Raw genomic sequence first — 54,411 nt, 5'->3', positions numbered from 1 at the left:
TACGGACTTTGACATCGTCGTCGGACATGCTCTCACTCCCTTACGCGGATGCCTTTGAACGAGGGGTGCCGGAGCGTCCCTTCCTCAGTGATCTCGGTAAAGGCAACGTCCGCGATCAACCGCGGTTCAATCCAACGACCAAGCTTTCGCTCTTCTCGCGGCACCGTCAGGACGGGCTCATCGATCTCGATTAGCTCGACGGCGCCCAAGAACCCCGGCCGCTCCCTATCGGTTATGCCGGAGCCGACCCGGCCGCGATAGACGAGCTCGCCGTCGACCTCCTCGGCCAAGTGGAACGCGCGAAGATCCTCGCCTTGCTCGTTGGTTCTCCAGCCAATGACGATGAACTCCCGCCGCTTGGTGCATTTGACCTTCAGCCAGGTGGGCGAGCGGTCACCGCTCTGATACCTCGCGTTCAAGCGCTTAGCGATCACCCCCTCATGGCCGCCGGCGCACATTCTATCGAAGACCTGCTGCCCGTGGCCGACGATGTGGGTGGAGTACTGGATGGGATCGGATGGCGCTCTCTCGCCGAGCAATGCCTCGAGGCGCGTCTTCCGCTCGATCAGGGGCAGGCTGCGCAAATCCTCGCCATTTTCCTCGAGGAGATCGAAGGCGTAGAAGACGATCGGCTCGCGCAGTTTCAGCGAGCGCTGCAGGAGGTTGAAGTTCGCGCGGCCCTCCGTGTCGATCGCGACCACTTCGCCGTCGATTGAGGCCGTGCCCTTCGTCAGCTTCTCGAAGGCCGGCACCAGGTACTGAAAGGTGCGCGTCCAGTCCAGGCCGCTGCGGGAGAAGAGCGTCACCCGGTCGCCGGACAGCACCGCCTGGCACCGGTAGCCGTCGAATTTCATTTCAAACAGCCAGTCGTCTCCGTCCGGGATGCGATCGACGAGCTTGGCGAGCTGGAAGGGACGGAAGGCTGGGAGCGTGGGCTTCGGCATTCACATTCAATCGCCCGGTTGAAGCTGCACCAGGGAATAGAATTCGGTCCGCTCGTAGAACTTAAATCGCCAGAGCGATGCTTCCGGAATCGTCACCACTCCATATTCCAGCACCTCGGGGACCGAGCCGTAGAATGTCATGTTCTGTAAAAGGGTTTCCGAAAGAGGTTTTCGCACCACGTCAGAGACCACTTGATCGTCGCGGATCACAGTTCCATGGATCGCGTGGTGGTGGCAGAGACCCCGCGTGATTTTCCGTATCGAACGCAGGATGCGCTCGTCGTTTGCCGGATAGATCATGTAGCGATCACCCGGCAAATCCGGCACCGATTTCATGAGCTTGAAGACGTCGATAGCTCGGCGTCGACCATCTGGTTGGTCAAAACTGCGCCGCACCGGTCCATCCCACACCTCCCGAACCGCATCGCTCGTTTCGCCCGCCATCAGAAGTACGTATCGGAGGTGCGTATCATCGTCGGCGCTTCCGTTGTTGCACTCCTTGCAGGCCGAAATGATGATCGGCTTCCAGGCTCCACGTTTCGAGACCGGATAGAGGCTTTTCGGGATGACATGCTCTTTAGTCAGTGGTCGCGTTGCCCCGCACAGGGCGCACGGTCCGACCTTCAGTCGTTTACCCATACCCGCTCGCCCGAGATCATAGAGATCGGTCCCCATCCCACCGCTCGAACGGGTCAATCCCGCGCTCTTTCCAGTGATCGGTGGTGATCTTCAGCAGATCGTATGGTCCGTCCACGCGGTGCTCGAATGGCGGGACATACTCGTCACCCGCTCGCATGACCTCCCACAGATAGCCGGTGAGAGCGGCGGCGGCGCTGGACTTGGCACGGGCTCTAGCCAAATCGTTGTCATCGAAAACTCCAACCAGGAGTTCGACCGTCGACACCATCGAGAGCACGTCGTCGTAGGGCACGAAGCGCAAGTTGTCGAGTTCCAGGATTACGTAGGCGGAACGGTGTTCCCGGTGCCACTCGATGTCCTTGCCGAGACCATCCGCGGTGACTCCTTCCGTGACCTGGAGACGCCCCATCCTCACACCGTTGTAATAGACCCGATAAGTCCGCCCGAGCTCAGGGCTGTCGCTCCGGATGTCCTTCACCAGAGTGTCGGAGGTTTCCTCAATGGTCCAGGGGTCGGAAACCTGGCGGTTCATGAGCGTGCCAAAATACTCGAATGCCTCGAACACGGCCTGGACGCCGGACGTAGCAAAGGACGCAAACCCTTTGTCAGTCACCGACCGCGGCCGCTCGTGCTGCGGTGGACGGCGCTCTCCCTCCTCCAGCTGCCGGGCAAGTCCGGCGTACTCCTTCAGAATGCTAGGCTTGCCGAACAACATAACCCCCCCGATATTGGCCTCGGTTTCGTTTTATTGCACATAAGAACCCGATCCTTTCGTTAAAGTACACATAAGCGAGCTCAAGGTGCAGGAATACCCGCTGCCAGACGACATGCATGTCCGCGAGGACTACCGCGTTTTCCCGCTGAATCTCGAGGATGACCCACTTGTCGTCTTCCATGGCACCGCGATGTCGAATTTCGACGCGATCTCGGCAGAAGGGTTAAAACGCGGGAGCAGTGTCGGCGCCGAGCTGAAAAGCATATCGTATGCGAAAAGAAGTTCGACCGCGCTGGACCACTGGGTTAGGCGCCGCACGGAAGGGCAAAACGGTGTAATTCTCGCGCTGCGGTTCGAGAGCTTTGAGGGTCTCTACGAGGAGGGGCAGTTTGTCTACGACTACAAGGAAGTGCCCACGCAGCCTAAGCTAATCGGGTATGTGCCGGTGCCGGGGACGTACATTCACCGGTAAACGTCGATGTCAAAAATAAGTGACATCACCCGCGATTTGTCATCGGTTTCTTACACCGCCTGCCCAGTGAGCTCGTCGAAGACCTTGTCAAACGCGGCCTTCGCGCGGATATCCCGCATCCCGAGTTGCTTCTCGTACTTTCGCAGAATCTGACGAGCCGCGTCGATGCCGATATCACGATCGGCACCGCCGCGCCTGATCATTCCGCGGCACCAGTGTCCTCGCGAACTGTCGGCCTTCGACCAGCCCACACCATTTTCAGAGCTCGCGCGATCCATGTCGTCGTCGGTGAGAAATTCGACAGCGAGCACAATCTGGTCGTCGTGCCAGTCCACCGCGTTCCCTTTCGCCACGATATTTTCGCGCGCGGCGGCGACCTTGTCTCGCGTGCGATCGACGAGCTCCGTCAGCCACACCGCCTGGAGCAGCGAAAGCGGCGCGTCGATCGTCGTGAACGACCACATCCGCTTCGAGTTGACACAGAACGCACCCCATTCGCGGAGCAGATTGCGCCCCTCACGCTTAGCCTCCGCGATCAGTTCGCCGTCGGTCATCTCACCATAGCGAGCGGTCAGTTTCACCCGGGCGATGTTCCGGCGACGGTCGCGCATTTCCCTGCGCTCCAGATCCTCGTCGTTGATCGCCTGCTGCTGCTCACGGGCACGGTCGGATGTGCGCAAGCCGGCAGCGAAAACGTCAAGCTCGATCTGTGTGATCGTATCCGTGACGACGACAGGGTCGACCTTCCCGGGCGAGAAGAAAACGAACCACTGGCGCCTGTCGTCCTTGCGAGCATAGATCCCGACGCTCGCGAGCGCACGCTGCCCGGCCCGATCACCATGATTATATAAGGCCCAGAAACGATCGGTCGCGGGAGCGCGGAACTCGTCCCAGATGAGGTCAGCAAAGGAGGGCGGGGCAACGAAATCAGTCATGGATGTCACTCCAATGGTGTTGTCCGTCATGTTGGCGGACACCTTGGCAAGCCACAAATGGTCTCAGGCGACGGGCGAGTAGATTTCCTTGATCGACTTCTGCAGGCCGAGACGATGCAGGACCGCGGGCGTGACGGGGCGCTCGCCGGCGTGCATGTCGAAAAGAAAGCTCTTGCTGATCCCGAGGACCTCTGCGGCCTTTCGGTAGCCACCCCTCTCGCTGATGAAAACGGTCAGCCGCCGGTGCACTTCCATCGCATTGAAGGCTGGTCGGTTTGTGCCGTGGGCCTTGCGATCCAGGTCGAGGATCGCAGCTTCGATCTGCGAGATCGTGTCCGGATGCATGTCTCCGGACCATGATATCTGGTCGAGGATCTCATGACCGCGCATCGAAGCAATCTTCCAGCGGGAATGCCATCGTCCGTGCACGATCCACGGCCGCCATCCGTGCCTCAGTGTCGTTCTTGACATCCAGTTCAAGGATCATTTTCGCCGTGTGCTCGGCCTGGGACAGCTCGAATATCCAGCCGTAGGCGGTAGGCTTCACTTGCAGGTGGAACTCGCGCCTCCCGAGGTCATCGGTGACGCGAGCGAAGTACCCGTCACCGGTCTCAAACCACTCGACCCCGCGGAGCTTGGAAACCGGGGTGGCGTTGATGATTTCGGAAGTGATCCGCATCATGCGGCCTCCCTCTCGCCATCGGCCCCCTCGGCCGGCACTTCGATCTCGTCGATCTCGAGCTGCGGCAGCCCCAGCATCTTGCGGTGCACCGACCTCAAACGCCTCACATCGTCGTCGCAATAGCTGACGACCTCATTGATGCGGCCGGCGCGGACCAAGTCCCAGACCTGGGAGCCATCCACGCCCTGCTTGCCCGGGAGGCCCAAGGCTTTGCACAAGCGATCGAGGCCGATGCGGTTACCGTGGCCGGCCCACATAGTCATCGTATCGGCAACCCGATCGGTGTCCCAAGGGCGGGCATCCACCGGCCACCAGCTGGGTGGTGTGACACCGAGCACGATCGCGCGCTGCCAGATGTAGCGGATGTCGAAGCCGGCGTGGTGAGCGACGACGACGGGGACGACGCGGTGGCGCTGGATCTCGAGTTTCAGCGATTCCGTGTTGTCGCGGCCCTGGGCATCCAGGGATTTGAGAGCGGCATTGCGGGCGTGATCTTGCAGAAGCTGTTCCAGTCCGCCGAAGAGCTCGTTGAGCATGTCGCGCTCGGCATCTTCAATGAACTGGGCGGCGCATGAAATCGTGGCATCGTAGATATCTCCGGTACCGACGGCAACGCACGCACAGGCGATATGTCCGGTGGAGGCGTCTAGGGCCGTGCGGCGGTATTCCTCTTCGATCGCGGCCTCGGCCTTTTCGATGGCGGTGGAATTATCCGCGACCGCTTTCTCGCGCTTGCGCGCCAAATCGTCGGCGATCTTCTCGGGGTCTTTTAGCCGCCTGTCGGGCTCGATCGCGTCCAGCTGAGGTTCGGCGACGTTGTGTTTGGCGCGGATGGCATCGATCAGGGTCGCGTCCTGCGAGGGGATGGTCTCGATATCCACATAGAGATAGAGCGCCGTGGCCGCCTGGCGGGCGAGGGCGTCGTAATGAGAGAACGAGTGCATCATGCGGCCTCGCGAATGGGGGTTGCGGTCATGCCGGTGACTTCTTCGAGCGTCTGCCCGGACATCGACAGCGTGTGTCCGATGCGCTTTTCGAGATCGACGTACCGGGCATAGAGCTCAGGGTTGAGCTGGGCGGCGGTGCGCAGGTCGCTCCTGCTCGCCATGATGCAGAAGACGCAGGAGAGGCGAGACATGCCCGCTCGGTAGGCCCAATGCGGCTCCTGATGCGCCGCGGCGATGGTCCCGAAGACCTCTTCCGTCGACATCTCGAAAATCGGCAGCCACTCGTACCACGAGCGGCCATTTTTCGAGTTGCGCTCGCTGTAGCGGAACGGACGCTGCTTGCTCCGAGCCGGGCTCTCCGCGGCTCGGATACCCAAGCAGCTGACGACCAGACCATTGAACTCGGGGTGCGCGGCCAGGTGCCGGCGGATCGCGGTCTCGATAGGACCGCGCTTGAGGTCCGACGTGCACTGACGCTGACCGGCAGAGGGCCACATGCCGCGCTGCTCGACCATCGACAGGAGGGTCTTGTTCGGGTTGCGGCAGACGACGAGCTCCAGGCTGCCGATCGTGTCTAGGATATGGGTGCGGTTACCCGACCATTCGACTTCGCCCAGGTCCGCGTGGATGACGAGAAGCTGCTCCGCGGGGATGACCGAACGCAGGCGGATCGTCATCGCCTGGCTGTCTTTGCCCGCGCTATGGTTGATGACGAAAAGGGCGCCGCGATTGACGAGCAGCGGGACCTCGGGAGGGATTGTAATCGGGGCCATGGTCATCACCGGATGTTCGAGACTGGGCGGTCCCGCATCAAAAAGGCGGGCACACGATCGATAAACTCGTTGCCCTTGGCGTCACGGAAGAAGCCCAGCGGCATGTCGTCATCATCGTCGACCGGGTTCTCGGGCTCGGTGGCCTGGACGGCGGTCTCGATGCCCGTAAACTCGGCATCGGCCTCTTCGAGCGGCTCAATGAACTCCGACGTGGACGGCTCCTGTTCATCCGTCGTCGCGGACACCGGGGGCGGGAAATTGAGGTATCTTTCGGGGCCGCCGAAGCGGCGGAGGCCGAGGGACTTCGTGGGCACGGCAAGAATCCTTTCTGGTTGCACAAAAAGGCTCGCTTGGATTTTCGCAAGACGCAAACAAAAATAGCCCGTCAGGCCGAAGATTGTAGTGTTTCGAGGTTTGAAAGGTTGCATTGACAATTGTCTGTCGTGGGACGAATTGTCAATTCTAGGAAACGCGGAGGTTTAGTGGCGCGACCGGAATTGTGATACATGATGTATCACAAACGCACGCGCTTCTTTCTTGCGTCGTCCAACCGTAGCATTCTCCAGGGCCATCCAGGCCTGGAGGTACAGTTATGAGAACAATCCTTGCCGCGATCGGTGCGGCTCTGCGTGCGGTAGCCGCGTTCACCTGGGTTGTGTGCAAGCGCACCGGCCGGCTCGTGCTGCAGCTCGTTCCCGATTTCGGTGCCTCGGCTCCAGCACCCACTCCGGTTTCCTCGCCCTCGCGCTACGCACCACCCGCCGGCGAAACCGGTGGCCTGATCGAGAGGATCAAGGCGATGGCGACCGCGATGGCGATGGGAGAGGATATTCCGGCAGAGGCGTTCCAGGCGGTACCGGAGCAAACGGCGGCATGGCTGATGGCGATGGATCGGACGATGCTGTGCCGAGTGATCTCCGCCCGGGATGCCGATCTCAAGGACCACTTGCGGGGGAACGGCAGCATCCGCGGCGTAATCGCTTGCGACCCACGCTCGATCGCAGACTATGTCGAGGCAATGGAACGCGATGCCCGACCGCCGGAACCGGAACGTCCGGCACCGAGACGGACACTCGCATATGCATAAAAGAAAGGCCCGAGGTGATCTCGGGCCCTTCTTCATTTCAGGAGGTAGCCGACCGTCAGTTCCGGCGGAGCTTGTATTCCGCGGCTTGGCGACGGCCACGCTCGGTATCGAGATCGGCACGGGCTTGGGCCAGTTCGGCACGCAGTCTGCGAATCTCTGCGTTGGCGAGATTAATCTGCTGGGTGGCATAGGCCATATTGCGGTTGTTGGCCATCATCAGGCCGGCCTCGAGGTCGGAAACATGGAACATTGCTGCCCTCTCAAAACTCAATTTCGCGGTTTCTGAACCCTATACCCGAAGGATCCAATTTTCCGTCTGGGGGATCGATCGCATTTGAAGTTTTACGCGTGAAGTCCTGTGTATCCGGCCTCTTGACGCTCAACGGTACCGCCGCATCCAGCGCCGATTTAGAAACCGCAACAGGCTCCGCCGGCGCTCTCCGCGACGGCCTGTCCTTCGGGCGCCACCGCTTCTTCGGCCGTCCTGGCCCCATTGCTTCAGCCTCGGCAACGAGCGCGTCGACGTCCGGAACGATGACGTCGATCTCGATGTCACGGATCCGTCCCGTGTGGGCCTTTCGAGGCACCGCGGTCACGGAGTAGTCGGTCAACTCGGTAATCTCCCGACACACAGTCTCGAGTACCTCCGCGAACGCCACGGGCTTCATCGCCGCCGGGGTCGACAGCGCATCACGCAGATCGGCCATAGGTACCCTCAGTTTGAGCTTGCCGGCATCATCACGAACGACCCACCGCCGGTTCACTTCCCCCGCCGACCACGCCAGGACGCGCATCATCATCGTCAGCGTGTATCGGCACTCTGCGCGCTGCAGGATGCGGAGCGGCAGGTAAACGAGGTCGCCATGGCGACCCGGATCGAACGCCCGCGCCAGGTCCTCGTCGATCGTGACGGCGAGCATGTCGTCCAGGTTGTGACGAACTGGGTATTCGGATCCGTCGCCTGAGGTCGCGAAGGTCACTGTAGGAGGTTTGCGACGGCACATGATCCCAGCTCGCAGCCGGCGCCACCGCGCCTCCTCGGTCACGATCTTGTCGCGCCTGACCAACCCCAGGGCTTCACGAGTGCGATTGTCGGGAAGCAACACCGTACCGGTTTCCCCACGCTCAACGGCCTGCACGAGTAGGGCGACCGCCCAGCTCTGGTCACGAGCGGTCAGGTCGCCGCTGACGTAGTAGCGAGCTGCCGTGTCGGTTGGGATCGGGATCAGGTCAGGCAGCATCAGGGTCTCACAGGGGCAGAATGGCGATCACGTGGTAAGCACCTACGAAAACGTCAAGAGCTACCACGTTCGATTTCTAACCGACTGATTTGCAACGCACAATACCACAACGCGTCACCAATTCCGCCCGCCTATAGTATAATAGATATATAGGGGGCAAATTCGGGGTCTGCGGATCCAGGGATCCAAAGGGGGCTTTGCCCCGCTTAGATTCCTAAGTGCGCTTCGCGCATCTTGAGGTCTCACGGGCCAGAGGCCAAGGAGTCGACGGGGTTGCCCGTAGGGCTCTGGGAGGGCGACAGGGATCACGATGTGCGAGATAGGCCCACGATGCGCCTCCGGCCGCAGGTGGGCTCGAGGACGCCCCATCGGACCAGTCGTGTCGATAGACACTAATCCGAGGAGTCGAAGGGAGATGGTCTGTCGGACCATTTCTCGAGTGGATCATCGAGGTGGGGTGTCGACCCAGGTCTGCCGATAGGCCTGAGATCTATCTGGAGCCATACTCCACGCCCGAAACGAGACTTTCGGCACGATCCCCCATCTTGATCTCATTTCGAGGCTGTACGGGGCAATATCCGGCTCGACCTTCTCCTAATCGGTCCGATGGTAGGCCTTCGAGATCGCCAGGGCGGTCCTGCGGACCGAAACGGAGGGCCTGGCGGCCCGTTGATTGGTGGTCTCTCCGCTTCGCTACGAGACCGTAGGACCGGCTGTCGCCGGTCTAGCCCAGTTCGGTCCTATGGGTACTGATCTTATTTTGCTCCCGGTTCCGAGGACCTCTTCTCCCGATATCTCGAGCAGCGCGACTGCGCCCGGCCTGCACGGACAGCGCGGACCGCATCACGGCGTGATGGATCACAGCGTGAGGCTTGTGCCATGCGAAATTTCGAATGACGCTCCCCTTCATGACCGAGAGCACGGACAGCGTCGACCTGCCGATCGCGCCCGCCAAACAGCGAGCGGCGCGCCGTCGTGCTGCTGCAGACGCAACGGCGAAATGGCGTGGCATTCGGCGGGCTGTGGGCATGCCGGAGGCCGCGCATGTCGATCGCGCCATCACAGAGGCCATGAGCTTTTGCCTCCAGCCGGTCTACGCTCAACACGACGGGACCGGTGTCTTCGTGTCGCTTGAGCGCACATTCCGGACTGCAGTGTTAATCCTCATGCGCAACGGTGCGGATCGAGAGCTTGCGCAACAAGCGGTTCGGAATCGTCTCGCGCCCAGGCCACACCACAGCGAGCTTCACCACGTCCCGAGCCTTGTCATGCATGTCGACGGCTTTGAGCCGCTTGCCCGTCGTGGCGACATCCCCTGGTCAGAGGTAGACAAGCGGGCGATGGCAGCAGCGTCACGCCCCCGAAATCACGGAGTATGATGAAGTAACGTGGGTGTCGCGGGAGTAGGGTATTCACGACGTGGGCGCTTATACGTCCGCCTTTTTGACGAACATTCGGCACAACCACTTGTGTCATGCGAGCGATAGGCCCATATTCGGCGGGCTTAAATTACTACGTCGACTTCGAGACCGCCTTCCGGGGCGGTCTTTTTTTTGGTCCCAAGGGTTTCTTACCTTGACGCAAGGAATCCCGGTGCGGACGCTTCGGGCATGGCCGACATCCGTATCCGCATCAATCGCAAAGCGCTCCGACAGGCCGAGCAGGCACTGGAAGCGGTGCCGGGCGTCGTCGCGCGCGCGGCCCAGTCCGCCTACAACGGCATAGCCCTGCAGGCTCGTGATGAGGTCCGGACGGCGGCGGATCGTCACTTCGACAATCCCGAGCCCCAGACGCTCGACGCATTCTACGCCCGGCAGCGTCGCCACGCTTCCGTCCATGACGTGGACGATGTCACCGCTGCCGTCGGTATCCGCGAGCCTGCTGCCAGATGGCTCGGCTATCACCTTGGTCGTCATGATCAGGAGCGCCTGCCAGGCGAGATTGGGCCCGCCAACGCCGCAATCATGATCCCCAGGCCCGAGAACCTAGATCTGCCCGAGGTCCGTGAGCTCGGCGTGGACGTCACGCTGACTAAGGGCGGCAACATGCCGATGGGGATGCTGCGCAAGCTATTCTCGATGACGGGACCGGGCGGAGCCTTGTTTTGGGGCCAATTGCGCCCCGGAGGGCAGAGGGGCATCTGGGCGCGTCCGCTGCGGAAGAAGGGCGTGAAAGGCCAAAGCGCGCCCAAGCTCATCGTCGCGGCGGTGGACAGGGCGAACTACCAGCCGAGCTTCGAGCGCCCCATGCGGGCAGCGATCAGGCGGGCAACGAAGACGCTGCCGAGCAGGCTGACGCGGGCGATGCGGCGCACGGGGAGCGGGCGATGAGGGACGTCCTGGAGGACGTAAACGAAGCTAACACCCCCTTAGCTTCGGATAGCTCATATCACGCTGAAAGCCCCGGAAATCCTGGGTTCAAGTATTCGCTACAGGGTCGAACAGACCCCAAAATTTCAAGCCCTCTCAGTGAAATATCGTTCTCAAACTATACTTACGAATGCTTATACACCCCAAACGAATACATAAGTAGTACTGCTAGCTGGAATAATATTGCTTGCATTGTACTTAGCAAGCGCTGCACGAATACTTGCCATCTAGTCAAGCGAAATCGGACGCCTCATCCAAGAAATCGTCATCACGAACTTGTGATCTCGCTGCCCGATCCTCGTCAACCGAAATCCGGTTCACTCGTTGCCGAGCTTTCGCCCAGGACGCCCGAGATGCCACTACGTGATAAGCGATGGTTATCACGTAGTGCCCTGATGTCGTTGAACAATCCAGATTTCACGAGATCACTCCGGTCGCATAAGTCAAGCGATTTCGTCTCCCAGGTCAAGAGCGATCGGTCGCCCTGGAAGACCTTCGCCGACGATGTCCTCGCTGTCGATCGCCAGGTCGTAGCCGCGCTCTCCAAGTCTACCTGTCTCGGTGTCGAAGACACCCCCGGCCAAGATGTCGCTCGGCCTGAAAGCACCCGCGAACCCGGCCGTATGAGCTATCAGAAGTTAAGCCGCGTTAGCTTCGGAAATGGATCGCGCGATCTGGTGAGTAAAACCGGTCGGCGAATACTTGCGGGCAGGTCGGGAGCGGGGGCAGGGGGTCGGGAGCGCCGGGAAATGCTGAGGTTTCGAGGGGCAGGCATGGGTGCCAAGGGCTGTCACAGGGTGTCGGGGGCCCCTGAGGGAGCGGGGGTGCGGGGTCGATTTGCCCTCGTACAGCCTCCCATTTTTACAAAATTTTCCGATGGAGCCTGCGGACATGCCGCGTAATCCCAAGAACGAGAAGGCGGAAGCCGTTCGCTTCGTCTCTTCCGCCACCCTGGCCACCATGATGGGGACCACCCGCGGCACCGTGCAATCGTGGATCGAGAGCGGATGCCCGGTCGTATCCCGGCCGTCGGGCCCAGGCCAGTCGTTCACTCTCGACTTAGCCGAGGTCGTCCGGTGGCGCCTGGAGAGGGCGACCGCAGAAGCCGAGGCTCGCGCGATCGAGGCGGTGAAAAGGGAAATCGAGGGCGGCCAGTGGGCTGATGACGGCGGCGAAACCGAGGAGCAGGCGAAGACCCGCCGGGCCCGGGCGGACGCCAACATCGCCGAGATGAAGGAAGCCGAGTTCGCCGGATCGGTCATTCCGATCGCGGTGGCCGAAACCATGATCTCGAAGGAATACGCCACCATGCGGCAGAAGCTCGAGAACCTGGGCAACACGCTTGCCGCACGGACAGCTCAGATCACGGATCCGGCTAAGGTGAAGGCCACCGCCGACAAGCTTGTGCGCGAAGCCCTGTCCGCCCTTGTGGGGAAACTGCCCGATGCGTGAGGCCATCCGCCGCCGGTTCGATCTCGGCATCGCCAACTTCGGGGAGCGTCTCGCCGCGCTCCGTCTCCACCTGCCAATCGCCGAGGAGGTCGACGTCGTTTTTTGGATGGAGGAGGACGACAGGATCATCCTTCCTAAGGAATCCTCTGCCGAGGGCGGCACCTCGTTCAAGCTCTTCGGCTTCCAGAAGAGCGCGGCACGCAAGGCGGTGCACCATTCGACCAAGCAGCTGATCGCGATGAAGGGCACTCGTACCGGTTTCACGGTGCTCTTCGCCGGCATCGCCGCCTACCATGTTGCGCACGAAGGTCACCCGGTAGGCTGGTGGCAGCCCGATCTCGAGCGCGCACAGAAGTTCGCCAACGCGATCTGGACCCCATTCTTCCGGGACAGCGAGAAGCTGTCTCCCCTGGTCCGCAAGCCCATCAAGGGCGATACTCTCGATAAGTGGAACGACCGCACATACACCAACGGCGGTCGCATCGTGCTGTCCGGCGCAGCGACGGACAAGGCGTTCTCCCAAGAGACCTTCCGCGTCACGGTCGGCGACGAAATCGACCGATGGCAGCTGACCTCTGGCGGTTCCGACGGTAACCGCATCAAGCTGATGTGGGAGCGATCCAAGTCCTTCTGGAACCGCAAGCTCTACGCCTTCTCGTCTCCGCGTACGATCGGCAACTCGATCACCCACAAGCAGTGGCTGGACAGCGACCAGTGCAGGTTCTTCGTCGCGTGCCCGTGCTGCGGTGGCCGCCAGTACTTGGAGTGGGGCGGGCCCGTAACCGACGAGGAGGACGACGGCCACGGCATCCGCTTCCGGGTCGGCGACGACGGCATCGTCGAGGAGGTCTGGTACGTCTGCAAAGTCAACGGGTGCATCCTCGAGGAATCCGCCAAGTTCGATATGGACGAGGTCGCCGGCGATACCGTCTACGCCGATGATGATCCGACACCGATCGACGAGCGTCTGGGGTGGCAACCCACCGCGATCCCTAAGCGTCCCGGCCTCACCGCGCTTCATGTGCCCGGCTACATCTCGCTGCTGCCCGGCGCCAACTGGACCGACCTGGCGCAGGAATGGGTCGACGCGCAGGGCAAGCCCGAGGACTTGCAGACGTTCTGGAACAACGTGCTCGCTCTCCCTTGGGAAGGCGTCGACGCCGGCAAGCCGATCGAGGTCGGGTCGTTCGAAGCCACCAGGCCGGAGCCGTATCCGGCCGAGATCCCGCAGCAGACGATTCACATGACGGCCTACTACGACACCCAGGCCGGTTGGAAGGACGCGAGCCTCAACCGAAAGGCCCGCCATGAGCTCACCGTGTGCGCCTTCGGCCCGCAGGAGGAGGTATGGGTCGTCGGCCACTTCATTCTCGACGACTATGCGCCATGGTCTCAGGAAGCCAATCGGCAGCTCGATGACATCGTGTTCCGTGACTGGCGGAAGCCCGACGGCTCGACCATGCGAATCCTGATGTGCGGCTATGACGCCAGCTACTCGCAGACCCAGGCGCTGGAATTTCGCAGGGCCAAACATCGGTGGGACATCTACCGGCCGATGAAGGGCGAAAACGAAGAGAAGCATGCCGCCAAGGCACCGCTCATCGCCCGGGCCAAGACCGACAATGCACGTGCCAATGACCTGATGAGGGTCGGCACCCGCGAGGGCAAGGAGAAGGCTGATCGTATGCTCAAGACCGAGCGCGTCGGCCCAGGCTATGTGCACTTCCCGAAGTCGCTTCGCGATGCAGTGCCCGCATATTTCAAGGGTCTCTTCGCCGAGCGGCACGTCAAGGACAAGGACGGCGGGGACTATTGGGTGAAGTCCAAGTGGCACGCGAACGAGCCCTGGGACACCTTTGTAGGGTGCCTCGCCACGCTCGAGCTGTGCAGGTTGACATGGCCCAACCAGGTCGGCCGCGAGATCGACGAGGCTCCGGTGGACGTGACCAGGGACCGCTTCGAGGGACGTGATCGGTCCGTCATGGCCGCCATCCACGAGGATCTAACCCTTCGCCAGGTCATGAAGGACCCGCGCACCTCGGTGATGCCACCGCCCAGGGGAATGACCTACGGCAACGCCGCGAACTCCAATGCTGCGCCGGCCCGTCGCCGCGGCGGCGTCATCGGTGGGGCAAGGTTCGCGACCCGGGGGCGTGGGTAGGATTCTTCTGGAAATTGCAGCCGGATCAACCGATAAGCGAAAGAAAACTCTGGGGGCTTTCCGGATGCCGTTGGTCGCGGGCGTAATCCTATTCCTGATTCTGATCTGGACACCTCAGTGGGTCTGGTGGACTGCCGGTGGTTTGATCGTCACGGCGATTGCTGCCTGGTTATTCCTGAAGTGGGCGGAATCCGCCGATGCCGAAAAGCGCAAGAGGGCAGCGGAAGCTCTGGCCGACGAGGAGCGAAATCGTCCTCTGGAGTTGGGAGAAACCCGCGCCGACCGCATGTCGGCGGTGTACGCCCGTGAATGCGGCGGAGACATCCCGAAACTCGCACAGGATTACCTCCGGTGGTTCTCGTCAGTGTCGCCGATGACCCCCAGGCCTCAAGCTCTTGAACTCGTACGAACGAGCATGGATCCAGGTCTGGTTCGCCTCGTCCGCGAGAAGGTGGTCCCCAAGCTGCCGGACATCCTGCAGCCTGGTGCACTCGACGTGATCGATACCGCCAACGCCGAGTTCCGCGCCGTCTTCGAGGCACCCATCCTGCATCATGTCGAGCGCCTACGCATCGCGTATCGGGACCCGGCGATGACGCCAATCCAATTTGAGCGGTGGTGCGAGAACGCATTGCGCTGGTCGGGATGGTCGGCAAACGGAACAAAGGCCTCTGGCGACCAGGGCGCCGACGTAGTGGCGACCAAGGACGGCGTCAAGGTCGTGCTTCAGTGCAAGCTTTTCAGCCGTCCGGTCGGTAATGCGGCGGTGCAGGAGATCTTCGCGGCAAAGGCCCACTACAGTGCATCCGGCGCAGCCGTGGTCAGCAATCAAGTCTATACGCCGGCGGCACAGCAGCTGGCGCGGTCATGCGGTGTGAAACTGCTCCATGCAGACGACCTGCTGAATTTCAACAACCTGGTCTGGTCGCAGACATGAGCGAATGGTTGCCCGTCCTGGTCCTGCCAAACCTCTACTTGGGGGAGGCAATCGGGGATGGAGATATTGCAGTCACTCGAACCGACGACGGACGGGTGCAGGAGGCGACTGCCGAGCAGCCAAGGCTCGGCGACTTCCTCAGTAGGTTTACGGACGCATTCGGTGAGCCCGTAGATCCCTCGGTGTTGATCGTGCGGCAGGACTCTTCGGAATCATACAGAGATACGTCCGCCATCGCCGGATTCCGTGACCTCCTGGCCGTAGCAACGCTTCCCACCGCCCGCGCCCTTCAGATCACGGATGGTGGCGGCCTAGGCAATCCGGTGTGGGCGGAGACGTTTTCGTTTTATCCCTGGATGGTCGACAGGGAAGGTGAGCAACTGATCGGTCAGACGCCCGCGATGCTTGGCTCGCACCTAGTGGATGATTTTCGTGGCCAAACAGATGCCGGGTTACCTCAGTTCGCTATTGCGACTTACGTCGTTGATCGCCCCATATTCGACGAAGTTCTGAGGCGATGGCACCGGCGCTTCGGGGACGGTGAAGCGTCATGGGAGGACCGCGCTCTCTTTCGCTCACTCAACATGGCCCACCATGCCATGATGATGCCTGGTGGGCTCGAGTATGGCTTTTACGACGTGGGGCGGCTGCTGACTTTGTGGGTCAGCGCGTTCGAAATCCTACTCCATCCAGGGCCTGGCGGAATTGTCGGTGAGGCTCAAGTCGTGGATGTCCTTGATCGCGCCAGGTGGGTCGACAACGCCTGCGCTACCCTTTGTCACCAGGTGACCATCGGCAGGCGGAGTGCAGCGCGGACCCTCGCTTCATCTCTATATGACCGCATTTACCGGCTGCGGAATGACTTCTTGCACGGGAACGAGGTGACAGCCGAGCAACTCGCGACGAACGAGGTACCGCTGCTCCTGCTCGCCAGCTCCCTCTACAGGATCGCTTTGGTGACTTTCCTCGAGCTCGAGATCCCGCCCATCGCCGAGAATGCGGACCAAGCCGCAATGGTCGCTTACATCGGGACCCTGACGCATTGGCGGGACCCACAACGTCGGCACGAGCGCGCAATTCTGAAGGCCATGGCGCTGCCCGAGACCGACGACTAGCCCGTTGTCCGTAGCGCTACCAACATGACCACGCCGAGGCTTCCGGAAACTCGGAGGCCGCCAGCTCGTGGCACGATACAGATTCCAGTCGCGCGAGTGGCTCGTCGAGCGCATCAAAAGGCTTGAGGACCAGCTTGCCTCCGGCTTGAAATCCATCTCGACCGGCGACGGCTCGACATCATTCGTTGGCCGCGATGAGGCCGAGCGCATCCTCGATGAGCTCTACGCGGCAGTTGCCGACAAGGACGGTTCCGACAATCCGGACCGGGCTGTGTTCCGCGCGTATCGCCTTATGCAGAGGCATCAGTGATGGAGCGACGCGAGCCGACCCTTACGATCGAGTCCACAGCGCGTGACGTTACACCCCGCGGGCCGATCCGTCGTGCGATGCACGGCATGTCGACGGCCGTCACACAAGTCTTCCACGCGCTTCGGACGTCATCTCCATATGCCGCTACCGGCACGAATTCCGAGGTGCCGAAGGGATCGGCGACAACGCCTGCTCAGTTGGCTTCCCATGCTAAGAAGCTCCTGCGCATAGCCCGGTACGCGTACGACAACGACGGCATCCTTCGTCACGCCTACCATTTCCTCGGACAGTCCGTAGCGGGCTCTGCCGGCCCGGTTCCACGGTTTAAGCACCGTGAGCTTAAGGGCTTGTTTGACATCTGGGCCAAGAAAGCGGACCCGGCGGGAGATCTGCCCTTCGGTCAGCTGATCTATCAAGCCTACCTCGACAGCGAGATCGCCGGCGACTCCTTCATCCGTATCGTTGAGACAGACTTCGACGGACGCACGGTCCCGATCCAATTGCAGCTCCTGCCGGCCGAGATGGTGCCGCACGATTTCAACCAGGACAACGCCGACGGCACCAAGACCATTGCCGGAATCGTGTTCCGGGGCGACGTGAAGATCGGCTACCGGGTCTACACCCGCCATCCGGACGCCGCTGGTGTCGGCCCTCTCACGACCGAGTTCGTCAGCGTCGACGACATGTTCCACATCTACCGCCCCGTTCCGGGCAAGCGGTCGGTCCGCGGCGTCACCCGCGCGGTCGCGGCATTCGCAATGTCGTACCGCCTCGGCGGCTACCTCGATAACGAGATCAAGCGCAAGCAACTCACCACGCTTTTCGCGGGCTTCATCAAGGATCTGCAGGGATCCGGTCGTGAAGTGTCGCTACCCAATGTCGTAGAAACCCAGGACGGTGGTCTCGGCCTCGAGTGGGACGGCGGCTTGCTTCTGGAGATACCGGCCGGGAAGGACATTGTCTTCCCGAATATAACCGACACAAGCGCCGGCGCGCAGCCGTTCATCAAGTTCCTGTCGCTCGTGATCTCAGCGAGCCTGGACCTGCCGTACGCGCAGGTCTTCGGCGATTGGTCAGAAGGTGATCGCACAGGTCAGTTGGCATCGACCTTTTTCGATCTCTTCGCTCGCCAGGATCGGGATCGTCTCGAGCACCAGGTCATCGATCGCGTCATTGATCGCTTCGTCACCACGGCCGTAGCCTACGGCCTATGGCAACCACCGGAACTCGTTCCGGAGGAGGCTTGGGCGGACCACACGACGTCCTGGCCGTCCCGCACCTATAAACATCCCGTGCAAGACATCGACGCCAAGCGAAAGGCGATCGACGCCGGCACAGTCGCCAGGGATACGGTAATCGAAGAGACTGGCGAAGACCCCCGTGAGCTGGATCTCACCCAAGCCCGCGGCCTGGCGCGTGCAATGCTGCTCGGGATCACCCACGACAGCAAGGTCACCTTCGTCGAGACCGATCTCAGCCGCCGCATCGTCGAGCTTGAGCGCATCGAACTGGACGCTCTGATCACCGCGATGGAACGGTCGGACCAAGACGGATCCGTGCTCGACCCGAGATGATGTTTTTGTCCGTAGCGCTACCAACGCGCAGCCCCCGACGCTTCCGACAATGATGGAGTACCGCATGAATCCGGCCGAGAGCCGCATCACCGAGTCCGCCGCTTGTGGCCGCCAGGTCCCGAGCATGGCGGATGTCGTCATGAAAGCCCCCGTCCAGCCGAAGATGTATACGCCGACCTTCCGCATGGCCGGTGAGACCGAGGCCGTGATTGAGATCGACGGTTACATCGGTGGCGGGTTCGACTTCTGGACTTGGGAAGAGGACGGCAAGTCCGCCCGGACCTTCGGCAAAGAGGTCAAGCAGGCCGGCACCGTCAAGACGATCCGGCTTCCCCTCAACTCGCCCGGCGGGGTAGTGACCGAGGCCACGCAGATCTACAACATCCTGCAGGGTGCCAAATCCCGCGGCATCGAGGTCATCATCGAAGTCGGCGCCACCTGCATGTCCGCAGCGACCCTCATCGCCTGTGCGGGATCCAAGGTCATCACGGCCGCCAATTCGATCTGGATGTTCCATAATCCTAGCACCAGGGCCGAAGGCGAGGCCAAGGACATGCGCGCCGCTGCCGACGCGCTAGATACTCACAAGTCCGCCGGCATCACCATCTACCGCGCTCGTCAGTCGAAGTTGTCCGACAAAGACATCTCCGCGCTGCTCGACGCCACCACCTGGTACACGGGCGAAGAGGCTCGTGATGCCGGCTGGGCGGACGAGGTCCTGGGCGAACCACTACCGGATGTCACCATGGCACTCGACCTCACCAATCTTCCGCTCGACACTGCGTCCGACGCGGTCAAGCAGCGCCTCTCGATCCTGATGACCGCGGCTCCGGAAGTCGAAGAACCCGGCAACGATATCGAGCCGGAGCAAACCGCGGCGCCGACGATCGAGAGCCTGTCCGAGCAGCTCTCGGCGATGACCGAGACCGTCAACGCCCTGGCTGCTCTCGTTGAGACCCTCGTCCCGGACGCTCCGGAAGAGCCCGAGCAGGTGAAAGCGCCTGAAGAGCCCATCGTTCAGGTCGACCGCAACTCTCCGGTCGTCAAGGCCATCGCAAAGCGCGCTAAAGCCGCCGGCCGGGACGCCGAGTTCGAGGACGAGGTCGCCGCCGGCGCCACGATCACGCAGCTGCAGCAGTCCTTCCTTGGTCAGCCCAGAAAACCGGCGCCGACGATCTCGACCGTGTCGACGACGCACACGCCTAAGCCTGAGGGCGGCTCCGAACCCCGGCAGCTGAAGCCCACCGACTATTACGCGGCCCGTCGGGCCAAACTCGAAGGAAAGTAACAATGGGTCGCCAGTTCGAAGCCCTCATCTCTGAAGCTTCCGGCTTTCTGAGCCGCCGCAACGCCATCGCGCTGATAGCGATGGCCGCCGGTTCCGTCGTCACACTGCAAGCCGCAAAGGCCCAACAGCTTGCGGAAATCGTTGGCGAGCAGTTCAACACCGCCGGGACCGCGGGATATCTCAACATCCACGTCGATGCCGATACGTTTGCCGTCGAAATCTTGGCCGCGGACACGCCCGAGGCGATCGCGATCAAGATTGATAATGCGGCCACCGGCGTCGGACTCAATATCTCCGCCGGAGTCAATCCAGCAGGCGGGATCACGATCTTCGCTGATGGACCCGATGTTCGCGCTATCACCTTGAGCCCAAACGGCGTGACACTCGCTGCCCTCGGTCTAGACGGCGAAATCCAATTCGCGCACGACGCGACACCGGAGGGATTTCGCCCTTTTTCCGTTGGCGATGGCGCTGATCCGGATCTCAAGGTCGCCGTGCTGATGGCCGACGCGGCCGCGCTCGAAGAAGCGGTCTTCGTGGACAAGTTGGCTGAAGTTAAGTCCGCCAAGATCGTCGTTCCCCAGGCCGCTCGTGCCGAGGCAATTGCCGCGCTCGTAAAGCAGGAAATCGAGGTCCGCTAAGGCGGACCCAGTCACCAAACATCGATCCGAGGATCCGAAATGAACCAGTTCTGCGCGAGCGCACCTCATATCTCCGAAGTGGTCATGATGGCCGCGCCGGGCGTCATCTTGAATCCCTGGGCCGACGACGCCTTTAGCCAAGCGACCCTGACAGATGACGTCAATCGCAACCCGGTCGCTCCCCGCCAGGTCTCTAGCCTCGGCTGGAACGAAAAGGGTGTGACCGGCAAGACCATCGCTATCGACCTGAAGGACGGTGGTCTCGATATCGTCGACAGCGCGCCTTACAACGGCGTACCCACCGAGCTCACCGTCGATGACGGCGACAGCATTCCGCTGAACATTCCGAGCCACCCGGCTCGCAGCGTGCTCTATGCCGCTGAGGTCGCCAGCCGCCGTGGTCATGGCACCGTAGAACCCGAAACCGTGGAGGCTCGCCTGGCCGAGCACTACGAGAAGCACAATGCGGCCCATGCCCTGACGCATGAAGTCGATCGCATAGGCGCCCTCCAGGGTCTGGTGCCGAAGCGTGCCAACGGTGTGAAGTACGATCTGGGTGCATCTTTCGGCCGCTCGCCGCTGCAGAAGACCGCTGACTTCGCCAACGTCAACTTCGACCCCATCGACTTCTTCCGCTCGCTCGTTGATGAGCAGGGTGAGAAGTCCGACGGTGCGATGATCGAGGGCTGGAATGTCCTCGTCGACAGCGTCCGTATGCGCCAGTTGAGCACCAACAAATTTGTCAGGGACATCTGGAAGGCGTGGCAGTCGACGCTGATCACCGCCGACATGCGCACCCGCGGCTGGGAAATCACAGAAGGTGTGTTCGTGAAGCAGTACATGAACAACGCCAACGTCCCCGGCTCCGACCCGGTCCGCAAGATCTTCGCGCCGCAGATGCTGGTGGTGCCGCAGATCCAGGGCAACTTGCAGACCCGTTTCGCTCCGCGCCAGGACTTCGACTACCTCGGCACCGAAGGTGTTCCGGTCTACATGCTCGGTACACCCACGCCGCGCAACGAGGCTCTCGAGCTCTACTCGGAAAGCAATCACATTCACTATGTGAAGCGCCTCGAGCTCAACACTGTCGTCACCCAGACGGTCTGATCCGGACTGATAGTCGTCGACTTGGGCGGTCCTTGTGGCCGCCCTTTTTCTTGGAGACCACCATGCATTCCCCTGCTTTCGATCTCCTCGCAGGCATCCTCGCCAGGTCCGAAGCCGTCGGCGCCGAGCCCTGCGTCCTGATGCTTGACGATGACGAGGTGGATGTCTGGGCGCGCTTCCCGGAGCGCGAGTACGAGCACGTCAATGGGGTGCGCATGATCGTGTCGCAGCCCCATGTCTTCTTCGAGCGGGCCTCACTCCCGCGGCCGATCGAGAACGGCGACCGCGTCCGGCGTGCGGACGGACGGACCTGGCGGCTCTCGGATCCTCAGGATCTCGGGACGGGCACGGTCCGCTGCACGACCCAACTCGCCGGATGAGATGTCCGTAGCGCTACCAACGCGATCCTGCCGAGGCTTCGGGAAATCGGAGCTCCTGCGTGCACGCCTTCGTCTCGATCATGGCCGCGATCCAGGACCGCCTCGTTGCCGCTGGCACGAGCGTGGGTGAGGGCGTCTACCTCGATCGCATCGACGCTCTGCAGACCAAGGATGCGCCCGCGTTCGTGATCGAGCCCGTCGACGTGAAGATCGTCCAGGTCCTCGGCGAAACCGATGCGGACCGGCGCGAGACCTACGCCTTCACCCTCGCCGTGACCCCCGTCGTTGTCAGCCAGGCCGGCTCGATGATCCCGCTGTGGGGGCTCGTTGCCGAGGCGAAAGCGGCGCTCAACGGCGTCGGCGCTGATCTTCATGTCGACGACTTCGAGCCAGCCGGCTTCGGGCCACTCGACCGGCAGATCAAGTGCCGCGACGGCCATCTCGATTTCGTTCCCATCCTTTTCCGCGCCCAAGTCTCGCTTGCCGAGGGCGACCACACTCAGACTCTGTGAGGACCCGACATGCTGCCCGCTCCGCTCTCTGCCAAGCTCTACAAGCTGGCCAAGTGCCATCCGTACCTGAAGCTCAACGGCAACGGTCGCTTCAGCAAAGCCTTCGTGCGCACAGGTGACTACAGCAACATCACGCTGCAGAACGAGTTCGAAACTGAGGATGTTTTCGGCAATGACGGCCCGACCCGCACCCTCCGTGCAAAGTGGTTGGTGCAGAAGTCCGGCGTTCTCAACCAGGGCTGGCGCCAGATCAGCGATCTTGGTCACGCCATCATTTTCGGCGGCTCTCCCGACAGCTTCTATACCCAGGCCGCGCAGGCTGCCGGCGGATCTTTCCTGACGGACGAGATCGGCCAGGATGAGGCCGCGGTTCTGCCGTTCCTCGACGGCGAAGTCACCGCCGTCATGTCTCTGGACGCAGTGCCGATCGCGTATGTCGAGAACCAGCACTACACCTTCGATCCTGCCTCCGGAATCTTCGATATCAGGAAGCATCCTGATGGGGTTGTGGTCGATGCCGATGGCCGCGCAGCTGTCGAGATCACGTATGGCGCCCCTGCAATCACCGCCGCGGACAAGGTGCTCCACGCCGGCATCATGCAGCTCGATGACGGCCTGGTCGGCGCCGCCATGTTCAACCAGGTGGGCAAGGGGGAAAACCTCCGCATCACCTGCCACCAGGTCACCTTCCTCAACACCGAAGAAGTGCCCATCGGCAGCGACGAGAACTCGCCCGTCGCCATCAGCGTGAACGGCACGTTGTCGGAAGATCCGAGCAAGGCGGAGGGCTTCCGTTGGGGTGAAATCCTCAAGCTGAAGCGGGCCTAAGGGCCGCCTCGATCCCCTCTCACCCGGAGTAACAGATGAGCCTGGACGCTGAACTCGAGAGCCTGCTGGCTTCCGCCGAAGACACCCACAGGATCGATCGCATCGGTATCCGTCTCTATAACCGGGAGACCGGCGCGGCGCAGACCAAGAACATCGCCGTGCGCGGCGCGACCTTCCAGGAGCTCGCGCTGTTCTTCAAGCGGTTCCCCGAAGCCTTCAGCCTCGTCGACGGCGTCTTCGGCGGTGACGACGACAAGGAGCCTGATCTGTCGGTCGGCGCTATCGTCGCGCTGGTCCTGCAGATCCCGACGGCGATGTCGACACTGAACTCGTGCTTCCTCGGTCGACCCTTCGACGAGGGGACGATGGCATCCCTCGACAAGATGGCGCCGGAGGCCAACCTCGAGATCCTCGAGACCGGCATCTTCAAGAGCTTCGACGGAGACATCCCCGGTTTTTTCGGCAAGAAGCTCAAGAGCCTGGCGAAGGCGGCGGGTCTCAATCGGACTTCCGCGACGACCTCAGAAAGCTCTTCGAAGACGAGGGAAACGGCCGCGTCCTGACGCACGAGCACTGGTTCGTGCGGCTCTGGCGCCTTGCCATAGAGCTGCGCGGACCTTCAGGACCGGCGACGCTGACGATGCCTCAGTTGCTCATGTTGAGGGCCGTCGAGCGGGAGAAGGAAAAGGCGCTGTCGGTGCGCCTGTTCGAGGCATTCGCCGCCGCCCAGGCCGACAAGGACGGCATGGATAAGTTTCTGGACGCCAAGCGGTCATGCTGAACAAGCTCGGTCAATTCATCGCAGAGTTTCGGGCCACCGGGTTGAAAGAAATCCGGTCGCAGGTCCGTGAATTCGTGCGGGATGCGACCGACAGCGTGCGCCAGTTCGACATCGCCGGATCCGTCGGCGACGGTATCGACACCGTGGTCACCAAGACTCGGGCGGCCGGGTCGGCCATCCGCAAGACCTTCAAGGATCTCGGCGGCTGGAAGGCACTCGGAAACGATGTCCGGTGGGCCGCTGCAAGGATTCGGGACGTCGGAAAAGGTGTGGTCACGTTCTTCCGGAGCGCTAACGGCGCCGTCACTCGATTCCGCGGCCACATTGTCACCAGCGTCCGCGCCATCAACGCCGCCCTTCGTTCCGTCGGGACTCGTGCGCTCACAGGCCTGATTAGCGGTTTCCGCGCTGCTCGCACCGCTGCCACTGGCCTGGTCGGCGCCGTGCGCCGCGTTGTCGGCGTCCTGAGCCTCATCACCGGGATCGGTGGGATCACAAGCCTTATCGCATCTTTCGGGGCGCTGACCCGTGCCGTGAATAGGTCTCACGATGCGATCCAGGACCTGCAGACGATGTCCAATACCCTCGACATGCCCGTCGATGAATTGAGTGGCTTTGCCGGGTTCGCGGCCCAGTTCGGCGTCAACATGGACGACATCCGCCAAGCGTTCACCCAGTTCTACGGCGTGGCCGGCCAAGCGAAGAGCGGCACGGGCGCGGCTTATCAGATCTTCAAGAGCATCGGGCTCGACATGACTGATGCCGCCAACCGCGGCAAGCCAATGATCGCTCTGCTCAAGGATTTCTCCGACCGCGTGGCGCGGCTCCGCGGGTCCGATCGCACGGCCGTCTTGTCACAGATCTTCGGGGACGACGACGCTACGAAGGTTGCAACTCTACTCGACGCGCTCTCCAAAACAGATGCTGCCGGATACGCGAAATCCGTCGAAGCGATGAAGCGCTCGGGCTCACTGGTCACAGCCGAGGATGTGCGCGCGTCCAATAGATACAGAGCCGCGATCGAGACGCTGAAAGATGCCCTCGAGGGTCTGCGGCTGACGATCTTTCGTGCCTTTGGCAGGCCATTCACCTTCCTCATTCTCAAGGCCGCCGCGGCCATCACACGGTACCGCCACCAAATCGTCGATGGGCTCGGGCGGGCGTGGAACACGGCGATCTATTTCATCTCCGATTTCATGAGGATCGTGCTCAGGCTCGACACCCTGCTCGGCATGAAGATCGGCTACTTGCCGGAGCGGTTCAGCTGGCTGCATAGCCTGCGTGATGCGCTCGGCGTGATCGAGGAGACAGTTCGCGCCACCGCCACCTTCATTGGCAAGTACGCTCCGGTCGTCCAGAAAGCCCTTGCCCGTACCTTCACTCCCGCCAACATCAGGCGAGCGATCGATGCTGTGAGAGCGCATGTCTTGGATTTTGTTGCCGTCGTCCAAATGCGCGATCACGACCTCACCACCGATGCCGGCAAGCGACTGGCGGAATGGCGCGATGTAGTCATTGATGGCGTCACCGGCGCGATCGATCTGGTGCGCGGCACCGTCGCCAACATCGCGAGTGCCGTGGGCGCGGTGATCGACTACCTAACCTGGTCGTGGGCGCAGCTCCTGGCGGGTTTCGAAGCCGGCGATCTGACGCACGCCACCGGCACGTGGTACTCGCTCGGCTTCGCGATCCAGCATGTGTCGGAATGGATCTCTGAGTTCATCGAGCAGCTCTACAACGTCTTCGCGCTCGGGCAGCAGGCAACCGGCAGCTTCGCGTGGATTAACGACGTCGTGAGCGCGGTGCAGGCTGTAATCACGCATTTCCAGGTTGCTATCGGTTGGTTCCGCGGGGCGTACGATCTGATCAACTCGTTTTTCCAACTCTTCGGCCAGGATCTCGGTAGCGCGCTGGCGTTCGTCGCTCTCCTCAAGCTCTCCGGTATCTTCGGTGGTCTCGGCCTGGTTCTCGGTGGTTTCCGTAAGCTGTGGGGGTTCTTCTTCGGCAAGGAAGCACCGGCCCTTGTCAAGAAGCTGACGGGGTTCATGGGCACGTCGTTCAAGGGGCTCTTCACCGGTCTCCTCGGCGTCGTGTCCAATTTCGTCGCCGGTTTCGGACAGGGCTTGGTCGGTGGCCTCCTAACGCATTTTGGGACGATCGGCGCGGCCGTCACCGGTCTCGGCACACTTCTGATGCGTGTCTTTGGGCCTCTCGGTCTTCTCGCGGGCGTGGCCACGCTCACGTATCAACTGCTCGACAGCCAGCAAGCCTGGCTAGACCCTCTGATCGAGAAAATCACGGGTGTCGAAGCCGGCATTCAGCGCGCCGTCGAATCCGCCAATGCCAGCCTCGATCGCTACGGACGCAAGCCCGGTCTGCCCGCCAGCTCGACCGCGCAGGCGATCCAGCAGGCCGCGGCGCCGGCATACACCTCGAGCGGGCTGAACTACATCACCGCGGGCTCCGGCATGCGGACGCGCGACGTCGTCGACGTGAACCTCAACATCCCGGGTAGTAAGCAGCCGGTGCGCCTCTTCGGTGAGCGCTCGGAAATCGATCAGCTCAAGCGCAATTCTAGTCTGTCGCTGGCGGGGGCATGATGGACACTACTCTCTACCTCGGCCCCGACGTCGTTGTCACCCTGCGCTCCGCTCTCGGCTTTGCCGAGGAGTGGGAGCCCATGGCACCGGTGCAGGTAAGAAACACCTGGAACGGGCGAGCCAAGGTCATCAAGCCGACCTTCCGGCGGAAATCGACCATCCGCCTGTCCGGCGCCGGCAATGGCGTCTGGAGGGTTCCGAATTTTCAGATGCTCGAACCCGGGCACATCGTCACGCTGCACTCGTGCATCTGGCAGCACGACCTGCTGCCTGCCGGCACGCTGTCGAAGACCCTTCGCTGGACCCCGGTGCCTGGATCCACGCGGATCCGCGACCCGGAGACCGACCAGATCTTCGAGCACACCGTCGTAGACAAGACCGTGTCGGTGGCGGTCGCATTCGATCGGCCGATGGCGATCGCCTTCTACGCCGCGGTCGAGTGCCTCCTCGGTGACGTCTCGATGTCGGGTGACAGCAAGACCGGGCTAGCGACGTGGAGCGCCGATCTTCACATGAGGGACGCGTAATGAAAGCGTTCCTGGCATACGTCGAGAGCGACGCGGTCCTGTTCGACTGGCAGCTCCACACGGACATCGACAACGATGGCTTCGGATGGAGCCTCTCGCACGAAGAAGGCGAAGTCGCCACGCTTGCGATCGAACGTGAGCAGAGCGGATGGGCGATCATGTCGCCGGGACACCCGCGCCACGGCATTCTGTCCGTCTCGGAAACCGGTGAGCCCCAGGATGCTGTGGTGATCTTCCGCGGGCGAATGGTCGGCGTACCATCAGATTTCTTCGGGCTCACTCAGCGCATCGAGTTCGAGGGAGCACCGGCAAATCTGCGTGAGATCGGTGGCGTCGAGGCCGGAACAGTTGACGGCGCCCTGATTACTTATTGCCGCCAGCACCTGGCAAGCGCCCCGGAGACATGTCACCTCCTCGAGGACACGGACCCTAACGACCCGACTTCATACCTGCTCGCCAGGTCGGCAGTATTTCACGTTGATCCGGTCACGCACGAGGTCAGCATCAGTGACCTCATCCACGGCGATCGCGTGGTCGGCCTGGCGGACCACCATTTTCACGATCTCGAAGAGCAGCCGTCCGCCATGCTGCTCGAGGGCGAGACGCCGGTCTCTGCCGCCCGCTGCACATTCAAGGTGGATTGGACACAAGAGGCCAAAGGTATCTGCGACATCGCCTCGTATTTCCAGGACTTCGCGAGCATGACGCCGGACCTGCTCGAGAACGCCGGCGGCGAGTTCCCTGCGGGCCTGATCGGTGATGCGCCGGGGTGGACGCTGGGCAAAAGCTTGGTCACCACGACCGACGTGCACTGGATGTACGGGCCTTTCCTGAGCGGCCGGATTTTCGAAGTGACCTACGCCGGCAACGACCCGGAGACCGGGTATTTCGAAACGATCGACAACCATAGGGAAATGGTCCAGCTCGGGTGCTGGGGCTATCGATTCGAAACGGTCCAGCTCGAATACTCATACTCCCAGGCCAGGGTCGAAGAGGTCCACGTCGTCGTAGGCATGGACATTCAGGACGTGCCCGCCACGACCCGCGAGCTCGACCTGGGCGAGATCGGCGTCGGAGACATCTTCAGCGATCCCGGGTCCGTCCCGTACGCGCCCGGTCCATACTCGGCTGGCGATCGGGTCCGACTGGGTGGCGTCGTCTACGAGTGCACTGAAGATCACGTCAGCACGTCTTTCGACCAGAAGCCCGAGGGTTTCCAGCAGGTCTTCCTGGGCCCGACGCCGCCTGGCTACAGCTGGCACCCGTACTGGAATTGGGTGCCGTCCAGGGCTCCAATGCGGGTGTCGCAATCGAGCTTCGCCGACACCGACGCCGGCCGCCAGGTCATCGCTCACCTCGTCGGCCGGTGCCGCAAGCAACTCCTCCTGCGCTCACGCTCGCTCGTGATTTCGGCTCGATACCTGTGGGCAGACGCGAAAGAGGTGACACTGCGCGACAGCGTGCGGATGTCCGTGCCGTGGCATGACGGCACCTCACGCGAGATCGTAGGCAAAGTGGTCGCCCTCGAGAAAAGCTGGGATGGCGAGATTGGCGCTGTGATCACAGTGACTATCGCCGTCGCTATGGGTACCGACGCCGACGGATCTACGAACGCTGACGCGCTCGGCGGCTACGCTGTCGATGACTATTTCGGTGGCGACTACACCGTTCAGGCGGGCGCGGTGAGCGGGATCGCCGGCGACACGGAGTACCTCATCGAGAGCGATGCGGTGCCGCGGCCGATCGTTGTCGAGCAGCTCCAGTATGCGAGTTACGCCGTCGAGAGCCTGCAGATCAAGAACCCGGCGGGCGTCCAGCGTGGTGAAGCGACGTACGCCGCAATGCTCGGTCGGGACCCACGACTGGCGGTGCAGAGGGTCCCAACGAAGATAGACCTGAAATTGCGCGACCTGACGGCCGAGGAACTCCTCTCTCGGCACGTATACGTCGCTGGTCAGGTCCTCAAATCGCCCAAGGGCATTGACCTCGGGGGTTCCGAGTGAGCGCCAACCTTCGCTTCTTTCAGTCGATGATACGTGCCGAGCGCGCCCGGGTGAAACGCCGCCCCGGGCGCGCCGCTGCGACACCGAAACCGGGCGCCGGTCAGCAGGTACAGGACCCGGAAATCGGACTCGGGTCGGTGCCTGAGATCGTCAAAACCACCGGTTTCCCTGCGATCCACAAAGCGATCGGCGGCATCGACGTCACCGTCGTCAGCTCTCGGATCGTCGTGGACTGGCCCGACCCGGACGTCGAGCAAGCAGAGGTAACCTCCGTTGGCCGCCGCCGTCCGATTGGACCTGGCGCCCTCGCCAATACTGTTGATTTCTGGTCAGAATTTTAGGAGCCCGTCATGGCTGTAGATATCGTCACCCGCGCCGAGAATGGTGCTCGCCTCAGCATTGAGCGGCTGGACCTCAATTTCTCGAATACGAGGACAGCCCTCGACGACCTGTATCTGAAATTCGGTGCCGGTATCAGGATAGTCAGCCTGACGGCGACTGGGGACGGCGCCGGGCTCGTCATGGATATGAGCGACGGTAGCACGCTGGGGCCGATCCCGTTCCCGATGACGACCAGCAGGCTGCGTGGCAACTGGCTCGGCGGCGGCACCGCGTATCAGCTGCGCGATCAAGTCTATGTTGATGGAGTCGGCTCGGTTGTAGCCACGATCGCGCACGAGTCGGGGGCGGATTTCGCCACCGACTTCGACGCCGGGCGTTGGCAGATGCTCTCGGCTGACGGCAGTGACGGCGAGGACGCCGGCGCTGGCCCGGTCACTGCCACGTTCCAACAGCTCGGTCCCGTGACGGTCGGAGTCGTCGGGTATTTTACAATCCCAATGGCGTGCGCGGCGGCACCTCAGCTCCCGATGCACGTCCGGATGCTGTCGCCTTCGACAGATGCGGTGAGCGTGATCATCAGCAAGATCGACGCGGCGGGCAATCTGATCTACCTGACCCACGGCTACGTCGAAATCGGTGAGACCGCGGCGTCGATTGCAATCGACGCCGCTTTCGTTATCGGCGACGTCATAAAGGTCGAGATCGGGGCCACGCCCGGTTCTGGCCAGGCAGACCTGATGGCGACTTTACTGCTCGAGCCGGCGGTAGCTTAAGCGACAACAACCAGCCTGCGGATTTTGCATAAGATCACTATGCAAAATCCGCAGGCTCATCGCACCCGGCCCCGGAACGGGCGGATCCAACACTATCGGGACGCTTTTGCTCGAGCCGGCGGTCGCTTAGCCAGTCTGGCGGTAGCCCTCGTCGATCGCGCCCGACTCAGCGCGTGCCAGGTTGGCGTCGATGCCGGTCTCCTCCGGTAGTTCGCGCATCCCGGCGAGAATGCGCATCAGGTGTAACTCGCCGATTTCAGCTGTCTGGTCGGTGTCGGGATGGATGCGATAGCGAGCACGCTGCTTCCCAATCGGCGTCGCGGTTGCGGGCTTGTACTCGCCGGTCGCCATCGCATGCTCTATTACGCGGCGTATGAAGCTTTCCTCTTGCTCCCGGCGCTCCTCGATCGTGCCAAGCGCAGCTTCTACTTTGTCGTCAGGGCGCGGTGCGCTGGGAGCAACGGCGGCGACGTACTCGCTGCCTTTCGTGACGCGGCCACGGAGACTGAGAGCCTTAGCCCAGCGCACAAAGGTGCGTTCATCGGACATATCGTCGTGATGCATCGGGACGTATGCATCGTGCTCTATGCCTCGCTCGTCCGCCCAACGGATCCATCGGTAGTTTCGAAGCATACGGTCGCCGAGCTTGCCGATTTCCTTGGATGCCGCTTCGCACGTCCACTGATCTGGTGCGATTTTCGGGATCATCTCGGGCGACAGGATGCCATCGATCCTGCGGGCGGTGTCGAAGATATCGAAGCCTGTTTCGAGGTCAGAATACGACCGGATGTCGTCAAGCACCACGTCATCGGGGATGGCTTCGCCGACAAGATACACAGCGGCCGGCGCCGCGCGATAGACGCCCCGGACGCGCCCGATGCGCTGCCGAATGGCCTCCTCGCGAGCCTGTTTCTGTACGGCACGCGCGAACTCACCGCGGTGGGCTTGGTGTTGTGTAATCGCGTATCGGCCATCTCGCATCCGGATTTTGCGGCCGACACGATGCGGCAAAATCGGTTTGCTTTGGGAATCCTTGCCGGTGCCAAAACGGTCAATCGGAAGCTCCGGCGCGTCCATGTCGTATGTTAGCGCTGCGACAAGACCGTCGACGGTTGTGATCGGGAGCTCGGTGCGGCCGAGGCTTATGAGAGCGACGTGGTCCTTCGCGAAATCGAGGCCTGCCGTCGCCCCATCGTGCAGAAAATCGGCGTTCATCGGCGGCACCCAGCCCGTGCAGATCACCGCGCGGACGGGTTTCGTCGTGCAGACAGCAACCCTGCCGTTGCTATGGGCGGCGCAGATCGCGGTAAGGAGACGACGGATGATGAGCAATCCCTTTGCCGTCTCCAGTTCGTCCTGGCCGGAGCGCCCGAGAAGCTTCGTGACGGCCAACGTGCGATCGGGGAACGCAATCGTGCGAAGGTTCGGTTCGTTGGTGCACCCGTAGGTCCTGATCTTGCGACCTTGGAAGCACCGCTCGAGGATTGATTTGTCGGCCGACGCGTCGAGCAGGAGCAGGGGGGCTTCCGACCAATTCGGTTCCGTCCTCCAAGACAGCCGGACTTGCGGGTTCTGATCGTCATGCCGGATGCACTGGATTCGCATGTCGCGCTTTGGCGTGCGTCCCGCAAGCTCGTCGTCGACGATGGCCTCGAGCCGCTCCTCTACGAGGCTCCAGAATCGGAACTCTGCTTTGACGTTGACCGATTTCGGCTGGCTGACGAGATCGAGGAAATCTTGCGGATGCATCCGAGGACGGACGGTCTGGCCGCTCTGGATGGCGCTCGAGCAGACGCGCTTCGCGACCTTCACCAACTCCAGTGCGTTGCTTGCGAATTTCGCGCGGATATGGAGCGCCGGATCTTTGCCGGTTTCCAGTGCCTCGATCGCGGCGCCGGCGATGTGGCCGCGCTGAACGAGCATAAATGCTGGTTCCGTGCCGGCCTCCCGCTCGCTCTTCGTCAACGTCGGCTCTTTACGCTCTCCATAGAGTGCCGCGATTGGGAAGGTGTTGGTGTGCGCGAGCAGGTCCCAAATGCCCTCGTCGACGATCACGCCGCGTGCTTTCTTGAGCTCTTCAGGGATCGTCAGTGTGAGGAAAGACCTCGGGAGAAACACGAGGTGTGAATTCGCGATCTCCGCGCGCTGCAGGATGGCGTTGCAAGTCGCGTAGTGCTCGCACGTGACTTCCTCGCGTTCACCGGCCGAGGTCTTGATCGTCGACTTGCACATGCCGCTTGATCCGATATCGGCGTCCATCAAGGCCTGCATTTGCTCCGGGAACCGGCATCCGGCGGCGACCTTACCGCGGTAGACCATAGTGCGAACGGGGCCTCCGACCGCCATCCCGCGAAGTCCAGCGATTTCTTTGTCGACCTCGCCCTCGAAAACGAGACCGCGCTCCGTCGCTGCGGCTTCGAGCTCGGCGTCGGTCATGTCCGGGTCCAGCCCCATCGCAACCGCGCGCGACCTGACTTCATCGATGTTGTTGTAGGTCGGCATAAGGAAGAGCAACGGCCCGCGACGCTGATCGATCGGTAAGCTGTCGTCGGCGATCGTGTCGGGGTCGCGAATGATCCACTCGAGCGCGTGCGCCGTCTTGCCGGATCCGGTCGGCGCCATGATCACATGGATGCCCGCACCCTGGAGTTGTTCTCGGACATCGCTGAAGAACCCTTCCAGACCCTCGCGGATCGTCTCCGCAACTTCCGCATGGATCGCCGAGCGATCGACCTTGAGCGCCCATTCCTCTGCGGCGCCCTCAGGCCCGGGCTGGAAACCGGCCTTAAGGGCCGCGCGGCTAGTCCCGAGCCAATCGAAGGTGTCGTCGAACTGCGGCACCGGCTTCTTCGTCGACGTGATCTGCTTTGAGAGCTCGTCAGACGGAACCACCGTGCATTCGCGCAGGATCGGGGAAATCTCGCCCCGTGCGACCAGTGCGGCCAAGCGTGTGACTTTCTCTGAGACCTCGGATTTTAGATATCCCTCGCTCCACCGGCCGGTCTGGCGGATCGTGCGCGAACCCTCCTCGAAAACCGCCTTTTTGAGTTTCGCTACACCGCGATCGTCGGTACATGCTGCTGGATTGGCACGAACCGTCCGCATCGCCAGGGCGAAAACGTACTTTTCCCGGCCGTCGCCCACATACCCCTCTGCATCCTCGGTCCACGCCGCGAATTCCCCGGCGCGGCGGATACGGGCGACATCGATGCCATCCGAATCGACGTAATCGAATTCCACGTCGGTACCGGCAGCAGGGCTTCGATAGAACGGCCGGGCGCGGGTCTCTACCGCTTCCAGAAAAGCCTCGAGCATGTCGGTCGTGACGAGCGGCGCCGCGGCGGGCCCGACATGCTGCGGGAGCGCGTCCTGCCACCTGAATGTTTGCCCGCTCTCGTGATGAGGGCCCACCGCCGTCATCATCGCACCGCGAGACTTGATTTCGATTTGGTGCTCGGATTTCTCGCCGCTCTTTTCCGTCAGGAAGTAACTGCGGTTGGTCGGCAGTTCGTCGGTGGGCATCCTGTAGAAGAGAGCGATCTTGGGTCGCTTGCCCACGCGGCGGAACGGGGAGATTCCTAGGATCTCCTCCGCGATCTCCTGGATATGGAGACTGATGTCGGCGTCGGTGATGTCGAGGTCGAGGCAGACCATGTTGCCGGAAGGCGGCCCGAGTAGGATCGCCGTATTCGCGCTCGGCGCGTGCACGGCCCACTTTTCGGTCAGCTCGAGCGACGGCGCCTCGTCCTTATACTCGCCCCACTTGATCCGCTGGCCGGCAACTATCGACGGCAGGCGGCGCCCGTCGCGATCCTGCGGAAGGACCGCCCATCCGAGCTTGCGCATCCGCACTGCGGTGACACCGAAGTACGACTGGCCGGGAACGGTCAGCCATTCGGTTCCGGAGCGCTCACGGTGAGCGGAGATTTCGATGCTGGGGTCGACAGCGGACGCGGGTCCGCCGGTCTCAATCTCGAGGGTCATCCAGGTGCTCTACTACGTCGTCGATGGCCGCCTCTTTTGGGCGGCTCTGGATCAATGATGGTGTCCTGCGACGCATGACGCAAGAGCGGTCCACAAGGATTCGGCAAATAAACCTTCATACCGAAGCTAACGGCCCTTAGCTTCGCTTTGTAACGCTCGCGGCGTGTCAACATTGACCCGCAGAAGCTCGCGTAGTGTCAACATTGAAAAAAGTTATTCGGCCACTCAGATTTCTCGGTTTCTTCCCTTGACGCAAGAATCCTTGAAAACGACGCTTGGATTACTGAAACTATCCTTGTGTGCAGGCGGCTATCTTGCGAGAAGTATCGTTAGCTACGTTCAACAAGAAGGCCGACAATGCCAAATCTCGTGAAGAACTGATCGAGAACATCTGCGCTGCGATCAAGCAACGCGGGCTGAAGACGCGTGACATCAAAACTGTCGACCCGAGTATCACCGCCAACAACGTCTCCGACCTCCGGTACGGCGTGCATCCAGGCATTTCGATGGAGCGCCTCGAGCGCTTGTCGGCGAAGGTTTGGAATATCGCTCCATCCCCCAATCCGAAATCGTTAGCGAGGGCGGCGGCATGAGCCAGCTCCGCTCCACGACACTCGAGTCCGCCAGGCCCAGGCTCGTCGACGCAATCGTGCGTCACGTCGACGGACACCGCCTGCGCTCTCAGCAGATCAAAGAACGCTATCGTGCATTCGATCGTCGCTTGATGTCCGAGATCCGCGCCGCCCGGGCGCACGGTGACTTCTGCCGCCTCGGGCCCGACCGCCTGATTGCGATCGCGGAGGCGCTCGATATCGACACCCAGCCGCTGCTTTATCCGCCGGCGGAAAGGCGGGCGGCATGAGCACACTCTTGATCCTCGATACGGCGACCAAGACGGGTTACGCCGTGACGCGAGACGGCATCCTGGTAGAGCATGGCCTCCTACGTCTAGACGCCAACGTCCCCAAAGGCGCCAAGGGGGATTTCCAGCGCCAGCCACCGATCCTTCTTGAAGCTTATGCCCGCGTCGCAGACTTGGTCGATCGCTTCCGGCCAGACTTCATCGTCGCGGAAATCCCGCACCTGCGCGGTGCCTCGAGCTTCCTGACAGTAGCGATCTACGGAGTCGTCGAACTCGTTGCCGCGGAAAATGAAGTCGGCTTCTACGGCGTGCACACTGCCAGTTGGCAGAGCCGGATCATTCCGGCGCCGAAAGGCGTGAAGCCCAGAAAGGGCGACACCAAGGATCGCTCGATCGCCCATGTCCGCGACCTGGGCCTCGATCCCGAAACTGACGACGTGGCGGATGCGATCTGCATCGCCGAATACGCGCACACCGAGCTCCGCCTGAGCGGCGACCACATCCCGTTCTCGATCCTGACGACGCGGAGGCTCGTCGCATGATGCCCGCCCACGTGACTGACCACGCGATCCGCCGCTATGCCGAGCGTGCTCTCAACATCCAGGTCGACGAGACGCTGGAGGACCCGGCCGCACTGGCCGCACTCGCCGACTTCGGTGTCGATATCGACGCCGTCCGCCGGCGCATCGGGTCCGTGTGCAGCTTGGCGGCGGATCGCGGCGCTGTCGGCGTGAGGGTTGACGGTGTGCGACTGATCCTGCGCGGGCAGGCCGTCGTCACGGCGCTCTCGAAGGGTCGCAAACCTCACTACATGTTTGGAGACGCCGCATGAGCGCCCAGAGCTTCGACCTATTTTTCCCTCATCTGCTCCGGATCGAGGGAGGCTACGTCAACCATCCGAAGGATCCGGGCGGCGCCACCAATATGGGTGTCACTCATCTGACGCTGGCGGCCTGGCGCAAGATCGATCGCGCGACCCGGGCGATGGTGAAGGCCCTGACCGTCCAGGAAGCCAAGCAGATCTACAGGGCGCAGTATTGGAACGCCGCCCGGTGTGATGATCTGCCCTTCGGTCTCGACGTCGCTGTCTTCGATTTCGGGGTCAATTCCGGTGTCGGTCGCAGCGTCCGCATGCTGCAGACCGAGCTTAAGGCCCGGAAGCTTTATAGCGGCGCGATCGATGGGATTATCGGCAGCAAGACCCTCAATGCCGTCCGCCAAGTCAGCGACATCGAAGGCCTGATCGTCGCTTTCATGCATCGGCGACTGGCGTTCCTGAAGCGCTTGAAAGGCTGGAGCACCTTCGGCCGTGGCTGGCAGCGTCGTGTGGACGATGTCCGTGAGTTCGCTCTCCGCCTTGCTGCCGGTATCGCGTTTATGCCGGTAAAGGCTCAGCGCCCGACCGAGATCTCGGCCTGCCGCACGCCGCACGATGTGCCCGGCGCATGCGATGTGCGCGCCACCGCCGTCGTGACCTCGACGACCGAGGGCCAGGCCGTCGCCGGTACCGGCATTGGCACCCTCGGTGTTGCTGCAGCTGAAGCCGCTGGCCAGCTCGCCCCGCTCGCTGAGATCTCGCAGACCGTGAAACTCGTCTTCATCGGCCTGACGATCGTGAGCGTGGGTCTGGGGCTCTACGCGACCTGGCGGAAGATCAACGACCGCAGCACTGGTGACGAGGTGATCGCATGAATACGACGGATATGGTCGACCATCTGGAAAACCTAGCTCGATACGGCTCGGCAGAGCAGGGCTCCGCCCTTGCCAGCCTTGGTGTCGCCGTGACCGTCGAGGACGGAAAGGTCATGTTCTCAGCGCAAGACGCTGCAGATCTATCACCTGCCCAGCGGTTCGCTGCACTTTGCATCCTATTTGGTGATGGCGATGCGCCGGCAGCCGTACTCGAACTCAGAACGCGGATTGCAGGACCCCGATGATCGAGTTCATCGCCATCGCCGGCGCCGTCGTCCCGCTCGCACTGGGCCTGCTCGCCACCCCCGTCGGCCTACCTATCCTGTCGTGGCTCGTCGGCAATCCCGTCGGCCGCGTCGTCGCCATGGTGGGTGTCTCGATCGCACTGCTCGCCGTCGTTTTCATTGTTGGCCGGCGCTCGGGTGAAAATTCCAAGAACTTGGATGACGTTTCCAATTCCTTGGAAGCCCTCCGTGACAGGATTGCCGTCGATGAAGAGATCCGAGCGATGCCGCCGGATCGCAGACGAGAGGAGCTTTCTCGATGGGTCCGCCGATGAAAACGTCCCGCTGGAACGCCGGCGGCGGCCGAAATGCGGCTGCGATGACACGCAGTACCGGCGAGCGCGCTTGGTCGGTGTGTGGGCTCCTGCTGGCGCTGTCGATGATCGCGGGGGTTTTGGCCGGCTGCACGACTACCGGGGGCGCGGGTGGGGCTTTCTGTGATGTGGCCCGGGTGATGCATCCGACCGAGCGTGATGTCGAGGTCATCTCGAATCGGCTCGTCAACGACGTGCTGTCGCACAACAAGCACGGCGAACGGTCGTGTGGCTGGAGACCGTAACCTTGAATATCGAACCCACGGTCAGCCTTGGCCAAATTCTGTCGATCGTCGTCCCCATCATCCTCGGCGGGCTCGGTATCTACGGCGCCTATCTGATCTTCCGCACGAAGACCGAGACTAGCCTCGCCGCGGTCGGGGAGCAGCTCGTCGACACCAATAAGCGCGTGTCTGACCTCTCGGCGGGGGCCGTCACCGTCTCCAACGAACTTCGGGATTTCCGCAGCCATGTCGAGCGTCATTTCGTCGAGAAGGACGAGATCGCCGAGCTCCGCCTCTCAGTCGACAAAAGCATCGATCGGATGCAGGCGAGCCTGGACACCGCCACCGCAACTATGGGTGACGTGCGGGACGCAGTGATCGCGCTGACCGCAAGTGGCGGGAAGTCGACGGTGCCGGCGGCCAGAAGGCCATCGCGGTCGAAAACGTTAACCTAAGGGGAGACGGGCACTTGAAAAACACGAGTTTTGTGCATCGCAAAATACCGTCTACCGACGACTTCACTACGCACAAACACCAACGCAAGGTGGTATCGCATAGCGAAAGTCCTGTCGCGAACTCCCCCAAAAGAACACATATCCAACATGACAAGGTTGTCGCCGCCCAGGCGCTCTATGCCGAGCTGACTGCAGCTGGCGCCGAGCACCCGCTCAAGACCGTCGCCGAGACCCTAGGCATCCCCCGCGGCACGGTCCGGCGTTGGAAGAACGAACGCAAACTCGTCGCCTCGGTCGCCAATGACAACGCGTCGGCTCCGGAAGAAAAGCCCGAGCCCTACCGCCTCGGCGGCTCCCCAGCTGATCGCAAGATCATCCAGCTCACCGACGAAAATCATCGGCTGCGAGAGGCTTTGAAAGCGGCGCACCGCGACGGGCTCAACGAAGATGTCATCCGCGACATCATCGGCACCATCTCCATGGCACCGACCTCCACTCCAAATTGGGTCCGCCGCCTGCGTACCGCCGGTCCCCGTATTCCCGAAGCGCCGATGACGATGTGGTCGGATCCGCATGGCGGCGAAGTCGTCCAGGCGGCCGAGGTCAACGGCGTCAACGAGTACAACGTCGACATTATGAAGCGCCGCTTCAACACGCTCGTCGATCGCACCATCGGCATCTGTGACGAGCATGGTCCAGGCGACTATCCTGGCATCATCATCAACCTGGCCGGAGACAATGTCTCCGGCGGCTTGCACCCGGAGCTCCAGAAGACCGACGAGCTCGAGATCATCCCGGCGGTCCTAGAGGTCCGCGATATGCTCGTGTGGGGCCTGCGCCGGATGGCGGATCGCTTCGGTCAGGTCTATGCGCCGGCGGTAGCGGGCAACCACGGCAGGGGCACTCCGAAGCCCGAGTACAAGCGGTACATCTACAAGAACTTCGACTGGCTCATCTACGAGCTGCTCCGCCGCGAATTCGCCGACGATCCCCGCATCGTCATCGACACCAGGCCCGCCAACGAGGTCTTTTACTCGGTCTACGGCCACCGATTTATGCTCGTCCATGGCGATATGCTTGGCGTCAAAGGTGGCGACGGGATCATTGGCGCAATCGGCCCGATCATGCGGGGCGAGATCAAAACTCGCGGCGCGTCGGCGTCGGCGGGCATGGAATACGACACACTTCTTATGGGGCATTGGCACCAGCAGCTCTGGCTTCCGCGGGCGATCGTGTCAAACACGATGAAGGGGTACGACGAGTACGCGAAGAATGCTCTCCGGGCGCCTATCTCGGCACCGACCCAACCGCTCTGGTTCATGCACCACAAGTACGGAATCACGAGCAAGTGGGACATTCATCTCGAAGATCCGAAGCCAAAGGCCCAGGCCACGTGGGCAGCCGTCTTTGATCCTGCCGCTAGGAACGCAGCATGACCGACGCCGTCATCTATTTCGCCCGCCCCAGCGCACTCTATGACACGCCGGCCGACGTCCGCGCCTATGCCGTCCTTCTGACCGGCGGCTACCGGATCCTCGATCCCAACCAACCGATCCATCAACTCGGCTATCGCGCGACGGGCATGGCCTGGTTCCTGAGCCTCATCGAGGACGAAGCCGATGCACTGGCGTACATGACGTATCCTGATGGATCAGTCGGCGCCGGCGTCGCCCGCGAAATTCTTGAAGCCCATCTGCATGGCCTGCCTGTGTATCGCATCGTCGACCGCGAGCTGGTGGCCGAGACCGGAATGCCTGCCCGCATCCTCTCGATCGCCGAGACCCGGGCTGAGAACACGAGGCTGGCGGCATGAGGCGGATGGACGGGGAGCCAGTCTACCGGACCTGGGATTCCCGAATCCGTATGACGCCTTCCCCGGACGCTGTCGCCCGCCTAGTCAACTCACACGGGTGGGCTGCCGTGATCGAGCGATGGCCGTGGGTCGATCGGAGAACGCTGGGAACTCTCGCTGCGGAGGGGCGACGGGCACGATGCCAAACGCGCTTGGCCGCGTAGGCGGTTTATGCAGCGCGGGCGATTTTCCAACTGGAGTGCATAAACGGTGGAGTTTCCGAGGCTTATCGGCATTTGCGGACACCCGGGAAGCGGGAAGTCTGAGGTCCAGCGCATCCTGCAGTCCGCCTTCGGATATGAGCCGGCCGATGACGGTTGGCCGCTGCGCGATATCGCGATCCGCCATTTCGGACTCTCGCTCGATGACGTCACGACGCAAGCTGGAAAGTGTCGGTGGACGAGCGTGACGGGCTCGCGGATGCAACACCGGGACATCCTGGGGCGGCTCGGGAACGCACTCGAGCACGCGTTTGGGCATCAAATCATGCCGTGGCTCGCGTGCCAGAGCCTCGACCCGGGGCGCCGATATTCCTTCGGCTCAGTCCGGCGCGATCAGGGCAAAGTCTACAAGGCCCTCGGCGGCGCTGTTATCGGCGTCAGGCGCCTAGGTGTCGGGCCGTCGGAGTTCGAGTTCGACCGTTTTAGCGAAGAGATCGTCGACGTTTGGATCGAGAACGACGGCGGGCTGAATCACCTGTCTCAGAAGACGACGTAGGCTATGCAGACGTTGGTAATGCGGGCGGCTGCATAGGATCCAGCTGACTGTTGCAAAAACAGCACGAAATTCGGGTCAGCCGAATGTCTCCGATCGATAAATACAATCGAAAGGAGGTGATGCCGATGACGATTTCGTTAATTCTCAAGCTCTTAGCATACATTCTGCTAATAATCGCTCACATCATCTGATGTGAGTGGGCGGTGGGTTGGTGGTACCCCAACCCGCACGCGCCCAACGCGCTGCGATCGACCATCTAGTCGACCTGATAAACTGAGTTTGCGATCTTGCCAGTGATATAGTCGCGAGCCATCGTCACACCCTGTGTGTTGAAGCTGCCGTCGGCCCTGCCGTTCGAAAGACCTGCTCGCTGCAAGTGGGATTGGATGTTCTCTCCATCATAGCAATACGAGACCTTGAGCCACAAATAGAGCTCGAGGGCCATATCCCCGCCGATGTTGTCGACCAGAAGGCGATGGGACCCGACACAACTCTCGCTCCTCGCTGAAAGCTGGCTTAGGGCATATTGAGGCGTATTGATCGCCCTGCCGATCCGCTGTGTGTCCGTCGTATCCAACTCGCCCTTAATCCATTCGGAGTCAGAGGGCGAGTTCCGAGGGATGCGGGAATCGAAACTTTCCCAATAAACAAGGGCAGCTCTCGCGAACTCCAAGCGCATGTCGGCTGTAATCTCATCACTTCCGAATCTGATGGCTCGAATCATCGCCCCCGATAGCTCCTCCGTAGAAGCCAGTGCCGGTTGAACCAGCACCGAAAGTAGACCAGCAAAAAGCCATCTGAGCATCGATTCAGCCCCCCGAACCTGAGGTGCAGTCTGCACGTTCCTAGAATGACGGGCAACGAGTGCACAAATTATAGCGCCCAGGCGAACAACCGCTCCGCCGTCGGCCGATCGACCACGAACTCGAAATCGTCCCACCAGATCACGTGCGACACAGAGCCGTCCGGGTCGTGCTGATAGACGCGGCCGTCGTCGTCTTCGCGGCGGATCGACAGGTCCCAATCGATAGCCTGGCGCGTTGCATCCTCGGCGGTGATGCGTTCAATTTTCATTTCTGTTCTCCCAAATCGCGTACGTGCCCGCGGATGATTTCGGCGATCGTTGGCAGGCCGGTAGTCCTCACAGCGATGTCGTGAATCTCGATGAGAGTGCCGACAGTGACATCGCGTACTATGCCTCGTAGCCAGCGATCGAGCTGCTCAGGTGGAAGGTTGCAGATCTCCGCTAGGCCTTCGACAGTCCAGCTATCCCGCATCGCGGCTTTGATCGCCGCCAGGATCGCCCATTTGACCCGATAGTCGGCGGGCAGGCTCAGGTCCTCGACGACATCGCCCGTGCCCATCGTTCCCCGCTGCTGCCACTCGATAGCGGCCTCGACAGAGCCCGGCGGTAGGGAGGGGTAATTGCGGTAGATATCTTCATGCGTGGCACCCGCTGCGAGTTCGACCAGGATCGTTTCGGCGAGCACGCGGGTACCGACGATCACGGGATCGCCGCTCATGACGCCGGGGACGGACGCGACTTTGGGCTTTTCTCTCATAGCTCAATCACCTTTCCCGGCTCGAAGCCCTGGTTTTCGATGCGCATGCCGCCGGAATCCACCACGGCATATCCCCGCGGATTGCAGACCACCCTCGTCGCCCCAATGTAGTAATCGCGGCTGTGATGCACGTGGCCATGTATCCACACGGCAGGCTCCGTCACCGTGATCAGGTGACTTAGATCGCTTGCGAAGGACGCGTCAGAGTCGTCGATAAAGTGCGGCGATCGAAGCGATTTCGGGTGCGGCGCGTGGTGCGTGACAACGATGGTAGGCGGCTGGATCTCGAACTCCGTCAGTAGGCCGGCAAGCATCCCAAGATGTTGCCTGTGGAGGTCCAGAAGGTCACGCGTGCCGACGCGCCGCAGTCCGAGATCGATCGACTGGAGATCCGGCATCGACTCCCGAGCCCATGCCCGCGCGAGCTCAACGTCTCCATTGACGTCGTAGTCCGTCCAAAGTGTGCACCCGATGATCCTGACGCCGGCGATCTCCACGACTGGCCGACCCGGATGAAGGAGCTCGACGCCAATGCGCGCGTAGAGATCAGAATGATCGTCGGAGATATCGTGGCCGAAGAAATCGTGATTGCCGAGCACGTACATCACCGGGAGACCTCGCGGCACGACATGGTGACGCAGCCACCTGGCGGACAGATGGTGCCCATCTGCGACGTCACCAGCGATGATAATGCAATCGATGTCAGGCGGGGTAGGGGGTAGCTCGTATGGTGCTGCGTCGACGTGGAGATCGGAGAAGACCCAAGCTCTCATGACTGGTCCTCCGCATGATCGTCACACAGCGTTCGAATCCAACCGCCATCGCGCTCGCGACCAGGGGCCCCGCAGGTCTCGCAGATGCACATCGACAAGTGGTCGGCGATCGACTCGAGGGGGCTGTCGTCACCGACGTCATAGAGTCTGAGGCTGCCAAATTTCTCCTTGATCTGGATGAATTCCCAACGATCACCGGCTTCCAGACGCATCTCGACATATGCGGCGATCAAGTCTGCCCACCCTGCGTCGACGCTGAATTCGCACTCGAACATCCCAGCATGGCTGTCTCTCAGCTGATCCTTCCAATCTTCATTCACGGGAAGCACCCGTCGGCCGGTGAATCGCCGCGACCGGTGCTCAATCGTCCGGGCGGCGAGTTCGACAGTCAGGTGTCGGTCGGGCATCCAGTACGATTGGTGCTTCGGATGCACGCCGCGACCCTCGGGGACCCCAGTTAGTCCAGGGCGGATCGATCCAATTTTGAGGTCATAAGCGATGTCCCGGGCGCGCCAACCACGCATGGCTGGGTCATCGACAAATGCGCGATCGACGATCGCGTGGAATTCGTCGATCATCGGCTGCATCCGCTGGATGAAGGCGTCGAGCCGGCGAAGATCATCGTTTTCGTTATTCATTTTCGTCTCCCAGGACTTCTTCGGCCGCCGCGATCCCGACTTCGGCGAGTGCGTCGACTACACTCGCTAGCCACTCTTTCTCTCGCCCGACGGCGAGGAGCGCTCGGATCGTCGCCGGGCTTGGCATGCGGACTGCATCGACGGCGGCTTCGCGAACGGCGATGTCGTCATCGCGCATCGCGACGATCCCGACAGCGACGTGGTACATACGGCGAGCGACCTCGCGATCTGCATCACGGATGACCATCAGCACCTCCCAAGGATGCGATCGCGTCCGGCGATGATCGTCGCCACGATGCGCGTCAGCTTGCGGATCGAGCCCCCAGGCCACGCCCGCCTAACGAGCTCGAGCTCGTCTTCCGCGAGGGACCCGAAAAACCTGGGGTCGACACCTCGTTCGCCGGCGATGCGATCAATGATCTGCCGCGTCAGAGTGCCCAAATGCTGCCAGCCAGGCTCCGGCATCTGTAGGATGCGCATGCGATCACGGATCGGCGCCGGGATGCCCTCAGCCGAGTTGGCCGTTGCGAAATGGGTTACGGCCGAAAGATCGACCTCGAGTTCGAGAGCGAGATCCCGATAGCGCCGGGCCTGGTCGATTTCGAGCATCGGCAGCAGCGCCTCGACCGCGCTTCCGTTGTGCCGAGAGTCCGATGCTTTTTCGATCTCGTCCCAGATCATGCCGACGCTCGCGGTTCTTGAGTTCTTGATGAGCTGTAGGGGAATGCTCTCGCGAGCGGTGGACCACTGCGCACTCGTTCCCATTAGGCTGCTGTCGGAAGCACCGGCCATGGGCACGAGCTGGCTTGGCAGTCCGACCGTTTCCAGGATTGCCCGCGCCAGGCTTGACTTGCCGGATCCCGGCTCGCCCACGATAAGTGTCGGCCGGAACCTGACGATTTCCGATGCCGCCAGGTCCGAGAGTATGACGTCGATGATTTCGCTCGCATGCGGCCAAGCGGCTACAAGTTGGCGCCGCTGCTGAGCGATGTCGCCGCGCTGTACGAGTGGGAAGGCCTTGCCGGCAAGGCCTTCCCACTCGTGGCGGATGTCGCGAGCAGAGGCCTTGCCGGTAGGCTCAACAGCGGGCATTGACGGAACGACGACGAGGCCGACCACATCGTCTTCGTCAAGATCTTCGCCCAGGAGAGCGTCAAGCTTCTTGACGCTCTCCTGCTCCCCCTCGTCGACGGCGGCCGAAAATCTGGCGATCAGCCTCGCCAGGCTGGTCGGCTTCGCCGCATCACCTTCGATTTCGACAGTCTCTCTCAGTGCGTCGATGTAAGCCGTGAGCTTGGAGAGATGCTTCATGCCGTTCAGCATCACTTGGTCCGCGGCACCGGGCTTATATTCTTCGATGTGCTTCCGCGTAGTGATGCCGATTGAAAACGTGAGGCGGTAGGCATCGGTCGAGGCCTCATCCCGGAGACGCCGATTCGGCGTAGCGGCGAGTACACAAACCCTCGTCAGTGCGTCCCGATCTCCCCAGTACGCTAGCCAGATCTGGACTCGATCACTGAGCTCGTGTTCGTCGTAAGAGCCTGGCTCCAGCGCCTCGTACAGCTTGCTCAGGTTTTCGATCGACGCATCCGCACGAGCAAGCTCGGCAGCTACAATGACGTCCTGCTCCCACCGACCGTCGGCTTTGGCCTTCCAACCGTCGATGTATGCCATCACGTCGGACTGCAAGTCGTCGCATCGGAGCGGCAGCCCGGTGAGAAGCTCCTTGTTACTGGGAAGCGCGCCGTCAAGGATTTGCTCACGACGAAGCAAGCGGTGCTTGAGCGCGGCTCGGTCGGTGTCGGTGAAAATGGATGCGGAATCGCTCCGCGAGCTGGCATTGCCGCTCATCATGACGCCCTCGGTCCAGCGTCGTCCCATCAGCCTATGCCGATGACACAACTCAAAATTTCCAGCGTCCGTCATATTGGCGGACACGAGGCTTGTCGAGGGGAATGCCGTGGAGCGGTTAAGAGACCTTAACTCATTCGATCTCGCGGCCGGTGACTTCGAAGTAGATCCTTGCCAAGGCGCTTGCCAGAGCTTCCGGATGGCCGTCCGACTCTTTCCAGTCTTCGACGATATCGCGCAGGTGCTGCATTACCTCGCGCTCATCCATCAACTGAGAGAGCCTGTTGGTTTCTGTGACGACGCCTGGCGGCACGTCAGCTTCGTCGGAAAGCCACTTCTGAACCGTGCGCTGGTTTACCTTGAGGGCGCGTGCGATTTTAGCGGAGGAGCGGTCGGGGAAGGCTCCCCCTACGGCGAGGCGAAAGAGTGTGTTGGACATAAGAGTACCCTACGCTGTCAGATCGCAGCGTAGGGCATGTGCGTTTACGTGTCGTCAACCCGCTATTCAGCCTTGGCAGGCTCCGCGCCCTTCGATTTGCGCGCAGCGATCGCCTCCATCTCCATTAGATAATCATCGATGATCTCTGCAGCGCGCAGGCGGGCGAATCCCCCGCGCTGGGGCGGCCGGCCTGCGACCATCGAGGCGTGAAGGGCAACTAGATCGCCGGTCGGTGCCACGGCTGCAGTTTCGAGGTGGTCGGCGATCCAACCGAAATCCTCAGCGATCTCGGGTGGATATTCCAAATTCCTGGAGCGCTCGCGGAAATCCGCGGCAAGCACCGCGAAGCGCACGTGGTGGACGTTGTTTAGGTCAATCATGAGGGGTCTTTTCGTTAGTCGTTTCGGGTCTGATCAAGGAAGATGACATTGCCGGTTGTCATCGCGCCGCGCGGTACTTTCTTGATCTCGTTCTTGGCGAGGAAAGCGTCAACGAGCGCCGTTTTCTCGGCCTTCGTCATCTTCGGCAGCGTAGCCCGGCGGCGCGAACGCGGGCGCCACGGGTGCGGATCGACGGTCTTCACGATGCCCATCGGCTCAGTGGTACGCTCGATGCCGGCGCGATCGAGGATGTAGCGTATTTGCCGGTCGGAGCACCCGAAGCGCTCGGCGAGTGCTGCTATTTCGATCTCGGGGTAGCGTGTTGCGATCTCAACTACGCGATCGGGATCGACGGCGATTTCTGGAGACATTCGTCGGGTTGGTCGGGAGGAGTGGGTATATTCGGGCATTTGATATTCTCTGCAGTTGGTGGGTGACTGCGACGGTCCACCAACACATAGGGCAGCCATGTGCGAGTATCAAGAACATTTGTGCAAATTTCTTGCACAAGACCATTGTGAGTTGCTCGGGAAAGCCTCATATTCTCGGCAGCAACACCGTAGATAGGCCGGCAGGAACATGATGACGGAATACGAAATTTGGGAGATGTGGGGTCACCACTGTGACGCCGACGACATGCATTTCGAGGAGGTCGAGCACGCGTTCTACGGCTTGCTTGACGGCACGATCGTCGTGATCGGGACGACGAAAGAGGCTACTCTGGCGTGCATGACCGAGAACTTTGAATCGGAGGAGGGAGAGGTCGAAATCCGTCGCGGAACGAAGATGTTGAGGCGCGCACTGCTCCGCAAACGGTGCGGGTTCAGCGACTACGTCGTCAACGCGGCCGGACTGCTCGACGCTCCTCCTCGTATCGTGGAGCAGTTTCACGTAAGGGACCAGATCCTTGAAGCCGAGATTGAGCTGCAGGCGAAAAAGGGGCGCTTGGACGGATAGGTCCTTGCACCTTGCCAAATTTGAAGTGACGATTTCGTAGGGCTGGAAGGATTTCCGGCCCTACCTGCTATTGGAGCTCCTTGATGACGGACGACAAGATCGAAAAGGCCGAGCGCCGTCGCCGTCAGCTCGCTGAGATCCTGGAGCACCTGTACGCGAACAACAGGAGCGAATTTGCGCGCGACTTGAAGGTCTCGAGCTCTCTGATCGCGATGATGCTACGCGGCGAACGGGAAGTGAGCGACAAGTTCGCGCTACACCTGATTCAGCACATCCAGGACCTGCTCGAGACCAAAGCGCATCAGCTGTATCACGCCCGCGACGTCGCGTTGGAGCTCGGACGAGAGCTGGTTCCGGGCTTCGATTTGCCACTCATCGTCTCGAACGAAGACCACAAGGCGCAGATGGATGAAATTATGCAGGAGCTGCGGGAACGGGAAGAGAGTGGTGAGGAGCCTGATCCGGGAATCCTCGAAGAAATCCACGCAATCATCCGGAACGACCGGAAGCCGCGGCGCTGACGCGTTCCCGATCTATGTCGCCGATCGCAGGGCCTCGCCTGAGTTGTCGACCTCTCACTGCTCCAAGGAGTCGAGCTCTTCGAGCATCCGGCGCCCTAGATCCTCTGCTAGACCGAAATCCGTCAGCATCTGCGGATGGAAGTCGATCGTGCGGGCTCTCTCTTCGAACGAATGCATTATCCGGGGGTGGAACACCTGCAGGGCGCGCTGATCCGCCTGGTGTTTCTCCATCTCGTCCAACGATCTGCGCGACAGGGCTTCGAACACCTTGGTCTCAAGCTCGGCGTACTCGGCCACTTTGGATTCGAGCACGGCAAAAGGTGGGATGTAGAGTGGAATGCGGTGGGCCAGGCCGTGCCGATACCCCTCGATGATGCTGAACCACTCTTTCAGCTCTGCCAATCGGGCCTGAAAATCGTCCGACAGCGTAGGTACCAGGAACGTGTTCTTAGGGGAAAGAGAGACCCAGGAAGCAGGTATTTCTTTACCGTTATCCCGCTTCAGACCCCTCTCGAAGCACCATGTCCAAGCTAGATTGTCCATCGCACCGAAGGCGTTGATCATAAAGGCTTGCACTTGGATCGTGACGTCGTCCAACAGTTCCTTCTTCGGCACGCCATCGAGGTCGGGCGGCAGCAACTCGAAGACGTGACGGGTGGTCAAAGCCAGGATGCTAAGCCGTCGGCAAAAGCCGTGGAGGGCAAACTCTTTACCTCGAGCTGTGCGGTACTCGCGCATAATGAACGCTTCCCGCATCGCTTGGTAACGTTCGTCGACCGTGCCGAATGCCTCTCTCATCTGGGCAATGGCCTGCTCCCCATAAGCCATTCATTCTGTCCCCGTTTCTGTCCCCCTAAGAAAAAGTCCCCGCAGCGGTGTTTTCCTAAACCATTGCAGAGACTGGGGATTTCTTGGTGGGCCCACCAGGACTCGAACCTGGAACCAGACCGTTATGAGCGGTCGGCTCTAACCATTGAGCTATGGGCCCGCCGCCGCCTCAATAGCAGGATGCGGCCGACGCGCAAAGGGGCAGGGCGCGCGTTTCACCAGGTCAACTTTTCCCGCGTCCTTATGCCTAGTGCTGCCACGCGACGAGGCCGGCGGCGGTCGCCATCATGACGCCGGCGGTCTTGTTGAGGCGCCCGAGCGCGCGGGGGCTCTTGAGCATGTCGCGGGCGGTGGAGGCAAGCCAGGCATAGCCGCAGCCGATGGCGAGGAGGACGACCACCACGATCGCGGTCAGTTCGGCGAAGGCCACCGGGTTCATCCGGTCGAGCGGAATGACCGTCGGCAGGATGGCGAGGTAGAAGATGATGGTCTTGGGGTTGCCCAGGGTCAGCGAGAGACCGGCAAGGAAGGTCTTCCAGCCGCTGTCGCTCTTGGGCTTCAGGCGTTCCGAGCCCGGCCGGGCCGTCCAGAACTGCCAGGCGATATAGAGGAGGTAAGCGGCGCCCACCCAGCGGATCACGGTGAAGACGGGGCCGAAATGGGTGGCGATGGCAGCCAGGCCAAAGACCACGAAGACGAAGTAGACGAGGTCTCCGGCGAGGATTCCCAGCACCATGGGGAATGCACCCTTGAACCCGCCGCCCAGCGCCCGCGCCACAACCGCCGCGACACCCGGCCCCGGCACCAGTACGGCAATGGCATAGGCGATGGTGAAGGTGACGAGGGTGAAGGGGTCCATACTCGGCGATCCTGCGAAGGTGAAGGAGCGAACTAGTGGGTCCTTCATGTTCCCTGTCAAGACTGCAGGCGATCGGGGAGGGCTACTTGGCAGGTGTTGCAAGTAGTCGGATCGGCTGAAGGTGCTCAGGGTCGGGGTAGTTCAGCTTGATGTCGTCAGCGATCGGATCCACCTAGTGCGGCGTCGTACAGTCGCCTCGGCCACATCAACGGTGACGGGACTCCCCGGACCACAATGCGTCAGGTCAAGCCCGGGCTGTGTGCACCTGTTGTTCATCATGAACGCCCGGACCCGGCTAATTCTCGCCGCTCCCGGTCATTGCCGTTGTGGTGCGGAGTACGAATATCCGCGCGTCCGAAGTCGCGTGGATCAGGCGGAACGACGGCGAGGCCGTCAGCGCTTGTTCGATCTTGTCCAATGCGCCTGTCGGCATGATCCCCAGATCGTCGACACCGGCCTTCTGGCTGCGCGTGATCATCACATAGCCGTGCTCATAACCGGAGAGCCACCGCCCCAGGACTTCCTCGGGCTGCTCTAGAATCTTCTCGCGCACGTCGGGCGCTTCCTCGCTCAGGGGCACGTAGACAAAGTTCTCGTAGTTGCGGAACTGTGATGGATAGTTCCGCGACCCTTCGATGAGCAACGAGCCCGCCTCCGCGTGTTCGTACAGCCATGCCGCGGCGGCAACTTCGGCCTTGCTGAACCAGTACTGACGGTCCTTCCCATTGTTGGCCAGGACGAAGCCCAGCATCAGCGCAAGGATCACCGGGCACAACAGCACCAGGGTGTTCGGCGGTCGACTGCTGGTCTGAGATGGAAAGAACAGCGCCGCAGCAAAATATGCGAGGAAGGGCAGGGCGTAGAAGTACAACCGGAACAGGACCTCGCCCCCATAGGACGTGGCAAGGAGCAGTGGCGCGGGAGCAAGTGCCAGGACGACGGCGGGTCCGTCACGAAAGCCCTCGAGCAGGCGCCGGACAAATCCTGCAAATGCCATCACCACGATGGTCCCGGTGAGTGTACGGGAGGCGATCGAGACCCAGCGCTGGCCAGGGCTCACGGTGTCGAGGCTCACCATTTTGCCCAGCGCCTCGGCACCGACGCTGCCGAACTCGGCGACCACCTCGCCAATGGCGAGCGAGACATAGGGGTCGGCGAAGTAGAACAACCAAAGCAGCTCGGCAACCACTGCAAACAGGAAGTACCCGATGGTGAGCCTGCCGATTGCCCACAGGCCTGCAAGAGCGCAGATGAGAAGCAGCGGCGTCAGCTGGTGGGTGACCACCACGGCGAGTATGAGTGCCAACGCGGTTGCCGAGGCCACAATCCGCCCCCACCTGTGTGTGCCGTCGACGGAGGGGAGGCCGCGGCTGACGATGCTGCGATATCGCGCCAGGGCCGGCGAGGGACTAATCCATGAAGAGCGAGTCCCGGGTGTCGGGGCCAGCGGACCTAGACAGAGAGCGAGCACCCCCAGGTACATCAAATATGCGCTGCCCTGTGGCGAGAAGTAATCCTGGCCGATCCAGTTGCCCAGGAGGAACAGGCAGGTCGCCGTCCACACCAGTCGCGCATGGGTGGTAAATCTGCGCAGGATCTGCGGCACCACGATCAAGTACGCCAGGTTGAGGACGAGGGGAAAGAAGCGGGCGAGCCCAGCAAGTGCCAACGGCGTCAGTGCGAACAGATCGCTCAACCAAGCGGCGGCGAGGAAGAAGCCGGGCCAGTTGTGGTAGACGGCAAGGAACGCGGCTTCGGGATCGGGACTGCCGTGCCTCTGGATAAAGTCGACGATTCCTATGTGTTTCCAGGCCCAGGAATACCGCAGCGTTTCGTAGGCGATGGCAGGCGTGCCATGCAGGACTACCGTCAGGCCCACCAGTTGCAGGTAGGGAAGCGAGGTTCCGACGCTCGCTGTGCGCAGGCTGAGGCAGAAGCCGATGGTGAGTAGCGCGCCTGCTGCCCAGATGCGCCAGGTCAGGACCGACGCCAACCCCAGGTCGTTCATCGCGGCGGGCTCTATGTCGCGCAGTCCCGCAGCCCACAGGGTCAGTCCCGCGATAAGGAGCGTCATCGGCGCTGCAACCGGCAAACTGGTGCGCTGTGCGGCGGTGGTGGTGTCGCTCAATGCCGCCGGTTCCTCGAAAACGAACGCAGAACCCAGTTCACGTTCGTCGCTGTCCAAAGGGGGTTAGCGGAGTATTGTTCTGCCTTCCGGATATTGGCCAGCAGGTGGTGGAGCCAGACCAGCCCCACCATTGCCCTAGTGGCCGCGGACTGGCTAAGCCATTCGGCGTCGTCGCCGTCAAGATCATTGGGCAGGGGAAGGTCCTCCCGGCGCGCCTGCTCCATTGCGGTCCGAACGACCTGCCCCAGTTCCTCTCCCGCCACCAGCATCCTGGTGGTGAGCGCAAGGTGGCAGACGTCGAAACCGGCCGGGCCATCAGGGCGGGCCTCGGTCCAGTCGAGCAAGCCCGCCAGCCGAATCCCCGGGACACCCGACTGCCCCGGCTCCTCGACAAAAAGGATATTGCCCGGGCTGAAATCTCCGTGGGTGATGCCGAGGTATACCTGCCGGGAGAGCCAGTATGCTCGCTGCTCGCGGACAAACGACTGCCACGCGTCCAGGTGCCAGGCCTGCCTGCTCTGCCGTTGCACGTACTGCACCGGGCGCTCGATCCACTCGGCGATCCACGCCTCATCGACAACCGACGACTTGCCGGTTCGACGATGTACGGAGTTTATGGCACGCGCCGCTGCGTCCAGTGCGCCTGGGCGCTGGCCCGCTCTCGCCAGCACGAGACGGCCGTCGTCTCCGGGCAAAGCTTCCTCGATCAGCGCCACCGCTCCCGAGAGCTTTCGGTGAGCGAGGATGCGCGGAATGACGGATCGACTTTCCTCCAGCCTCGGATCTTCCCGCAGGCGCTCTTGCCACACCCGACCGCGTTCCAATGATGTGATCCCCTGCGAACTGGTTGCGCATTTCACCACGGCCCGTGGGACTGGGCCGCCCCCCGGGGCAGGCTTGAGGAAGAACACCATACTGTCGCTCAGCGAATGCAGTGCTGCACCCGATCGCAGCGCCTGATCGGTGTGTCCGATGTCCTGAAGCGCCCCTTCGATCGCCGAGGCAAGCGCGGGCTGGTCCTGGCGCAGCGTGGCTGGTTGCAGGAGCGTGTTCCTCAGGCGCGCGACGGACGAAGCCAGTCGCAGCAACCCATCGGTCAGCCGGTCCGGGCCTCCTCGCAACACGGCGATGGCAGCAATTCCGAAGAGGACAGCTGTGTGCGCCGCGAGCCAGGCGACGCCGATTCCGAGCACGCCCAGCTTCGGCAGCAACAGTACGCCGATGCTGAGTACCAGCACGAGCGTTGCAATCTGTGTGCCGGCAATCGCCCGCAACCAGCCGCGCACCCGGGCGACGGCCAGGAAGATGGTCACCAGGCCCCAGGGGATGCTGGAAACCGCCAACACACTGAGCAGCGTTGCACCTTCGCGCGCATAGCTTGGACCGAACAGCGACATCAGCAATGGTGCGGCAGTCGCGACGACGAGCGCTGCGGCCGCCAAGGGCAGCATGGTGTGGACGACTGCGTCGGCCACCAACGAGGGCATGCGGGCCGGGGTCGTGGCGCTTTCGGCGAGCAGGGAAATCCCCATCGACCGGCCGATCAGGTAGAGTGAATAGGTGAAGGTCCATGCCAGGTGGTAGTTGGCGCTCGCTTCTGCCCCGGCCTGGCTCAAAACCAGCACCGGGGCGATCCCCATGGCTGCCGTAAGCGCAAGGCCGCCGATATAGTCCCAGCCGAAATAGCGTGCCGCGGTGCGCGGATCAAAGCGGGTTTCGGGTGCAGCCTGGAAGCGGGGCTTGCGCAGCAGCCGGCCGAAGATCAGCAGGTTGATCGCGGCGGCGACGAATATGAGCGGCGCCGTCCAGGCTGCAAAAAGCGCTATGTTTCCAGTCGCCGCACCGGCCAGCAGGACCAGCAGGACGATCTTGGCAAGCGCATACACCGTGTTCTCGATCGGCACCCAAATGGCTTGGCGCAGCGAGGCGAGGGCGCTGTCCTGCAGCGCGAATATCGTCCAAACCGAAACCGCGGCGACAAAGCCCGCGGCGAGTAGGGGATCGGCGGGCAGGAAAGCCATGCGCGGTACCAGCTGATCGACCACAAGAAGGAATCCGGTGGAGAGGAGTAAGGCCGTCGCTGTTGCCACCCCGTAGGCGGCAAGGATCAGGCCTCGGGCCTGCGTGCCGGCTGCGGGGACGAAGCGATTGAGCATGTTGGGGAAATTGAGCTGTGCAAAGCTGCCGAGGGTGACCATGCTGGAGATCATCACGGCCCCAAGACCCACTTGCTCGGCAGGATAGAGGCGGGCGGCGAGCACCCAGAAGACCACTCCGAATGCGGAGGTCGCTACAGTGCTGGCGATCAGAGCGTAGCCGTTGAACGTCAGCGGCGATGCGGTGCCGTCATTGGTGGTTGCCCAGAACCTGCGTATCGGCCAACGCCACCTTGCCCAGCCCGTCCCGGCGTCGGCGGCGCGCCCGATCATGATTGTTCCCGCTGCCAAATCCTCACATAGTCGATGAGGTAAAGTGCAGGAAACGGAGTGGTCGCGTCGGGTGCTCCGGGCCAATCGCCGCCGACGGCAAGGTTCATGAGCAGGTACATCGGCTGGTGGGAGATGGTGCGGGTATCGGTGTAACGCCACACGGGCTGGCCATCCAAATACCAGACGATACTCTCAGGGCTCCACTCCATTCCATAGACGTGCCAGTCGCGGGAGAGGTCGGGCGTTTCGACCTCGTGGCCGGCACTACGACGCTCCCCCGCCTCGTTCTGGTAGTGGTAGTGGAGTTCGAGGACCCCCGGCTGGTGCCCCAGAACCTCCATCACGTCTATCTCCGGTTTCGACGTGTGGTCGGACGGGAGCAACCATATGGCTGACCACAGCCCCTGGCCGGCCGGCACCCTGGCGCGGACCTCGACGTACCCGTAGGTAAAACTGAAGCGATCGGCCCGTTGGTCCCCTCTGTCGTAACGGCCGCTGGTGACCATACCTGAGGTGTAGCCGAACCT

Annotated in this window: 66 protein-coding genes and 1 tRNA gene (2 of these 67 running past the window's edge); 37 read left to right on the top strand and 30 right to left on the bottom strand. The window is 61.9% G+C overall.

Annotated elements, in window-relative coordinates; genetic code table 11:
• The 4 genes in view from QQK18_RS04390 to QQK18_RS04375 are tightly spaced (at most 6 nt apart) and all read right to left on the bottom strand, a layout consistent with a single transcriptional unit that may run on beyond the window.
• Positions 1 to 28, bottom strand: partial view of a hypothetical protein gene (locus QQK18_RS04390; RefSeq protein WP_284339072.1) — the 5' end (the start) only. 215 nt of this gene lie to the left of the window's left edge; only the first 28 of its 243 coding nucleotides appear in the window; it begins with the start codon at positions 26 to 28; its stop codon lies off the left edge, out of view.
• Between the two features lie 4 nt (positions 29 to 32).
• On the bottom strand, positions 33 to 944 hold the full coding sequence (ligD, locus tag QQK18_RS04385) for a non-homologous end-joining DNA ligase (protein WP_284339071.1): 912 nt from the start codon (positions 942 to 944) through the stop codon (positions 33 to 35).
• A 6-nt stretch (positions 945 to 950) separates the two neighbouring features.
• Positions 951 to 1,619 carry a hypothetical protein gene (locus QQK18_RS04380; RefSeq protein WP_284339070.1) on the bottom strand — a complete coding sequence of 223 codons (669 nt, stop codon included), beginning with the start codon at positions 1,617 to 1,619 and terminating at the stop codon, positions 951 to 953.
• Positions 1,600 to 2,295: a hypothetical protein gene (locus QQK18_RS04375; protein WP_284339069.1), complete on the bottom strand. Its 696-nt coding sequence runs from the start codon at positions 2,293 to 2,295 to the stop codon at positions 1,600 to 1,602. The genes QQK18_RS04380 and QQK18_RS04375 overlap by 20 nt, the downstream gene beginning before the upstream one ends.
• 88 nt (positions 2,296 to 2,383) lie before the next feature.
• On the opposite strand from QQK18_RS04375, the gene QQK18_RS04370 reads away from it, so the two are divergent.
• Positions 2,384 to 2,770 carry a hypothetical protein gene (locus QQK18_RS04370; RefSeq protein ID WP_284339068.1) on the top strand — a complete coding sequence of 129 codons (387 nt, stop codon included), beginning with the start codon at positions 2,384 to 2,386 and terminating at the stop codon, positions 2,768 to 2,770.
• A 50-nt stretch (positions 2,771 to 2,820) separates the two neighbouring features.
• Here the strand turns inward: QQK18_RS04370 and QQK18_RS04365 are convergent, their stop codons facing one another.
• From QQK18_RS04365 to QQK18_RS04340, 6 genes are all read right to left on the bottom strand, one after another.
• A complete protein-coding gene (locus QQK18_RS04365; protein ID WP_284339067.1) occupies positions 2,821 to 3,705 on the bottom strand; it encodes a hypothetical protein in 885 nt (294 codons plus the stop codon).
• A gap of 63 nt (positions 3,706 to 3,768) precedes the next feature.
• A complete protein-coding gene (locus tag QQK18_RS04360) occupies positions 3,769 to 4,095 on the bottom strand; it encodes a hypothetical protein (protein WP_284339066.1) in 327 nt (108 codons plus the stop codon).
• Entirely contained in the window at positions 4,082 to 4,387 is a 306-nt protein-coding gene (locus QQK18_RS04355) for a hypothetical protein (RefSeq protein ID WP_284339065.1), read from the bottom strand. Before QQK18_RS04355 ends, QQK18_RS04360 begins: the two co-directional genes overlap by 14 nt.
• A complete protein-coding gene (locus QQK18_RS04350) occupies positions 4,384 to 5,331 on the bottom strand; it encodes a 3'-5' exonuclease family protein (RefSeq protein WP_284339064.1) in 948 nt (315 codons plus the stop codon). The genes QQK18_RS04355 and QQK18_RS04350 overlap by 4 nt, the downstream gene beginning before the upstream one ends.
• Complete coding sequence (locus QQK18_RS04345) at positions 5,331 to 6,107, bottom strand: phosphoadenosine phosphosulfate reductase domain-containing protein (RefSeq protein WP_284339063.1); 777 nt, start codon at positions 6,105 to 6,107, stop codon at positions 5,331 to 5,333. Before QQK18_RS04345 ends, QQK18_RS04350 begins: the two co-directional genes overlap by 1 nt.
• Positions 6,108 to 6,112: 5 nt before the next feature.
• On the bottom strand, positions 6,113 to 6,421 hold the full coding sequence (locus tag QQK18_RS04340; RefSeq protein ID WP_284339062.1) for a hypothetical protein: 309 nt from the start codon (positions 6,419 to 6,421) through the stop codon (positions 6,113 to 6,115).
• A 278-nt stretch (positions 6,422 to 6,699) separates the two neighbouring features.
• Between QQK18_RS04340 and QQK18_RS04335 the strand changes: the two genes are divergently transcribed.
• Positions 6,700 to 7,194, top strand: coding sequence for a hypothetical protein (locus QQK18_RS04335; RefSeq protein ID WP_284339061.1), 495 nt, complete (start codon positions 6,700 to 6,702; stop codon positions 7,192 to 7,194).
• 55 nt (positions 7,195 to 7,249) lie between these two features.
• Here QQK18_RS04335 and QQK18_RS04330 read toward each other — a convergent pair whose 3' ends face one another.
• Positions 7,250 to 7,444 (bottom strand): hypothetical protein, encoded by a 195-nt coding sequence (locus QQK18_RS04330; protein WP_284339060.1) that lies wholly within the window; start codon positions 7,442 to 7,444, stop codon positions 7,250 to 7,252.
• Positions 7,445 to 7,454: 10 nt separating this feature from the next.
• Positions 7,455 to 8,435 carry a hypothetical protein gene (locus QQK18_RS04325; RefSeq protein WP_284339059.1) on the bottom strand — a complete coding sequence of 327 codons (981 nt, stop codon included), beginning with the start codon at positions 8,433 to 8,435 and terminating at the stop codon, positions 7,455 to 7,457.
• 893 nt (positions 8,436 to 9,328) lie between these two features.
• On the opposite strand from QQK18_RS04325, the gene QQK18_RS04320 reads away from it, so the two are divergent.
• Both QQK18_RS04320 and QQK18_RS04315 read left to right on the top strand, forming a co-directional pair.
• Complete coding sequence (locus tag QQK18_RS04320; protein WP_284339058.1) at positions 9,329 to 9,814, top strand: hypothetical protein; 486 nt, start codon at positions 9,329 to 9,331, stop codon at positions 9,812 to 9,814.
• 231 nt (positions 9,815 to 10,045) lie between these two features.
• Positions 10,046 to 10,765, top strand: coding sequence for a hypothetical protein (locus tag QQK18_RS04315; protein WP_284339057.1), 720 nt, complete (start codon positions 10,046 to 10,048; stop codon positions 10,763 to 10,765).
• 482 nt (positions 10,766 to 11,247) lie between these two features.
• On the opposite strand, the gene QQK18_RS04310 is transcribed toward QQK18_RS04315, so the two are convergent.
• Positions 11,248 to 11,388 (bottom strand): hypothetical protein, encoded by a 141-nt coding sequence (locus QQK18_RS04310; RefSeq protein ID WP_284339056.1) that lies wholly within the window; start codon positions 11,386 to 11,388, stop codon positions 11,248 to 11,250.
• Between the two features lie 307 nt (positions 11,389 to 11,695).
• Here QQK18_RS04310 and QQK18_RS04305 point away from each other — a divergent pair, with 307 nt between their 5' ends.
• From QQK18_RS04305 to QQK18_RS04215, 19 genes are all read left to right on the top strand, one after another.
• Complete coding sequence (locus tag QQK18_RS04305; RefSeq protein ID WP_284339055.1) at positions 11,696 to 12,256, top strand: terminase small subunit; 561 nt, start codon at positions 11,696 to 11,698, stop codon at positions 12,254 to 12,256.
• On the top strand, positions 12,249 to 14,417 hold the full coding sequence (locus tag QQK18_RS04300) for a terminase gpA endonuclease subunit (protein WP_284339054.1): 2,169 nt from the start codon (positions 12,249 to 12,251) through the stop codon (positions 14,415 to 14,417). The genes QQK18_RS04305 and QQK18_RS04300 overlap by 8 nt, the downstream gene beginning before the upstream one ends.
• 64 nt (positions 14,418 to 14,481) lie before the next feature.
• Entirely contained in the window at positions 14,482 to 15,354 is an 873-nt protein-coding gene (locus QQK18_RS04295; protein WP_284339053.1) for a restriction endonuclease, read from the top strand.
• A complete protein-coding gene (locus tag QQK18_RS04290) occupies positions 15,351 to 16,469 on the top strand; it encodes a hypothetical protein (RefSeq protein ID WP_284339052.1) in 1,119 nt (372 codons plus the stop codon). The genes QQK18_RS04295 and QQK18_RS04290 overlap by 4 nt, the downstream gene beginning before the upstream one ends.
• Positions 16,470 to 16,536: 67 nt before the next feature.
• On the top strand, positions 16,537 to 16,779 hold the full coding sequence (locus QQK18_RS04285) for a hypothetical protein (RefSeq protein WP_284339051.1): 243 nt from the start codon (positions 16,537 to 16,539) through the stop codon (positions 16,777 to 16,779).
• 86 nt (positions 16,780 to 16,865) lie between these two features.
• Positions 16,866 to 18,353, top strand: coding sequence for a phage portal protein (locus tag QQK18_RS04280; RefSeq protein ID WP_284339050.1), 1,488 nt, complete (start codon positions 16,866 to 16,868; stop codon positions 18,351 to 18,353).
• A 139-nt stretch (positions 18,354 to 18,492) separates the two neighbouring features.
• Positions 18,493 to 19,641, top strand: coding sequence for a head maturation protease, ClpP-related (locus tag QQK18_RS04275; RefSeq protein WP_284339049.1), 1,149 nt, complete (start codon positions 18,493 to 18,495; stop codon positions 19,639 to 19,641).
• Between the two features lie 2 nt (positions 19,642 to 19,643).
• Entirely contained in the window at positions 19,644 to 20,282 is a 639-nt protein-coding gene (locus tag QQK18_RS04270) for a hypothetical protein (RefSeq protein ID WP_284339048.1), read from the top strand.
• Positions 20,283 to 20,321: 39 nt separating this feature from the next.
• A complete protein-coding gene (locus QQK18_RS04265; RefSeq protein WP_284339047.1) occupies positions 20,322 to 21,389 on the top strand; it encodes a major capsid protein in 1,068 nt (355 codons plus the stop codon).
• Positions 21,390 to 21,451: 62 nt separating this feature from the next.
• Positions 21,452 to 21,769 carry a head-tail joining protein gene (locus tag QQK18_RS04260; protein ID WP_284339046.1) on the top strand — a complete coding sequence of 106 codons (318 nt, stop codon included), beginning with the start codon at positions 21,452 to 21,454 and terminating at the stop codon, positions 21,767 to 21,769.
• A gap of 59 nt (positions 21,770 to 21,828) precedes the next feature.
• On the top strand, positions 21,829 to 22,281 hold the full coding sequence (locus QQK18_RS04255; RefSeq protein ID WP_284339045.1) for a hypothetical protein: 453 nt from the start codon (positions 21,829 to 21,831) through the stop codon (positions 22,279 to 22,281).
• 9 nt (positions 22,282 to 22,290) lie between these two features.
• Complete coding sequence (locus tag QQK18_RS04250; protein WP_284339044.1) at positions 22,291 to 23,109, top strand: hypothetical protein; 819 nt, start codon at positions 22,291 to 22,293, stop codon at positions 23,107 to 23,109.
• Between the two features lie 35 nt (positions 23,110 to 23,144).
• The gene (locus QQK18_RS04245) at positions 23,145 to 23,672 is read left to right on the top strand and encodes a hypothetical protein (RefSeq protein WP_284339043.1); all 528 of its coding nucleotides are present in this window, start codon (positions 23,145 to 23,147) and stop codon (positions 23,670 to 23,672) included.
• 17 nt (positions 23,673 to 23,689) lie between these two features.
• On the top strand, positions 23,690 to 23,890 hold the full coding sequence (locus QQK18_RS04240) for a hypothetical protein (RefSeq protein WP_284339042.1): 201 nt from the start codon (positions 23,690 to 23,692) through the stop codon (positions 23,888 to 23,890).
• Complete coding sequence (locus QQK18_RS04235) at positions 23,884 to 26,490, top strand: phage tail tape measure protein (RefSeq protein WP_284339041.1); 2,607 nt, start codon at positions 23,884 to 23,886, stop codon at positions 26,488 to 26,490. The genes QQK18_RS04240 and QQK18_RS04235 overlap by 7 nt, the downstream gene beginning before the upstream one ends.
• The gene (locus tag QQK18_RS04230; protein WP_284339040.1) at positions 26,487 to 27,017 is read left to right on the top strand and encodes a hypothetical protein; all 531 of its coding nucleotides are present in this window, start codon (positions 26,487 to 26,489) and stop codon (positions 27,015 to 27,017) included. The genes QQK18_RS04235 and QQK18_RS04230 overlap by 4 nt, the downstream gene beginning before the upstream one ends.
• The gene (locus QQK18_RS04225; RefSeq protein ID WP_284339039.1) at positions 27,017 to 29,020 is read left to right on the top strand and encodes a hypothetical protein; all 2,004 of its coding nucleotides are present in this window, start codon (positions 27,017 to 27,019) and stop codon (positions 29,018 to 29,020) included. Before QQK18_RS04230 ends, QQK18_RS04225 begins: the two co-directional genes overlap by 1 nt.
• On the top strand, positions 29,017 to 29,361 hold the full coding sequence (locus QQK18_RS04220; RefSeq protein ID WP_284339038.1) for a hypothetical protein: 345 nt from the start codon (positions 29,017 to 29,019) through the stop codon (positions 29,359 to 29,361). Before QQK18_RS04225 ends, QQK18_RS04220 begins: the two co-directional genes overlap by 4 nt.
• Positions 29,362 to 29,370: 9 nt before the next feature.
• Positions 29,371 to 30,135 (top strand): hypothetical protein, encoded by a 765-nt coding sequence (locus QQK18_RS04215; protein WP_284339037.1) that lies wholly within the window; start codon positions 29,371 to 29,373, stop codon positions 30,133 to 30,135.
• Between the two features lie 126 nt (positions 30,136 to 30,261).
• On the opposite strand, the gene QQK18_RS04210 is transcribed toward QQK18_RS04215, so the two are convergent.
• Positions 30,262 to 34,119, bottom strand: coding sequence for a bifunctional DNA primase/polymerase (locus QQK18_RS04210; RefSeq protein WP_284339036.1), 3,858 nt, complete (start codon positions 34,117 to 34,119; stop codon positions 30,262 to 30,264).
• A gap of 314 nt (positions 34,120 to 34,433) precedes the next feature.
• On the opposite strand from QQK18_RS04210, the gene QQK18_RS04205 reads away from it, so the two are divergent.
• The 12 genes from QQK18_RS04205 (at position 34,434) to QQK18_RS04150 (ending at position 40,519) form a co-directional block, all read left to right on the top strand.
• On the top strand, positions 34,434 to 34,712 hold the full coding sequence (locus tag QQK18_RS04205; RefSeq protein ID WP_284339035.1) for a hypothetical protein: 279 nt from the start codon (positions 34,434 to 34,436) through the stop codon (positions 34,710 to 34,712).
• Positions 34,709 to 34,981 carry a hypothetical protein gene (locus QQK18_RS04200; protein ID WP_284339033.1) on the top strand — a complete coding sequence of 91 codons (273 nt, stop codon included), beginning with the start codon at positions 34,709 to 34,711 and terminating at the stop codon, positions 34,979 to 34,981. The genes QQK18_RS04205 and QQK18_RS04200 overlap by 4 nt, the downstream gene beginning before the upstream one ends.
• Entirely contained in the window at positions 34,978 to 35,523 is a 546-nt protein-coding gene (locus QQK18_RS04195; protein ID WP_284339032.1) for a hypothetical protein, read from the top strand. The genes QQK18_RS04200 and QQK18_RS04195 overlap by 4 nt, the downstream gene beginning before the upstream one ends.
• On the top strand, positions 35,520 to 35,813 hold the full coding sequence (locus QQK18_RS04190; protein WP_284339031.1) for a hypothetical protein: 294 nt from the start codon (positions 35,520 to 35,522) through the stop codon (positions 35,811 to 35,813). Before QQK18_RS04195 ends, QQK18_RS04190 begins: the two co-directional genes overlap by 4 nt.
• Complete coding sequence (locus tag QQK18_RS04185; RefSeq protein WP_284339030.1) at positions 35,810 to 36,673, top strand: glycoside hydrolase family 108 protein; 864 nt, start codon at positions 35,810 to 35,812, stop codon at positions 36,671 to 36,673. Before QQK18_RS04190 ends, QQK18_RS04185 begins: the two co-directional genes overlap by 4 nt.
• Positions 36,670 to 36,918, top strand: coding sequence for a hypothetical protein (locus QQK18_RS04180; RefSeq protein ID WP_284339029.1), 249 nt, complete (start codon positions 36,670 to 36,672; stop codon positions 36,916 to 36,918). Before QQK18_RS04185 ends, QQK18_RS04180 begins: the two co-directional genes overlap by 4 nt.
• On the top strand, positions 36,915 to 37,232 hold the full coding sequence (locus QQK18_RS04175; protein WP_284339028.1) for a hypothetical protein: 318 nt from the start codon (positions 36,915 to 36,917) through the stop codon (positions 37,230 to 37,232). The genes QQK18_RS04180 and QQK18_RS04175 overlap by 4 nt, the downstream gene beginning before the upstream one ends.
• Positions 37,217 to 37,516, top strand: a complete 300-nt coding sequence (locus QQK18_RS04170) for a hypothetical protein (RefSeq protein ID WP_284339027.1) — start codon at positions 37,217 to 37,219, stop codon at positions 37,514 to 37,516. The genes QQK18_RS04175 and QQK18_RS04170 overlap by 16 nt, the downstream gene beginning before the upstream one ends.
• Positions 37,517 to 37,518: 2 nt before the next feature.
• Positions 37,519 to 37,950: a hypothetical protein gene (locus QQK18_RS04165; protein ID WP_284339026.1), complete on the top strand. Its 432-nt coding sequence runs from the start codon at positions 37,519 to 37,521 to the stop codon at positions 37,948 to 37,950.
• 14 nt (positions 37,951 to 37,964) lie between these two features.
• Entirely contained in the window at positions 37,965 to 39,386 is a 1,422-nt protein-coding gene (locus QQK18_RS04160; protein ID WP_284339025.1) for a hypothetical protein, read from the top strand.
• Entirely contained in the window at positions 39,383 to 39,763 is a 381-nt protein-coding gene (locus QQK18_RS04155; RefSeq protein WP_284339024.1) for a hypothetical protein, read from the top strand. Before QQK18_RS04160 ends, QQK18_RS04155 begins: the two co-directional genes overlap by 4 nt.
• Positions 39,764 to 40,012: 249 nt before the next feature.
• Positions 40,013 to 40,519, top strand: a complete 507-nt coding sequence (locus tag QQK18_RS04150) for a hypothetical protein (protein ID WP_284339023.1) — start codon at positions 40,013 to 40,015, stop codon at positions 40,517 to 40,519.
• 256 nt (positions 40,520 to 40,775) lie between these two features.
• Here QQK18_RS04150 and QQK18_RS04145 read toward each other — a convergent pair whose 3' ends face one another.
• The 10 genes from QQK18_RS04145 to QQK18_RS04100 form a co-directional block, all read right to left on the bottom strand.
• A complete protein-coding gene (locus QQK18_RS04145; RefSeq protein WP_284339022.1) occupies positions 40,776 to 41,324 on the bottom strand; it encodes a hypothetical protein in 549 nt (182 codons plus the stop codon).
• 68 nt (positions 41,325 to 41,392) lie between these two features.
• The gene (locus QQK18_RS04140; protein ID WP_284339021.1) at positions 41,393 to 41,593 is read right to left on the bottom strand and encodes a hypothetical protein; all 201 of its coding nucleotides are present in this window, start codon (positions 41,591 to 41,593) and stop codon (positions 41,393 to 41,395) included.
• Positions 41,590 to 42,081, bottom strand: coding sequence for a DUF433 domain-containing protein (locus QQK18_RS04135; RefSeq protein ID WP_284339020.1), 492 nt, complete (start codon positions 42,079 to 42,081; stop codon positions 41,590 to 41,592). The genes QQK18_RS04140 and QQK18_RS04135 overlap by 4 nt, the downstream gene beginning before the upstream one ends.
• Positions 42,078 to 42,854 carry a metallophosphoesterase gene (locus QQK18_RS04130; RefSeq protein WP_284339019.1) on the bottom strand — a complete coding sequence of 259 codons (777 nt, stop codon included), beginning with the start codon at positions 42,852 to 42,854 and terminating at the stop codon, positions 42,078 to 42,080. The genes QQK18_RS04135 and QQK18_RS04130 overlap by 4 nt, the downstream gene beginning before the upstream one ends.
• Positions 42,851 to 43,492, bottom strand: a complete 642-nt coding sequence (locus QQK18_RS04125) for a hypothetical protein (protein WP_284339018.1) — start codon at positions 43,490 to 43,492, stop codon at positions 42,851 to 42,853. The genes QQK18_RS04130 and QQK18_RS04125 overlap by 4 nt, the downstream gene beginning before the upstream one ends.
• The gene (locus QQK18_RS04120; RefSeq protein ID WP_284339017.1) at positions 43,485 to 43,739 is read right to left on the bottom strand and encodes a hypothetical protein; all 255 of its coding nucleotides are present in this window, start codon (positions 43,737 to 43,739) and stop codon (positions 43,485 to 43,487) included. The genes QQK18_RS04125 and QQK18_RS04120 overlap by 8 nt, the downstream gene beginning before the upstream one ends.
• Positions 43,739 to 45,343, bottom strand: coding sequence for an AAA family ATPase (locus tag QQK18_RS04115; RefSeq protein WP_284339016.1), 1,605 nt, complete (start codon positions 45,341 to 45,343; stop codon positions 43,739 to 43,741). The genes QQK18_RS04120 and QQK18_RS04115 overlap by 1 nt, the downstream gene beginning before the upstream one ends.
• Before the next feature lie 133 nt (positions 45,344 to 45,476).
• Positions 45,477 to 45,782: a hypothetical protein gene (locus QQK18_RS04110; protein ID WP_284339015.1), complete on the bottom strand. Its 306-nt coding sequence runs from the start codon at positions 45,780 to 45,782 to the stop codon at positions 45,477 to 45,479.
• A gap of 62 nt (positions 45,783 to 45,844) precedes the next feature.
• Complete coding sequence (locus tag QQK18_RS04105; RefSeq protein ID WP_284339014.1) at positions 45,845 to 46,162, bottom strand: hypothetical protein; 318 nt, start codon at positions 46,160 to 46,162, stop codon at positions 45,845 to 45,847.
• 14 nt (positions 46,163 to 46,176) lie between these two features.
• Entirely contained in the window at positions 46,177 to 46,572 is a 396-nt protein-coding gene (locus QQK18_RS04100; RefSeq protein ID WP_284339013.1) for a hypothetical protein, read from the bottom strand.
• A gap of 172 nt (positions 46,573 to 46,744) precedes the next feature.
• Between QQK18_RS04100 and QQK18_RS04095 the strand changes: the two genes are divergently transcribed.
• Positions 46,745 to 47,119 (top strand): hypothetical protein, encoded by a 375-nt coding sequence (locus tag QQK18_RS04095; protein WP_284339012.1) that lies wholly within the window; start codon positions 46,745 to 46,747, stop codon positions 47,117 to 47,119.
• Positions 47,120 to 47,202: 83 nt separating this feature from the next.
• Positions 47,203 to 47,640 carry a hypothetical protein gene (locus QQK18_RS04090; protein WP_284339011.1) on the top strand — a complete coding sequence of 146 codons (438 nt, stop codon included), beginning with the start codon at positions 47,203 to 47,205 and terminating at the stop codon, positions 47,638 to 47,640.
• A 54-nt stretch (positions 47,641 to 47,694) separates the two neighbouring features.
• On the opposite strand, the gene QQK18_RS04085 is transcribed toward QQK18_RS04090, so the two are convergent.
• From QQK18_RS04085 to QQK18_RS04060, 6 genes are all read right to left on the bottom strand, one after another.
• Positions 47,695 to 48,468 carry a hypothetical protein gene (locus QQK18_RS04085; protein ID WP_284339010.1) on the bottom strand — a complete coding sequence of 258 codons (774 nt, stop codon included), beginning with the start codon at positions 48,466 to 48,468 and terminating at the stop codon, positions 47,695 to 47,697.
• Positions 48,469 to 48,552: 84 nt separating this feature from the next.
• Positions 48,553 to 48,628: transfer RNA gene (locus QQK18_RS04080), tRNA-Ile, on the bottom strand.
• Between the two features lie 87 nt (positions 48,629 to 48,715).
• On the bottom strand, positions 48,716 to 49,327 hold the full coding sequence (locus tag QQK18_RS04075; RefSeq protein ID WP_284339009.1) for a LysE family translocator: 612 nt from the start codon (positions 49,325 to 49,327) through the stop codon (positions 48,716 to 48,718).
• Between the two features lie 295 nt (positions 49,328 to 49,622).
• Positions 49,623 to 51,455 (bottom strand): hypothetical protein, encoded by a 1,833-nt coding sequence (locus tag QQK18_RS04070; protein ID WP_284339008.1) that lies wholly within the window; start codon positions 51,453 to 51,455, stop codon positions 49,623 to 49,625.
• Positions 51,452 to 53,884, bottom strand: a complete 2,433-nt coding sequence (locus QQK18_RS04065; protein WP_284339007.1) for a phosphotransferase — start codon at positions 53,882 to 53,884, stop codon at positions 51,452 to 51,454. Before QQK18_RS04065 ends, QQK18_RS04070 begins: the two co-directional genes overlap by 4 nt.
• A protein-coding gene (locus QQK18_RS04060) for a glycoside hydrolase family 16 protein (RefSeq protein ID WP_284339006.1) crosses the window boundary here: on the bottom strand, positions 53,881 to 54,411 show its 3' portion. Its footprint extends 306 nt past the window's final position; only the last 531 of its 837 coding nucleotides appear in the window; its start codon lies off the right edge, out of view; the stop codon is at positions 53,881 to 53,883. The genes QQK18_RS04065 and QQK18_RS04060 overlap by 4 nt, the downstream gene beginning before the upstream one ends.

It is taken from the genome of Devosia nitrariae, from assembly GCF_030160115.1.
Taxonomy (GTDB): domain Bacteria; phylum Pseudomonadota; class Alphaproteobacteria; order Rhizobiales; family Devosiaceae; genus Devosia; species Devosia nitrariae.
This window is presented reverse-complemented; position numbering and strand designations above follow the sequence as displayed.

Coding starts and splice junctions, on each gene's coding strand:
- QQK18_RS04215 (WP_284339037.1), top strand. CDS start 29,371: ATGGCTGTAGATATCGTCACCCGCGCCGAGAATGGTGCTCGCCTCAGC.
- QQK18_RS04245 (WP_284339043.1), top strand. CDS start 23,145: ATGAGCCTGGACGCTGAACTCGAGAGCCTGCTGGCTTCCGCCGAAGAC.
- QQK18_RS04200 (WP_284339033.1), top strand. CDS start 34,709: ATGAGCCAGCTCCGCTCCACGACACTCGAGTCCGCCAGGCCCAGGCTC.
- QQK18_RS04335 (WP_284339061.1), top strand. CDS start 6,700: ATGAGAACAATCCTTGCCGCGATCGGTGCGGCTCTGCGTGCGGTAGCC.
- QQK18_RS04210 (WP_284339036.1), bottom strand. CDS start 34,119: ATGACCCTCGAGATTGAGACCGGCGGACCCGCGTCCGCTGTCGACCCC.
- QQK18_RS04355 (WP_284339065.1), bottom strand. CDS start 4,387: ATGATGCGGATCACTTCCGAAATCATCAACGCCACCCCGGTTTCCAAG.
- QQK18_RS04225 (WP_284339039.1), top strand. CDS start 27,017: ATGAAAGCGTTCCTGGCATACGTCGAGAGCGACGCGGTCCTGTTCGAC.
- QQK18_RS04105 (WP_284339014.1), bottom strand. CDS start 46,162: ATGATTGACCTAAACAACGTCCACCACGTGCGCTTCGCGGTGCTTGCC.
- QQK18_RS04155 (WP_284339024.1), top strand. CDS start 39,383: ATGACCGACGCCGTCATCTATTTCGCCCGCCCCAGCGCACTCTATGAC.
- QQK18_RS04305 (WP_284339055.1), top strand. CDS start 11,696: ATGCCGCGTAATCCCAAGAACGAGAAGGCGGAAGCCGTTCGCTTCGTC.
- QQK18_RS04320 (WP_284339058.1), top strand. CDS start 9,329: ATGACGCTCCCCTTCATGACCGAGAGCACGGACAGCGTCGACCTGCCG.
- QQK18_RS04175 (WP_284339028.1), top strand. CDS start 36,915: ATGATCGAGTTCATCGCCATCGCCGGCGCCGTCGTCCCGCTCGCACTG.
- QQK18_RS04235 (WP_284339041.1), top strand. CDS start 23,884: ATGCTGAACAAGCTCGGTCAATTCATCGCAGAGTTTCGGGCCACCGGG.
- QQK18_RS04290 (WP_284339052.1), top strand. CDS start 15,351: ATGAGCGAATGGTTGCCCGTCCTGGTCCTGCCAAACCTCTACTTGGGG.
- QQK18_RS04300 (WP_284339054.1), top strand. CDS start 12,249: ATGCGTGAGGCCATCCGCCGCCGGTTCGATCTCGGCATCGCCAACTTC.
- QQK18_RS04280 (WP_284339050.1), top strand. CDS start 16,866: ATGTCGACGGCCGTCACACAAGTCTTCCACGCGCTTCGGACGTCATCT.
- QQK18_RS04315 (WP_284339057.1), top strand. CDS start 10,046: ATGGCCGACATCCGTATCCGCATCAATCGCAAAGCGCTCCGACAGGCC.
- QQK18_RS04330 (WP_284339060.1), bottom strand. CDS start 7,444: ATGTTCCATGTTTCCGACCTCGAGGCCGGCCTGATGATGGCCAACAAC.
- QQK18_RS04275 (WP_284339049.1), top strand. CDS start 18,493: ATGAAAGCCCCCGTCCAGCCGAAGATGTATACGCCGACCTTCCGCATG.
- QQK18_RS04085 (WP_284339010.1), bottom strand. CDS start 48,468: ATGGCTTATGGGGAGCAGGCCATTGCCCAGATGAGAGAGGCATTCGGC.
- QQK18_RS04120 (WP_284339017.1), bottom strand. CDS start 43,739: ATGGTCATCCGTGATGCAGATCGCGAGGTCGCTCGCCGTATGTACCAC.
- QQK18_RS04130 (WP_284339019.1), bottom strand. CDS start 42,854: ATGAGAGCTTGGGTCTTCTCCGATCTCCACGTCGACGCAGCACCATAC.
- QQK18_RS04260 (WP_284339046.1), top strand. CDS start 21,452: ATGCATTCCCCTGCTTTCGATCTCCTCGCAGGCATCCTCGCCAGGTCC.
- QQK18_RS04095 (WP_284339012.1), top strand. CDS start 46,745: ATGACGGAATACGAAATTTGGGAGATGTGGGGTCACCACTGTGACGCC.
- QQK18_RS04065 (WP_284339007.1), bottom strand. CDS start 53,884: ATGATCGGGCGCGCCGCCGACGCCGGGACGGGCTGGGCAAGGTGGCGT.
- QQK18_RS04360 (WP_284339066.1), bottom strand. CDS start 4,095: ATGCGCGGTCATGAGATCCTCGACCAGATATCATGGTCCGGAGACATG.
- QQK18_RS04265 (WP_284339047.1), top strand. CDS start 20,322: ATGAACCAGTTCTGCGCGAGCGCACCTCATATCTCCGAAGTGGTCATG.
- QQK18_RS04075 (WP_284339009.1), bottom strand. CDS start 49,327: ATGGACCCCTTCACCCTCGTCACCTTCACCATCGCCTATGCCATTGCC.
- QQK18_RS04090 (WP_284339011.1), top strand. CDS start 47,203: ATGACGGACGACAAGATCGAAAAGGCCGAGCGCCGTCGCCGTCAGCTC.
- QQK18_RS04380 (WP_284339070.1), bottom strand. CDS start 1,619: ATGGGGACCGATCTCTATGATCTCGGGCGAGCGGGTATGGGTAAACGA.
- QQK18_RS04125 (WP_284339018.1), bottom strand. CDS start 43,492: ATGAATAACGAAAACGATGATCTTCGCCGGCTCGACGCCTTCATCCAG.
- QQK18_RS04230 (WP_284339040.1), top strand. CDS start 26,487: ATGATGGACACTACTCTCTACCTCGGCCCCGACGTCGTTGTCACCCTG.
- QQK18_RS04365 (WP_284339067.1), bottom strand. CDS start 3,705: ATGACTGATTTCGTTGCCCCGCCCTCCTTTGCTGACCTCATCTGGGAC.
- QQK18_RS04185 (WP_284339030.1), top strand. CDS start 35,810: ATGAGCGCCCAGAGCTTCGACCTATTTTTCCCTCATCTGCTCCGGATC.
- QQK18_RS04180 (WP_284339029.1), top strand. CDS start 36,670: ATGAATACGACGGATATGGTCGACCATCTGGAAAACCTAGCTCGATAC.
- QQK18_RS04250 (WP_284339044.1), top strand. CDS start 22,291: ATGCTGCCCGCTCCGCTCTCTGCCAAGCTCTACAAGCTGGCCAAGTGC.
- QQK18_RS04325 (WP_284339059.1), bottom strand. CDS start 8,435: ATGCTGCCTGACCTGATCCCGATCCCAACCGACACGGCAGCTCGCTAC.
- QQK18_RS04145 (WP_284339022.1), bottom strand. CDS start 41,324: ATGCTCAGATGGCTTTTTGCTGGTCTACTTTCGGTGCTGGTTCAACCG.
- QQK18_RS04195 (WP_284339032.1), top strand. CDS start 34,978: ATGAGCACACTCTTGATCCTCGATACGGCGACCAAGACGGGTTACGCC.
- QQK18_RS04345 (WP_284339063.1), bottom strand. CDS start 6,107: ATGGCCCCGATTACAATCCCTCCCGAGGTCCCGCTGCTCGTCAATCGC.
- QQK18_RS04350 (WP_284339064.1), bottom strand. CDS start 5,331: ATGCACTCGTTCTCTCATTACGACGCCCTCGCCCGCCAGGCGGCCACG.
- QQK18_RS04295 (WP_284339053.1), top strand. CDS start 14,482: ATGCCGTTGGTCGCGGGCGTAATCCTATTCCTGATTCTGATCTGGACA.
- QQK18_RS04115 (WP_284339016.1), bottom strand. CDS start 45,343: ATGAGCGGCAATGCCAGCTCGCGGAGCGATTCCGCATCCATTTTCACC.
- QQK18_RS04270 (WP_284339048.1), top strand. CDS start 19,644: ATGGGTCGCCAGTTCGAAGCCCTCATCTCTGAAGCTTCCGGCTTTCTG.
- QQK18_RS04135 (WP_284339020.1), bottom strand. CDS start 42,081: ATGAGAGAAAAGCCCAAAGTCGCGTCCGTCCCCGGCGTCATGAGCGGC.
- QQK18_RS04190 (WP_284339031.1), top strand. CDS start 35,520: ATGATGCCCGCCCACGTGACTGACCACGCGATCCGCCGCTATGCCGAG.
- QQK18_RS04140 (WP_284339021.1), bottom strand. CDS start 41,593: ATGAAAATTGAACGCATCACCGCCGAGGATGCAACGCGCCAGGCTATC.
- QQK18_RS04170 (WP_284339027.1), top strand. CDS start 37,217: ATGGGTCCGCCGATGAAAACGTCCCGCTGGAACGCCGGCGGCGGCCGA.
- QQK18_RS04100 (WP_284339013.1), bottom strand. CDS start 46,572: ATGCCCGAATATACCCACTCCTCCCGACCAACCCGACGAATGTCTCCA.
- QQK18_RS04110 (WP_284339015.1), bottom strand. CDS start 45,782: ATGTCCAACACACTCTTTCGCCTCGCCGTAGGGGGAGCCTTCCCCGAC.
- ligD (WP_284339071.1), bottom strand. CDS start 944: ATGCCGAAGCCCACGCTCCCAGCCTTCCGTCCCTTCCAGCTCGCCAAG.